The organism is Streptomyces sp. SID10853, assembly GCF_010548145.1.
In the GTDB taxonomy this organism is placed as follows: domain Bacteria; phylum Actinomycetota; class Actinomycetes; order Streptomycetales; family Streptomycetaceae; genus Streptomyces.
Window position 1 is genome coordinate 1 of sequence record NZ_JAAGLN010000023.1, and the last position, 47,560, is coordinate 47,560.

Consider the following 47,560-nt stretch of genomic DNA (forward strand, 5'->3'; position numbering starts at 1 on the left):
CGCCAGGGAACGGATCGAGGAACTGGGCCGGGCCGTGGGGATCGGGGCCTCCGTCATGCGGGCGAGCCGCATCGACCTGTGGGGCGGGTCCGCGCTGGCCGCCAGCTCCAGCGGCACCCGGCGGCTCGCCACCGCCGTGCTCGACCAGGACGAGGTGCTGAGGGTGCGCAGAGAAGCGGGCGGCACCTCCAACGACGTGCTGCTCGCGGTGGTCGCGGGCGGGCTGCGCCGCTGGATGCTGGAGCGCGGTGAGCGACTGCCGGGAGCCGATCCGCGCGCCCTGGTCCCGGTGTCCAGGCGCCGCCGCGGCGCCCCTGCGGGCTCGGCCAACAAGCTGTCCGCGTATCTCCTCGGCCGGCCCGTATCCGACCCCGACCCCTGGCGGCGGCTCGACCGTGTCCGGGCCGCCATGAACCGCAACAAGGCAGCGGGACCCGCACGCGGCGCGGGCGCGGTGGCGGTGCTGGCCGACCGGCTCCCGCCGCTGGCCCACCGGGTGGGCGCCCAGCTGGCCGGGAACGCGGCGCGGATGCTCTTCGACGTGCTGGTGACCAGCGTGCCGCTGCCGCGCTCGACGCTGTCGCTCGGCGGCTGCCCGCTCCGGGCGCTCTACCCCCTGGCGCCGCTCGCCCACGGGCAGTCGCTCGCCGTCGCGCTCTCCGCCTACGGCGGGCGGGTCCATATCGGCCTGGTCGCGGACGGGAAGGCGGTGCCGGACGCGGAGCGGCTCGCCCAGTGTTTCTCGGACGAGCTGACCGAACTGCTGAAGGTGACGGACGAGAGGTCAAGCGGGGCTGTTTCAGGCAGAGGTGTTGACGCCCTGAAGTGATCCGATGAATATTCGTCTCATGCGGCGCAACAAGATCGGCAACAGTACGGTCGGCACCACCGAACTGTCCTTCGGGGCGGCCGGGATCGGCAATCTCTTCACCCCGGTGGGCCCGGCAGCGGCCAGGGCGGCGGTCGACGCTGCCTGGGAGGCGGGGATCCGGTACTTCGACACGGCCCCGCACTACGGGCTCGGCCTCTCCGAGCGCAGGCTCGGGGACGCCCTGCGCGAGCGGCCCCGCGACGCGTATGTGATATCCAGCAAGGTCGGACGACTGCTGGAGCCGGGGCCGGGTCAAGGCGATGACCTCGCCAACGGATTCGCCGTCCCCGCCGACCGTCACCGGGTCTGGGACTTCAGCGCGGACGGAGTACGGCGCAGCGTCGAGGAGAGCCTGGTGCGGCTCGGTACCGACCGGATCGACATCGCCTATCTGCACGACCCGGACGACCACGCCGACGACGCCTTCCGGCACGGCTACCCGGCGCTGGAGCAACTGCGCTCCGAGGGGGTCGTCGGCGCGATCGGCGCCGGGATGAACCAGACCGCGATGCTCACCCGCTTCCTCCGCGACACCGATGCCGACGTGGTCCTGTGCGCCGGGCGCTGCACCCTGCTCGACCGGTCCGCGCTCGATACCCTGCTGCCCGAGGCGCAGGCGCGCGGCAGGAGCGTCGTCGTCGGCGGCGTCTTCAACTCCGGCCTGCTGGCCGACCCCCGGCCCGGTGCCCCGTACGACTACGGTGCGGCGCCCGCGGGCGTACTCGACCGGGCGTTGCGGATGAAGGACGTCTGCGGGCGGTACGGGGTCCCACTGCGCGCGGCGGCCCTCCAGTTCCCCCGGCGCCAGCCGGCGGTGGCGAGTGTGCTCGTCGGCACCCGCTCGGCCGCCGAGGTGCGCGACGCCGCCGAGATGCTGCGGCTGGAGATACCGGAGGCGCTCTGGGACGAGCTCGCCGAGCCGGGGGAGGGCTGAGAGCCGATGCGGATCATCGACGCCCATCACCATGTGTGGGACCTCGCCGTACGCGACCAGGACTGGATCACCGGTCCCGAACTCGCGCCGCTGCGAAGGGACTTCGGGATCAGTGAACTCGCGCCGCAGGCGCGGGCCGCGGGGGTGGCGGCCACCGTCCTCGTCCAGACCGTCACCGTCGCCGACGAGACCCCCGAGTTCCTGTCACTCGCCGGGCGGAGCGACCTGGTCGCCGGTGTCGTCGGCTGGACCGATCTCACCGACCCGGCGATCGCGGACACCCTCGCCGCGCTGCGTGAACTGCCCGGCGGGGACAACCTGGTCGGCATCCGCCACCAGGTGCAGGGCGAACAGGACCCGGCCTGGCTGCTGCGGCCCGACGTCCGGCGCGGGCTCGCCGCCGTCGCCGCGGCCGGGCTGGCCTACGACCTGATCGTCCTCGACCACCAGCTGCCCGTCGCCGCCGCCGTCGCCGCACAACTGCCCGAACTCACCTTCGTACTCGACCATCTGGGCAAGCCGCCCATCGCCGGCGGCGCGCTCCAGCCCTGGGTGTCGGATGTGCGGGCCCTGGCCGCCCGCCCCAACACCGTCTGCAAGCTCTCCGGAATGGTCGCCGAAGCGGGCCAGGGCTGGACGGTGGACGGGCTCCGTCCGTACGCCGGCACGGTGCTGGAAGCCTTCGGCCCCGGCCGGCTGATGTTCGGCTCCGACTGGCCGGTCTGCACGCTCGGCGCCTCCTACGGTGAAGTCGTCGACACCGCGCACCGGTTGACGGACGGGCTGAGCGAGAGCGAGCGCGCCGAGGTGTTCGGGGCCACCGCCGCGCGGGTCTACGGCATCTGAGGCCGCGTGGCAGCACCGCTTCGCCGCACCCGCGTCAGGTCCTACACTCCGGGTCATGCTGCGCGTACTGGCCGTGGACGACGAGGAGCCCGCCCTGGAGGAGCTGCTCTACCTGCTCCGCAGTGACCCCCGGGTCCACAGCGCGGAGGGCGCGCTGAGCGCCACCGAGGCGCTGCGCCGCATCGGCGGCGCGCTCGGCACGGGGGCCGGTGCCGACACGGCGGCCGTCGATGTCGTCTTCCTCGACATCCATATGGCCGGGCTCACCGGGCTCGACATCGCCCGGCTGCTCGCGGGATTCACCCGGCCCCCGCTGATCGTCTTCGTCACCGCGCACGAGGGCTTCGCCCTGCAGGCGTTCGACCTCAAGGCCGTCGACTACGTACTGAAACCGGTACGCAGGGAGCGCCTCGCCGAGGCCGTGCGGCGGGTCGCCGAACTCGTCACCGACCGGACGGCCCCCGTCCTGGACGCGGCCGCCGACCAGATCCCGGTCGAACTCGGCGGTGTCGTACGCTTCGTGGCCGTCTCCGACATCGCCTACGCCGAGGCCCACGGAGACTACGCCCGGCTGCACACCGCCGACGGCAGCCATCTCGTCCGCGTCCCGCTCTCCGCCCTGGAGGAGCGCTGGCGCGCACGCGGGTTCGTACGCATCCACCGCAGCCACCTCGTCGCGCTTGACCGCATCGACGAACTGCGCCTGGACGCCGGCTCCATGAGCGTCCGCGTCGGTGCGGCCGAACTCCAGGTGAGCAGACGCCATGCCAGGGCGTTGCGCGACCGCCTCATGCACCGCCGCTGAACCCGGGCCCTGGTGACGGCCGTTGATCCCCGCCGGTGCGCCCCCGCCGTTGCGTTCGGACCGCTGGACCGGGTGCTCCTCACGCGTTCGGCTGCCGCCGGCACGCCGCGCTGCGTACACTCCGCGCCATGTCCGCAGAGCCGCTCCCCCGACGCGAGACCGTGACGGGCCGGCCCCGACAGGTGCGCCCGCTGCCCCGTCACCGGGCGCAGTCCGAGATCGACGAACAGACCGCGCTCGGCGACGCCTACGTACGCTCCCTGATGCGCGGGCAGCTCCGGGCCGGGCTCGGGGCGTTCACACTCATTGCCCTCCTCGCCGGCAGCCTGCCGCTCGCCTTCGCCGCGCTCCGCAGCGAGCCGGCCGTCTGGATCGTCCTGGGCCTCGGCGCCTATCCGCTCCTGGTGGGCGTCGCCTGGTGGTACGTGCGCCGCGCCGAGCGCAACGAACAGGACTTCGCCCGCCTCGTGGAAGGCCGCCCCGCACGGTGAGCCGGACGTACGCCGTGGTGGCGGTGGCCGTCGTCGTCCTCGCCACGGTCCTGGTCGGCGGCTTCGGCCTGCGGATCTCCCGGACGACATCCGACTTCTATGTGGCGTCGCGCACCGTGGGTCCCCGGCTCAACGCCGCCGCGATCAGCGGTGAGTACCTCTCCGCCGCATCCTTCCTCGGGGTCGCCGGACTCGTCCTCGTCCACGGCCCCGACATGCTCTGGTACCCGGTCGGCTACACCGCCGGATATCTGGTGCTGCTGGTGCTCATCGCCGCGCCGCTGCGCCGCTCCGGCGCCTACACCCTGCCCGACTTCGCCGAAGGGCGCCTGGAGTCACGGCAGGTACGCGGCCTGGTCGGAGTGCTCGTCACCGGAGCAGGGTGGCTCTATCTGGTGCCCCAGCTCCAGGGCGCCGGGCTCACCCTGGACATCCTCACCGGGGCGCCCGGCTGGCTCGGCCCGGTGATCGTCGCCGCGGTCGTCGTGCTCTCCGTCGCCGCGGGCGGAATGCGCAGTATCACCTTCGTCCAGGCGTTCCAGTACTGGCTCAAGCTCACCGCCCTGCTGGTCCCCGCGCTCTTCCTGGTGCTCGCCTGGCAGGGCGACGGGCGGCCCCGGGTGCCGCCCGTCGGCCCCCAACTGGCGGCCGCCGCGGGCTTCGACCGCGCCGGTCATCCGCTGTACGCGACCTACGGGCTGATCGTGGCGACCTTCCTCGGCACCATGGGGCTGCCCCATGTCGTCGTCCGCTTCTACACCAGCCCGGACGGCCGCACCGCCCGCCGCACCACGGTCGTGGTCCTCGCACTGATCGGCGCCTTCTATCTGCTGCCCCCGGTGTACGGGGCGCTGGGACGGCTGTACGCGTCGGAGCTGTCACTCGGCGGCGACGCCGACGCGGCCGTGCTGCTGCTGCCGGGCCGGGTGATCGGCGGCACCGGTGGCGCCCTGCTCGGCGCGCTCGTCGCGGGCGGTGCGTTCGCCGCGTTCCTCTCCACGGCGTCGGGGCTGACCATGGCGGTCGCCGGAGTCCTCACCCAGGGGGCCCGCGGCATACGGCACTTCCGCCTCGCCACCCTGCTGGCCATGGGGATCCCGCTCGGCGCCGCCCTGCTGGTCAGCGGCGTACCGGTGGCCGACGCCGTAGGCATGGCCTTCGCCGTCTCCGCCTCGTCCTTCTGCCCGCTCCTCGTCCTCGGCATCTGGTGGCGCCGGCTCACCCCGCCCGGCGCGGTCGCCGGGCTGCTGCTCGGCGGCGGCTCCGCGCTGATCGCCGTGTCGGTGACGATGGGCGGCGGCGTACGGCCGGGCTGGGCCCATGCGCTGCTCGCCTGGCCCGCCGTGTGGTCCGTACCGGTGGGCTTCCTCGCCATGAGCCTGGTGTCGCTGGCCACCCCGGGCCGTATCCCGCCCGGCACCAGCGCGGCCATGGCCCGCTTCCATCTGCCGGAGGCGCTGACCGCGGCCCGGGGCGGCGGCCGGGGCACGGTCGATCCCGACGTCTTCTACGAGACCTCCTCGTACGGCACCCGGGCCGTGGACGCCCTGGTCCGCGCGGTCGGCATCGACACCGTCGTGACCGGCAGCGACCGCCCGTACGCCCTCCCCGCACCCCCCGATCTCGGCGCCGAAGCCGCCGTCCACGCGCTGCGCGCCGCCAACCCCGCCCGCCTCCTGAGAGGAGCAACCCCGTGACGTACGACGCCGCGCTGCCCGACCGTAATCTCGACAAGCGCGAACTCCAGGCACTGGTCGACGACTTGGCCACCCGCCCGGAGCTCTGGCGCCCCGAGGTCGCCTTCTCGGACACCGACCGGCACTACGCCTCACTGCACCGCGACGAGTACGTGGACATCTGGCTGCTCTGCTGGACCCGGCAGAACGACACCGGCTGGCACGACCACGACATCTCGTCGGGCGCGGTCCGGGTGGTCCAGGGCGTGCTGACCGAGTCGAATCCGCGGATCAGCGGCCGGCACCTCGCGACGGCCGTCGGCGCCGACAGCTCCTTCTGCTTCGGCCCCGACCACATCCACCGCCTGACCGGGGCGACGGACGACGCGGTGTCGATCCACGCGTACTCGCCGCCGCTCTGGCGGCTCGGTCAGTACACCATCAGCGACGACGGACTGATGCGCCGGATTTCCGTCTCATATGCGGACGAACTACGACCAATGGACAGTCCAGCTGCCTGAAGAAGCAACTAAAAATCCTGCACCTATTGACCTTCCATTCATCAAGACACACTCTGCATAGATCGATACATCGCCGGTCGGCACACACACCGGCCGATGATGGCAACGCAGTGGTGAGAGGGAGGCCCTCCGGTGGCAGACCTGGTGGAACAACGGTCGATCGATGTCGTCCCCGACGAGGAGCGCCACGGCAACGCCTTCTCCCAGTTCACGCTCTGGGTGGGCGCGAACCTGCACATCACCGCCGTCGTGACCGGGGCGCTCGCCGTGGTCTTCGGCGGCGGCGCGCTCTGGTCGATCGTCGGGCTGCTGCTCGGCAATCTGCTGGGCGGCACGGTGATGGCGCTCCACTCGGCGCAGGGCCCGCGGCTCGGACTGCCCCAGATGATCTCGTCCCGTGCGCAGTTCGGGGTCAAGGGCGCGGTCGTCCCGCTGGCCCTGGTGATCCTGATGTACATCGGGTTCTTCGCCAGCGGCACCGTCCTCGCGGGCCAGGCGGTGGGCAAGCTGACCCACCTCGGCGACACCACCGGGATCGTCATCTTCGCCGTGCTGACCGCGGCGATGGCCGCCATCGGCTACCGGGTCATCCACACGCTCGGCCGGGTCGCGAGCATCATCTGCGCCATCGCCTTCATCTACCTGGGGATCCGGCTGCTCGACCGCATCGACCTGGGCACGGTCCTGCACGACCACAGCTTCTCGTTCCCGCTGTTCCTGCTCGCCGTCTCGCTCTCGGCCTCCTGGCAGCTGGCCTTCGGCCCGTATGTCGCGGACTACTCGCGCTATCTGCCCCGTACGACCAGCGGCCGCGCCACGTTCTGGTGGACGCTCGGCGGTACGACGCTCGGCTCGCAGTGGTCGATGACCTTCGGTGTCCTGGTGGCGGCGACGGCGGGCGACGCCTTCCTGAACAGCCAGGTCGGCTATGTGGTCGGGCTCGGCGGCGCCGGGCTGATGGCCTCGGTCCTCTACTTCGTCATCGCGCTGGGCAAGCTCACGATCAACGTGCTCAACACCTACGGCGGCTTCATGTCGATGGTGACGTGCGTCAGCGGCTTCCGCGGCCAGAAGACCCTCACCCCGCGCGGCCGCACGCTCTACATCATGGTCATCATGGTGGCCGGCACAGCGGTGGCCCTGGCGGGCAAGGACAGCTTCCTCGACTCCTTCAAGGACTTCCTGCTCTTCCTGCTGGCCTTCTTCACTCCCTGGTCGGCGGTCAACCTGGTCGACTACTACCTGATCTCCCGCGAGCGCTACGACATCCCGGCCCTCTCCGACCCGAAGGGCCGCTACGGCGCCTGGCGGTGGGACGCGCTGGTGGTGTACGGGATCGGGCTGGTGGCCCAGTTCCCCTTCCTGGCCACGTCCTTCTACACCGGACCGCTGGTCAGCAGCCTCGGCGGCGCGGACATCTCCTGGATCGTGGGGCTCGTGGTCCCGGCGGCGCTGTACTGGCTGCTGGCCCGGCGCAACACCTCGCACATCCCGGAAGCCACCATCCTGACGCCGGCAGCCCAGCCCGTACCGGAGCAGGTGCCGGCCCCGTAGCCACGCCGCACGGCGGCCGGGCGGGTGGGAGTACCCCCTCGGATTGGGGGGTTAGCCCCACTGCTCCGCGCGCCCCGGATTCGTACCGTGTACTCCATGGAAGCCAGCGACCAGGAGTTGAAGAAGGAACTCGACGCCGCCCTGCACGCGCGCAGGGAACTGGGCGAGGATTACGACTCGGCTCTGGTCGAATCGTTCCTGGAGAAGGTCGAGCAGCGGCTCGACGGCACGGTGGACCGGCGGGTGCGCCGGCAGATGGCCGAACAGCAGATGGTGGTCGCCCGGGGCAGCAGCCGTCCGCAGCAGCCCGAGAGCGGGTTCGGCGAGCGGTTCGGGTTCGGGATCGTCACGATGATCCTGGCCGTCCCGCTGTCGGCGATCGGGGTGATCAACGCCGGCCTGCCGGGGCTCATCGTCACCTGGGTGGGGATCGTGGGCGTCAACACGGTCCATGCCGCGCGCGACGGCGGCCTGTTCCAGCATCTGCGGTCCCGCTCGAAGCCCAGGCCGGAATCCGACTGGGAGGGCTGACCCGGCCCGCGGGAAACTGACCCGGCCGGGGCACCTGCCGTACGGTCAACGGCCCCGCACACAGATGATCGCGGGGACCGCCGCACCCCCGGCGGACCGGGGGGCGGGACGACGGCGGTCCCCGCGAGGGACGCGGGGCCGGGTCAGGGCCGGCCGACCGCGTCCATGGCGTCCTGGAGGCCGGGAGCCGCTCCGGAGGTCCGTGACGCCGTTCGTGGTGCCGGCTGGTCTCCCTTCCGGCACCCACCAATCTGCCGCAGCCGTGTTAAGACGGTGCTGCGCGAGCGTGTCACCCGTGTACCGCTTGGGCGAATCCTGCTGCTCCGGCTCTGGCGCTCTGCGCTCCCTGCGCTCTGAGCCCCCTCCCCCGGGGACAACGATGTCAGCCTCTGACGTCACGTAGGATCGGCGCCATGAGTCGCTGGGAGCCGAACGGGCGCGGCCGCCTGGAGCAGGCCGCACTGGAGCTCTACGTCGAGCGGGGCTACGAACAGACCACGGTGGCGGAGATCGCCAAGCGGGCCGGGCTCACGGAGCGCACGTTCTTCCGGCACTTCGCGGACAAGCGCGAGGTGCTGTTCGGGGGCGCGGAGGCACTCCAGGAGCTCCTCGTGAGCAGGCTGGCCGAAGCGCCCGCTTCCGCCGCACCGATCGACGCCGTCGCCGCCGCGCTCGATCCGCTGGGCGCCCATTTCCATGAGCTGCGTGAGCACGCCCGGCTCCGCCAGAGCGTCATCGCCGCGAACACGGAGCTCCAGGAACGCGAGCTGATCAAGCTCGCGTCACTGGCAGCGGCGCTGGCCGGCGCGCTGCGCGGGCGCGGCGTGGGGGAACCGGCCGCGAGCCTGGCGGCCGAGGCGGGGGTGGCTGTCTTCCGGGTCGCGTTCGAGACCTGGATCGGCGGAAACGGCGAACGGGATCTGTCGGAGATCGCCAGGGAGTCGCTCGCGGAGCTGAGGTCCGTGACAGCGGGCGCCTGACCTCGCCGCCCGACCCGTCCGACCAGCGGCCGGGCCACCAGGCCGGCAGCCCGGCCGCCCAATCAGCGACCCGGCGACCGGGCCACCCAGTCAGCGACCCAGCAGCCCGGCGCTCCCACGGCCCTGCCGCCCGGCCTTACGCCGTGCGGGCCCTGCGGGCCAGGTACGACAGCAGGTCCTGGCGGCTGACCACGCCCGTCGGTTTCCCCTCCACCAGCACGATCGCCGCGTCCGCCTTGCCCAGCACGGCCATCAGATCGGCGACCGGCTCGCCCGAGCCGACCAGTGGCAGCGGTGACGACATGTGCTTCTCCAGCGCGTCGTCCAGCGAGGCCCGCTGGGCGAACAGCGCGTCCAGCAGCTCCCGTTCCACCACCGAACCGATGACCTCGGCGGCCATCACGTCCGGATGCCCGGCCCCCGGCTTCACGATGGGCATCTGGGAGACGCCGTACTCACGCAGCACGTCGATCGCGTCGCCGACGGTCTCCTCCGGGTGCATGTGCACCAGGTGCGGGATGCCGTCCTCCTTCCCCAGCAGCACATCCGAGACGCGCGGGTCGGTGCCGGGCTGCTCCAGGAACCCGTAGTCGTTCATCCACTCGTCGTTGAAGATCTTCGAGAGATAGCCGCGCCCGCTGTCCGGCAGCAGCACGACCACGGTGTCGTCGGGCCCGAGCTCCTCGGCCACCCGCAGCGCCGCCACGACCGCCATCCCGCAGGAGCCGCCGACCAGCAGGCCCTCCTCCTTGGCGAGCCTGCGCGTCATCTGGAAGGAGTCCTTGTCGGACACGGCGACGATGTCGTCGGTCACCGTCCTGTCGTACGCGGTCGGCCAGAAGTCCTCACCGACGCCCTCGACGAGGTAGGGCCGCCCCGAGCCGCCCGAGTACACGGAGCCCTCCGGGTCCGCGCCGATGATCCTGACCCGCCCGTCGGACACGTCCTTGAGATACCGCCCGGTCCCGCTGATGGTGCCGCCGGTGCCGACGCCCGCGACGAAGTGCGTGATCCGCCCCTCCGTCTGCTCCCACAGCTCGGGCCCGGTGGTCTCGTAGTGCGAGCGCGGGTTGTTCGGGTTGCTGTACTGGTCGGGCTTCCACGCACCCGGCGTCTCCCTGACCAGCCGGTCGGAGACGTTGTAGTACGAGTCGGGGTGGTCGGGGTCGACGGCCGTGGGGCAGACGACGACATCGGCTCCGTACGCCCGCAGCACGTTGATCTTGTCCGTCGACACCTTGTCCGGGCAGACGAAGATGCACTTGTAGCCCTTCTGCTGGGCCACGATCGCCAGCCCGACACCAGTGTTCCCACTGGTCGGCTCCACGATCGTGCCGCCGGGGAGCAGCTCGCCGCTCTGCTCCGCCGCCTCGATCATGCGGACGGCGATACGGTCCTTCACGGAGCCGCCGGGGTTGAAGTATTCGACCTTGGCCAGGACGGTCGCCCTGAGTCCTGCGGTCACCTTGTTGAGCCTCACCAGCGGGGTGTTGCCGACGAGGCCGATCATCGAGTCGTGGATGTGCACCATGGCGGTCAGCGTATTGGACAAGATTGAGCAGCACCGGTCTCCGGGCAGTTAGCTGTTGTACAGCTCGGCCGGCCGGACACCGTACGGCAGGTGTACGGCTATGAGGAGGTGGCAGTGTCGAGGGCGAGGGTGGCGCGACGGATCGCGGCGGGCGCGGCGTACGGAGGGGGAAGCATCGGGCTGGTCGGAGCGGCCGCGGTGGGGGTGCTGCTGGCGGAGGTCCAGCTGGCGAAGCGTTCCGTCGGCGGTGGCCGGGCCCCCTGGGCGCCGAGCGCCGACGGGCGGTACGGACTGGCGTTCGCGGGCCGTACGGGGCATCTGGAGCCGTTACGACTGGCCATGCTCGGCGACTCGACGGCGGCGGGCCAGGGCGTACGGCGGGCGGGCCAGACCCCGGCCGCGCTGCTCGCCTCCGGGCTCGCGGCGGTGGCGGAGCGGCCGGTGGATCTGCGCAATGTGGCGCTGCCCGGCGCGATGTCGGACGATCTGGACCGGCAGGTGGGGCTGGTGCTCGCTGATCCGGGGCTGCTCCCCGAGGTCTGCGTGATCATGATCGGCGCGAACGATGTGACGCACCGGATGCCGGCCACCCAGTCCGTGCGCCATCTGGCGACCTCGGTCCGCAGGCTGCGTACGGCGGGTGCCGAGGTCGTCGTCGGGACCTGCCCCGACCTGGGCACGGTCGAGCCCGTGTACCAGCCGCTGCGGTGGCTGGCCCGGCGGGTCTCCCGGCAGCTGGCGGCGGCCCAGACGATCGGGGTGGTCGAACAGGGCGGGCGGACGGTGTCGCTGGGCGAGATGCTGGGCCCGGAGTTCGAGGCCAACCCCCGCGAGCTGTTCGGCCCGGACAACTACCACCCGTCGGCCGAGGGCTATGCGACGGCTGCGATGGCGGTACTGCCCACGCTCTGCGCGGTGCTCGGCCTGTGGCCGGAGACCGACCACCTGGACGCCACCCGCGACGAGGACATGCTGCCGGTGGCCAAGGCCGCTTCGGCCGCGGCGTCGGAGGCGGGCACCGAGGTCACCGGGGTCCGTGCGCCCTGGGCGCTGCTGAAGCACCGCAGGCGGCGGCGCCTGCCGGAGACGGCGGAGGCCGCGCCGCCCGGCGAGCGCCGGCACCTGCACTGGCCGCCCGGGAACCACCAGTCCGGGAACCACCCGGACGGAAACCACCCCGGCGGGAACCACCCCGTCGGAAACCACCCCGGCGGGAACCACCCGGACGGAGACCACCCGGACGGGAACCACCCCGGCGGAACCCACCCCGGCGGGGACCACCCGCCCGGAAACAACCCGCCCGGGGACCGCCCGTCGGGGCAGCAGCCGCCGGTCGCTCCCGGTCAGGGGCCGGACCGGGAGCCGGGGGTCGCGCAGCCACCGGCCCCGCCATCCTGAGCGGTCGCTTAGAAAAGAGTCCCGCATCACACACCGCCCCCGGTGACCTCGGCGGTACGTCCGGGTAACTTCCAATCAGCCCTGCCGCCAACCGCGTACCGCCCCCGATCAGCCCCGCCTCAGCCCCATGGAGCCGTGATGCCCGAAGCCGTGATCGTCTCAACCGCCCGCTCCCCCATCGGCCGCGCCTTCAAGGGTTCGCTGAAGGACCTGCGCGCCGACGACCTCACCGCCACCATCATCCAGGCCGCCCTCGCCAAGGTCCCCGAGCTGGACCCCCGGGACATCGACGACCTGATGCTGGGCTGCGGGCTGCCCGGCGGTGAACAGGGCAACAACCTGGGCCGCATCGTCAGCGTGGCCATGGGGATGGACCACCTCCCCGGCTGTACGGTCACCCGCTACTGCTCGTCCTCCCTCCAGACCTCGCGGATGGCACTGCACGCCATCAAGGCCGGCGAGGGCGACGTCTTCATCTCGGCCGGTGTCGAGATGGTGTCGCGGTTCGTGAAGGGCAACTCCGACAGCCTCCCGGACACGCACAACCCGCTCTTCGCCGAGGCCGAGGCGCGCACCGAGGCCGTGGCCAAGAGCGAGGGCGCCTCCTGGCACGACCCGCGCGAGGACGGCCTGGTCCCGGACGCGTACATCGCGATGGGCCAGACCGCCGAGAACCTGGCCGGGCTCAAGGGCATCACCCGCCAGGACATGGACGAGTTCGGCGTACGGTCGCAGAACCTCGCCGAGGAAGCGATCAAGAACGGCTTCTGGGCCCGGGAGATCACCCCGGTGACACTCCCCGACGGCACAGTCGTCTCCGCGGACGACGGCCCGCGGGCCGGGGTGACCCTCGAAGGCGTACAGGGCCTGAAGCCGGTCTTCCGCCCCGACGGCCGCGTCACCGCGGGCAACTGCTGCCCGCTCAACGACGGCGCCGCGGCCCTGGTGATCATGAGCGACACCAAGGCGCGCGAGCTGGGACTGACCCCGCTGGCCCGGATCGTCTCGACCGGCGTCACCGGGCTCTCCCCCGAGATCATGGGATACGGCCCCGTCGAGGCGTCGAAGCAGGCGCTGAAGCGGGCGGGCCTGACGATCGGCGACATCGACCTGGCCGAGCTGAACGAGGCGTTCGCCGCCCAGGTCATCCCGTCCTACCGGGACCTGGGCCTCGACCTGGACAAGGTGAACGTGAACGGCGGCGCCATCGCCGTCGGCCACCCCTTCGGCATGACGGGTGCGCGCATCACCGGCACGCTGATCAACAGCCTGCAGTTCCACGACAAGCAGTTCGGCCTGGAGACCATGTGCGTGGGCGGCGGCCAGGGCATGGCCATGGTCATCGAGCGCCTGAGCTGAATCGAGCGCCCGAGCCGGCCCGCCGGAGCCGCCTGGTTCCACCGCCCCACAGCAACCCCACCCCACAGCAACGCAATTCCACAGCGAACCCACAGCAATCGCCCAGCAATACGACAGATAAGCACGCAGTGAATTCAACCCATGACACCGCGTCGCCAAAAGCGCCCCGATTCCTCCACGAGAGGGGTCGGGGCGCTCGCAATTCCATTACCCAGAGACACTGTTGATGACGCCACTGTCACAACTCGACACCACTCACGCCTCTCGCCACTCAGTCGTGACCGAATCTCCCCCAGGATGTGACCTATATCCCGGGGGTACTTCATTCCCGCAGGTCACAGCCGAATCAGTGAGCAAACCAGGGCCCAAAGACCTGTCCAATTCATGACGTAATGCACTGACAGCGGACACACTCTCACGACAAGCTGATGTAGGAAGTCGGGGAACGATTGAATCCGGGAGTAAGTCAGTGAGCACTTTGTCGATTGCCCTGCTGCTGACGACGGCCGCCGCCACGGCCGTCGGCGCTGCGTCCCTGCATGCCGCACACGGCCTGCGCCGCCAGATCGCCGCCCTGCGCGACGACCTCGCGGGTGCGTCCGGCGGCACCCGGGGCGCGACCGTACCGGCCGCCCGTGAGGAGACCCCTGCCGCCGAGATACGCGCGGCCGTGGCCGAAGCTCTGGCCGAGGAGCGCGAGCGCGAGCTGGCCGAGGCGCGCGCCTTCTGGGCCGCGCAGGAGTCCCGCGACGCCGCGGACGCCCCGTCCCTGCTGGGCGGCCTGACCGGACTCGGCGAGGACGCCGCGTTCTTCCTGCCGCGCCAGACGGACTTCACCGGCATCGACCCGGCCTTCGAGACGGACTTCGGCCCCGAGCTGGAACCGGCCGTCGATTCGGGCGCCGACATGGACGACGAGCCGGGCGCCGACGAGTACGCCCCGGACAGCGCCGAGCTGGCCGCGGCCCGCCGCAGGCACCCCTCGCACCCCGACTTCGTCCCGGTGCAGACACCTGTGGTGACCGAGCACGAGCGGATGGTCAACCGCCTCGAAGAGCTGGCCGAGACCCGCACCGCGCTCTCCGACGTCCGCCCCGGCCCGCTCGGGACGCTCGATGTGTACGTCTTCACGGACGGCACCACGCTCTGTATGACGCCGGGCCACCGCGAGACCGCCGAGCGGCTCTCCGAGGCCCTGCGCGCGGGCGACAACCCGGTCCTGCTGGGCGGTTCCGGCATCTCCGGTGCCTACGCGCTGACCTTCACCTGCGGCGAGGAGAACGTCTACATCCTCGCGGACCGCGTCATAGCGTCGCTGTAGAGCGGGCTGCCCAGCCCGGGTGTCACAGCCCCGATCCGGCCTCGGCCGCCTTCACCGACTTCACGGCCTCGTCCAGCTCGACGGACGGGGCCGTTCGCAGCTCTTCGGCCAGGTCGTGGGCCGCGACGGCCACTTGGTCGGCGACGGCGAACACCCCGGCGTCCGGCATGATCCGTACGGCGGCGTCCGGGGACTCCAGGCGCTGGGCGCGCGCCGACAGTTCCCTGGCCAGCTCAAGCCCGACGGCGGCGGCGCCGCGCTGGAGCCGGCTCTGCGGGGCGGAGCGCAACCGGTCGGCGAAGCGGTCAGCTGCGGCGGTGAGGGGCGTCGTATCGAGCACGCCGCGACCCTACGCGCCCGCCCCGGACTGTTGCCAACGGGCCGTAGCTGAGGCACGGTGCAGTGAAGGCACAGCAATACCGACTCAGCGCAATGCCTCCGGAGGCGCCGATGTCCCAAGTCTTCTCCGAAGAGACCCATCGCAACATGCTCTCCCGCATCCCCGAGTGCACGGGCCGTGAAGTGTCCGACTGGCTCCGCGCCGTCGACGAAGGCCCCACCCTCGTCCGCTTCGACGAGAAGGTCAGCTGGCTCAGGACGGAACACCAGCTTGCCTATGGCCACGCCAAGGCGATCATCCACGAGTACGACCTGAGACGGGCCGCACGGCGACTCGTCTAGGCACCCCCGGCGAACACGAAGACGAACACGAAGGCGAACATGAAGGGGCCCGCCCGGACGTATCCGGGCGGGCCCCTTCGCCGACAGCTGCGGCGTCCAGCCGTCTGAAGGTCCTAGTCGTTGCCGCTGAAGATCGCGACCAGCCGCAGCATCTCCAGATAGATCCAGACGAGTGACATGGTCAGGCCGAAGGCCGCCAGCCATGACTCCTGGCGCGGGGCGCCATAGGTGATGCCGTCCTCGATCTGCTTGAAGTCCAGCGTCAGGAAGAAGCAGCCGATCAGGATGGCCAGCACCCCGACGACCGCGCCGAGCGGGCCGAAGTCGCGCAGCCCGCCGTCACCGGCGATGCCGAAGGCGACCAGCAGCAGATTGACCACCATCACCATCAGGAAGGCCATCGCGATGATCATGCCGATGCGGGCGTACCGCGCGGTGACCCGGATCCAGCGCTGCTTGTAGGCCAGCAGGCTCGCGGCCGACACCGCCATCGTGCCCAGCACCGCCTGGAAGGGCGCACCCGACCACTGGCTGTTGTACATCTCGCTGATCACGCCGAGGAAGACGCCCTCGAAGAACGCGTAGCCGAGGATCAGCGCGGGTGCCGGTGTGCGCTTGAAGGACTGCACCATCGCCAGTACGAAGGCCACCAGCGCGGCGCCGATGGCCAGCCCGTAGCTGGTCGAGGAGACCGGCAGCAGCACCCAGGCCAGAGCCGCGCCGACAGCGACCGTGCCGAGCGTGACGGCCGTACGCGAGACGACGTCGTCCATCGTCATCGCGCCGGCGCGGGCGGGCGCCTGGGGGCCGTACGGGTCGGTCGCGTACGGATTCGTCGCGTACGGGTTGGCCGCGTAGGGGTTCTGGCCGGGCGGGGTCTGCGCGTACGGGTTCCCTGCCGCTGGGCCCCCGGCCTGCGGCGCCGCGTTGAATCCCGCGTAGCCGTTGTCGCGGCTGAAGCCCCGTCGCGAGAAGACCGGGTTGCTGCTCCTCATCTCACTCCTCAGTGGCCACGGTGCGTGGCCTCGTGCACCAGAGTAATGGGACAGCAAAGAGAAGGGTGTAGTGCCTGGGAAGGATCTTTCCAGGATCCCGGCCCGGCCGCAGGTGGCTGTGACGGCGGCGACACGGCCCCGGAACTCTGACTCACTCGGCCTTCCCGGCGGGATCGGCCGCCGTCAGGTCTTCGACAACGGATCGATCTACTGGAGTCCGGACACCGGGGCGCACGCCACAGAAACCGGTCGGCCTGCCCGCCCGGGCCGACAGCCGGGTACTGACGGGCGGTGCCGGACATCGGCAGGGTCAGGCAGGGGCGGGGTCTTCCGTGGTGGCGCCGGTGAAGTAACGGCGGGCGTACAGCGCGACGTACACGAGGCCGATCAGCACCGGTACTTCGATGAGCGGGCCGACCACGCCGGCCAGGGCCTGCCCGGAGGTGGCGCCGAACGTGGCGATGGCGACCGCGATGGCCAACTCGAAGTTGTTGCCCGCGGCGGTGAACGCGAGCGTCGTCGCACGCGAGTAGTCGAGGCCCACGGCACGGCCGACCCCCATCGAGCCGGCCCACATGACCGCGAAGTACACGAGCAGCGGCAGCGCGATACGGACGACGTCGAGCGGCTGTGAGGTGATCGCGTCGCCTTGCAGCGCGAACAGCACCACGATCGTGAACAGCAGCCCGTACAGGGCGAACGGCCCGATCCGTGGGACCAGCTTCGCCTCGTACCAGGCGCGGCCCTTCACCTTCTCGCCGATCCGGCGCGTGAGGTAGCCGGCGATGAGCGGGACTCCGAGGAAGATCAGCACGCTGCGGGCGATCTCCCACACCGAGACGTCGAGGCCGGCCTGCTCAAGGCCGAGCCACCCGGGCAGTACGGACAGGTAGAACCAGCCGAGGGCCGAGAACGCGATCACCTGGAACACGGAGTTCAGGGCGACCAGGACGGCCGCGGCCTCGCGGTCGCCACAGGCCAAGTCGTTCCAGATGATGACCATGGCGATACAGCGGGCCAGGCCCACGATGATCAGGCCGGTGCGGTACGCGGGCAGGTCCGGCAGGAAGATCCAGGCCAGGGCGAACATGAGCGCCGGCCCGACGATCCAGTTCAGCAGCAGCGAGGGCAGCAGCAGGCGGCGGTCGCGGGTGACGGTGTCGAGCCGGTCGTAACGCACCTTGGCAAGGACCGGGTACATCATCACGAGCAGGCCGAGCGCGATCGGCAGCGATACGCCGGTCACGGTGACCTTGGCGAGCGCGTCCCCGAGGCCGGGCAGGACGCGGCCGAGGCCGAGTCCGGCCGCCATCGCGGCGAGAATCCACACGGCGAGATACCGGTCGAGGAAGGACAGGCGGCCCGCGACTGCCTGCCCGGGTGCGGCGCTCACGCGGTCACCTCGGCGGGCGCGGGCAGGGCTTCGCCGGCCGGGCGGGTCAGGATGCCCGCGAGGCGGTCGGTCATCTCCGGCAGCAGCCAGTAGTAGACCCAGGTGCCGCGCCGCTCGCAGTCGATCAGCCCGGCCTGCCGCAGCAGCTTGAGGTGGTGGGAGATCGTCGGCTGGGACAGGTCGAAGGCCGGGGTGAGGTCGCAGACGCAGATCTCACCGCCCTCCCGCGAGGCGATCATCGACAGGAGGCGCAGCCGGACCGGATCGCCCAGCGCCTTGAACACTTTCGCCAGCTCAACAGCCTGGTCCTCGCCCAGCGGGGCGGTCAGAAGCGCCGGGCAGCAGCCCTCGTCCCCGGCGGCCCGGCCCCGCACGGCATCTTCTTGCTTCGACATGCGTCTATGTTGACAGGCTTCGACCCAAGGCGCAATGCTGAATCGACAGGCATCAATGCAAGCCGATGGGAGCACCGCCATGTCTCGCGCTCAGCTCGCCCTGCGCGTCAGCGACCTCGAAGCGTCGATCACCTTCTACTCGAAGCTGTTCGGCACCGGACCTGCCAAGCGACGCCAGGGCTACGCCAACTTCGCGATCAGCGAACCGCCGCTCAAGCTCGTCCTGATCGAGGGCGAGCCAGGACAGGACACCCGCCTGGACCACCTCGGCGTCGAGGTCGACTCCGCCGACCAGGTCTCCGCGGCGACCGGACGCCTCAGGGACGCCGGCCTGGCCACCTTCGAGGAGAACGACACCTCCTGCTGCTACGCCCTCCAGGACAAGGTGTGGGTCCACGGCCCCGGCCAGGAGCCCTGGGAGGTCTACGTGGTCAAGGCCGACGCCGACACCCTCGGCAAGAGCGCCGACCCCGGCCCCACCGACAGCAGCCGCCGCACCGGCCGGGCCGACGGGGCGGCACCGGAAGCGGCCGGCTGCACCTGCGGCAGCTGACGCGCCGGCCCCGGCAATGACTCCGCGGCGCCCCATGGCACACCGCGGAGTCCGGAGGAAGGGGAAGCGGGCCGACCGCACACACCCACGGCACACCCAAACGCACACCCGAGGACACAACAGGTGACGCCGGTTCGGGTCGTTTCCGCGGGCCAGGTTCCGTTTACGCGGTGGTGCCCGGAACCGGACTTGAACCGGTATCGACACCCCGCGTGACCTGCGGTGTCTTCCTGATCTGTGAAAACTCCCCCGTCTGAACCCGAATCAACCCGGCTGGGCCCGTACCGACACGTCCCCGTGCTCCCGTGGGAGCACGGGGCTGCCCCCCCCTGCCCATCCGGGTGGCTGAAACTGGCGTGCAGCCGTCCTCCGGGGCTGGAACAGGGATGCCGAGCTTCCCGTCCTGCGGCAAACACGACACTGCCCCGACACCATGTGCCAGGTGCCGGGACCATAGTCGCGGCCGCGCTCAGGTCAGTGACTCCCGAGCTACGGATCAGAGGGTGGCGCGCCAGGTTCCGCGAGCGAGCCGTGTCCGCCCGTCCGGAGTGATGAGCACGTGGGCGCCGCGTACGGGCAGCTCGCCGTGGCGGAGCCAGTACGAGCGGATGTCATCCAGGACGTCCCACAGGTGGCGCGGGCCGCTCTGATGGACGACAGGAGGGCCGTCTGCCTGGCTGGCTGCACGGGCCCATGAGCCGTTCGGGTGAGCGAGCCACGCCGTGCGCTGCTCTGCCTCCTCCTCGTAGCCGTACACGATGCCGGGCACCTCGATACCGAGCATCGACGACAGGTCCCACGCCTGGTCTACGTCGACCACCGGATACCGACTGACCGTAACGAACTCCCCCTTTTCGGTGCGGGCGGCTTCGATCAGCCCGTCCGGCAGAGCGTGGTAGTCGGTGCTGTGCCGGGCATGCATGAATCCAGCCCGGTCCCATTCGACTCGTCCCCGGGCGGTGCCGTCGTCCTGCTTGTCTGCGGTGACGACGAGCGTTGTGCCTGCGATGGTCGTCACCAACCGCCCGCCCGGCTTGAGCGCCGTCAGCCAGCTGGTGGGCACGGGCCGGATGCCGACGGTGGCCACGATGCGGTCGTAGTGCCCCGGCAGCTCACCGCTCGCGTCCAGGGTGTGGAGCTGGGGGCGCAGCCCAGCCTGATCGAGTCGCTGTCCAGCTGCTTCGGTGAGGTACGGATCCACGTCGACGCTGGATACTTGGCGCTCGCCCAGGCGTAAGCAGGCCAGCCCGGTGCCGTATCCCGACCCTGTGCCGACATCTAGCAGGGTGTGCCCGTCGCCGAGCCGAGCGTGCTGGAACATCCGCACCAGCAGGCTCGGCAGCGTGGCCGACGACGTCGGCCGGCCTGCTGGGCGGTCGCCGGGCCGCGCCTGGTCCGCGTGGGCGGCTCCGACCCGGGTGACGAGTGAGTCATCCGCATAGGCGGCGGCGAGCCACCCCTCCTCGTCATCGGCCCCGGCGCGCAGGGCCCAACCGTCGTCCCCTGCCCACCAGCGAGGGACGAACAGGTGGCGTGCGAGAGCAGCAACGGGGCTGTGCCAGCGCGACCCGGTAGGGGTGACGCGGTCCGCCAGGGCTGCCGCGTGGGGCTTCCAGTTCACCGGCATCTCCTAGAACTTGGGGTTGCAGGCGGGGGTACTGGCGGGGCTGCAATCGCCGCCGTCGTTGGGCGGGCACGCGTTCGTCGTCACCTTGGGCACAGCAGACCGGGCATCGGCCCACTGGGGGCCCGCCAGGACATCACGCAACCGGGCGGTGCGTACGTTCCCCGTCCGCAGATGCCGGGACAGGATGCACCCGTACACATCACCGTCCGGGGAAACAGCGACCCGTTCGTGGAAGCACCGACCGCACAGCTCATTCACGCTGGGAATGGTCGTCGAGTCCGGTGCCGCGCGTCCAACCGAGCGCACCTTGTCCACTCGGATGTTCTGCACACCGAGCGACCGGAGTTGAGCTTCGGCCTCGGCGACACGCTGTCCGTCACCGAGATCGACCAGGCCAACGCGTAGCTGGATACCGCGGTTCAGTACCTCGGTGATGTTGGCCAGCGTGCGGGCGTGGCTGCCCCGCCCCCCGGTGATCCGATCGTGCTGCTCGGGGTCGTCGCTGTAGTAGCTGGTCGCGACCCGCACTCCAGTCTGGTCCAGAGCAGCCCACAGGGCGGGCCGGACGTGCGTGAGGTTCGAGTAGACCTCTACGGCCAGGCTGCGTCCGAGCGCGTGGCCGATGAGGGGCACCAATGCCGGGGAGAGAGTCGGCTCCCCGCCGATGAACTGGACGGCGGGGACAGCTACGGCGGCGATGTCGTCGACGACATTCCGCCAGTCGGCGAGGCTCATCATGCCGTGGCTGACCTTCGGCCCGGACAAAGTGCAGCAGTGCGAGCATTCCAGCTGGCAACGGCCCGTCAGCTCACATTCGACGGAGAGGATCCCGTCAGCGGGCGAATCTTTCAGTGCGGGGGTGTCGACGGTGAGGGTCATGCTTGCCCCTTCGGTACAAGTGCGGTGAGAGACCCGCCCCGGCCGGGCTCCTGGGCCCCGGCCGGGGCGAGCGGGAATGCGGCCCTTGACCTGTCGGTCGCCTTGGGCATTGCGCGGCGGGCTCTCTGGATACGGCCACGCGCGTGGTCTGTCAGATGGTGTCGGCGATCGTGGCCAACAGGGCGGCACTCTCGGAGATGTCGTGATTCAGCCGGACCGCGCGGTGCGGCAGCACGGCGAGACGAGAGGCCACCTCGGCGCGTGCGCTTTCCCGGCCGCCGCCGTCAACGCCCTGCGCCAGCTCGAAGACGTCCGGGTACCGGTCCTCCGTCGCCCCTGACATGAAGTCCGCCTGCCCGAGCGTGCGGGTGCTGTCGACCATGTCCGGCGCTGCGTCGGCGTCGACCTGGGGGAAGAGGAGGCCCGCGGCCCGGCCGCCGATGGCCAGGGGGACATCGAAGAGTTCCGGGAACTGGTCGGGGAAGACCTGCACTTTCCTTTCCTTCCCCTTGCCGTCCCACAGCGGCGTGTGGTCGCCGTTCAGCACCGCCTCGGTCACCGATTCGTACTGGGTCGGGTGGAAGGCGCCCCCGGACCGGAGGTGCTCGCGCGCGATGGTGTCCCAGCCGAGCGCGTGGAGAAGGCCGAGGCCGAGCGCGGCGGCGGACGGCCACGGTACGACCTCGATGCCCCGCTCGCCGGTCGGTCGGACCAGGACGCGGTCGTTGGCGAGGAGGTGCCAGCCGTGGGAGGCGAGCAGCAGAGCTGTGGTCGTTTTCCCGGCGCCCTTGTCGCCGAAGGTGAGGAGTGTCGCGCCGTCGTCCGGTCGTACGACGGCGGAGGAGTGGAGTACAGCCCAGCCGTCCCGCAGGAGCTGGCCACGGATCGCTTCCCGTGCAAGGCGGGCGGCGGCCAGGGCGAGAGGCTGCACGTGGGTGCCGGCGAGGAAGAGGCGGCCGGAAGAGGGGGTGCTGCGGTACGCGATGCCCTCGTCCTGCGAGGTCGCGATGATGTCCTCACCGTCCCGTGCCACCACCAACGGGTGCTTCGCGTAGTTCACGGCTTCGGTGGGCCGGCCGTCGTGGACGAGGAGGGTGATCTCCTCGCAGGCGCCCCAGTCGACGTCCGCCACCACCACGACGTCGGCGCACACGTCGGATGCGTTCACGGAAGTGGCGTTCCACCACGGGCCGAAGTAGCGCAGGGACCACGTCGTGATCTCCGGGCGGTTGCTGAGCACGGTAACGGCCGCAGCGGCGGCCTCCAGCCGGCTAGCGCTGATCATGAGGCAATCCTTTCGTTGGGGGTGGGGAGACGGGTGTAGGCGTCGCGGAGGCTGCTGGCCGCAGCGTCCAGGCGCAGTCGTTCGGAACGGGTGAGCGGGGGCAGGCACGGCAGGGCCTTGCCGCTGGTGAAGCGGACCGGGATTCCGAGCCAGACGTCGCCGTATGGCACGGACAGCTCCTCGATGCCGTCGGCCAGGCCGAGGGCTCTACGGAGGGTGGACAGCACGGCGCCAGCGGGGCCGCACCGAGTCCTCCCTATCCCGGCACGGATCAGGGCCGGCCGGTGCTGGAGGGCGTTCACGACCGCACGTACCGGGACGGTGACCGGGCGGCCGGAGACGGTAGTCGTGGAGACGCAGATGACGGCACGGTCTCCGTGCTCGCCGATCACGTGGCCGCGCACGAGGTCCGGGGACACCTGGGCGTACCGGGCCAGAAGCAGCCGGTACCGGGCGGTGTCGAGATTCGACCCGATACCGAAGACGCGGGGGCAGCCTGATACTTCGGCGAAGCGGCGGGCCATGAGGTCCACCGGATTTGTGACGATGATGACGGTGCCGCTGTATCCGCGCAGTTCCCGCGCCAGGGCCCCGAGAGCGGGGGCGTTCGCCGTGGCGCCCTGGCGCCGGATGTCGCGCTCTGCGGTGTTCTTGAAGTCGGTGCGCAGGGCGACGACCACCGCGTCACAGCCGTGGAGATCAGCGACCTCCTCCCCGGCCTCGGCCTGCGTTCGCGAACGGGCGGTGTGCGCGAGGTCCTGGAGGTCGGCAGCCAGACCCACAGCTTGCTCGGGCTGCCGGGATACGACGAGAAGCCGTCCACGCAGGGCAGAGGCGACCAGGCTGGCGGCGAGAGTCTGCCCGACGGCGCCCGCGCCGACGAGCCCCACTACGGGTCCGTTCACCGGGCGCTCCCCACCGTGTGCTCGACTTCGGAGGACACGACGTCCAGGAGCATGGGGCCAGCCATCGCACCGGTGAGAAGGGCACTCGCCCGGTGCACGATGCGCGCCACCGTTCGTGCCTGCGCGACGAGCGCCTGCTGATGGGGAGCCAGGGGCAGTCCTGGGGGCGCGCTCAGGCACGTACTCAGGATGCTCACGGTGTCCATGAGCCACAGCGTCAGGACTTCACGGAGCCGGCCCGCGCGCTCGTAGACTGGCTGCGTCGCGACATGGCGGGCGAGCGTGGAGAAGATGCCCTGCACGATCTGCTGTCCAGCCTGCCGGTCCGGGTGCCCGAGGGCCAGAAGGAGCGACCGGCCGGTGAGCTTCGCAATGTCCGGCTGAGGCCCGGAAGCCCACTGCACGGCCGGGTCGATGAAGGTGAGGCGAGGGCCGTCGATATAGACGTGCTCGGGCTTGAGGTCCCCGTACACCGCGGTATCCCGGCGGGACGAGATTGCACCGCCCAGACTCAGCAGGCGCAGCACCGTGTATTTCACCAGCTCCACGATCTCCAGGCGCATGTCTTCCTGGAGCCCGCTGTCGCGGCCGAGCCCTTTCAGATAGGCGGCGCCGCTCAGGCCGTTGAACTTGCGGCGGAACACGCCAAGGACGGAACGCTCGTTGATCGGCGCCGCCCAGCGCAGGTGTCGAGCACCCGCCGGGCCGTGAAGGCCGCCAAGGGCGGTGAGCGCCGAGTCGAGGAGAGCAGCTGTCTCCCAGGGGCAGGCCGACATCGCGTCGGCCAATGTCGTCCCTGCCGCAATCCGGGTGAGGAGGACCCCGTCGTGGACGCCGGCGGTCTCGCAGACCCTGGGGTGCCCGAGCGCACGGAGGACTTCCAGGTTCTGCGCTTCGCGGGCGATCAGCAGGTCTGTGCTGCGGATGTACGGACGCTGCGCTTCCTGGATCTCCGTCCACGTTCCTCCGGCACCTCTGAGGATGGACACCAGCGACATGCCTAACCAGCTGTACTTGGCGATCAGTTCCTCGCCGTCCACCGTGACCCGGCAGACATAGGAGGTGACACTCGGGCACTGCTCGCCGAGGACGATCTGTTTGTCCGGCCACAGATCTCCGACCGCGCGGGATATGGCCCGCCGGGTCACGGTGTGCAGTGTCGTTGTGCTGCTCACCGCTGTGCTCTCGCGTGTCGTGAGGGTCACCGACTGCCTCCTTGTGGGATGTCTGTTGGTGGTTTTCCGTGAAAGAGATCGGACGAGCTACCTCATATGGAGGTCGTGCCAGGCGCAGGCCAGAAGCCATAGACCGACGAACAGGAGAAAGCCGAAGCAGCTCGGAGTGGCCAACACGGCCAAACACCCCCGGGCTTCGCCGAGGTCGCGGTCTTCCGGTGAGGCTGGACACCCCTCGCTGTTGCTGGGCAGCGAGGGGGAGTTCACACGGTGTACCGGCGCACGTACGGGCGCCGGACCGGGCAGACAAGGTGCAGGCGCGCGACAACCGCCCCGGTGCCGCCGTTGATCTCGTACTCCCGTGACGGCTCACCCGGCAGAATCGAGCAATCGCAACTCGCGCAGATCAGAGTGCCACCTGCTGGCCCGCACGGTTTGTGACGTTCGTTCGGAAGAGGCGAGCCGGTCATGGGCGCGGTCCGTGCGCGTGGGCGATTTCCGCTGTGAGCGCGGAGTGCAGCAGCTCGGTATCGGTGAAGCAGCGCAGCGGAGTGGGTGCCGCGCCCCACCAGAGACCGGGGCCGCTGGTGGCCTTGACTGGCGGCACAGCTACGTATGCGCCGGGGCCGAGGACGCTGACGAGGTACGCAGGCAGCGTCCAGGCATCGGCGGAGCCGGGCCTGATGAGCCAATACAGGGCCAATGCGTATCCGTCCACGATCACGGCACCGCACTGGTCACCGAGGCGGTCGACGACAGCCCGACCGACCTTGGCAGAGACACGCACGGCGTCCCACGAGGTGCCGGTGCCGATCAGCTCGACACTGTTGCCCTGTGGGGGCGACCAGGGGGAGATAGCCTCACGCATTGCACGCCTCCAGGTTCTCCAGGTGCGTACACAGGGCGAGTACGGAACGGGACAGGCGCTGTGCTTCCCTGAGCAGCACGGGCGCGGTGTGACGGGTGGTGTGGCCGAGGCGCCGGCGCGCCTCACCGACGCCGGCCTGCGCGGCAGCCCGCCATACGTCGTCCACGGGCCGAGCAGCGGCCAGTTCGCCGACCTCGGGGACGAGCTGCGCGACGAAACCGCGCAGCATCATGATCTCTTTGAGGAGGTCGTCCGCCGTATGCGCCGGTCCCTGTGCGAGCAGCCGGTCCGCGACGGCCTTCATTGTCTCTGCATCGATGGGACGGGGGTCTTCTTTCGGTGGCCTGCGGGTGCCAGTAGCGTGGTTCATGTCAGCCTGTCTCCTTAAGGTTGGCCATGCCCCGGGGCCGTGACGGCGGCTGCCGGGGTCTGCGTGTGCGGCGCGGCAGTCATGTGAGGTGCGCACATCCGCAACTGACGATCGGCCACACGCGATCGCGGCCAGGCAAGGTGATATGCCCGGCCGCACGGAGAGCGGGGGCGACTGCTCCGCAGGCGAAGCAGGCCATCCCATGCAGCCGCGCAATGCTCACTGGGCGCTCGATCAGCGTCGGCTGGCCTGGCGAGTGTTCCGCCATCACGGCTTCTCCCATCTGTCCGACCTCGTGCGGTCAGACAGATGATGAGCGTCGGCAAGGGATACAAGGGCTACAAGTTGTAGCCCCTGTATCCCGGCATGGAGGAACCGTCAGATGGCGCCGATCCATTCGGCGAAGTTGGTGAGGCTGTCTGCGTCGGCGCGCTTGAGGCGGCGCAGCGTGGCGGTATCTTCCTTGGCCCAGGGGTGCTCGCGTGTGTGCTGCGGCGCCACAGACCGGGCCACTTTCAGAGACTCGAACGCGTCGCCTGCGAGACCGGACCACAGTTGGGCACGCGCGAGTTCGATATAAAAGCCGGAGCGGCGCTCGGCGGGGATTGCCAGGGATGGCTTCCACTCACGGGCGACGTCGAGCGCCCGTGAGACGTACTCGCCGCCCAAGCTGACCGCGACGGAAACCTCGTGAATGCGTACAGAATCCGGCCCGAACGCCGTGCCCCCGTAGATGTCCTCCCGAACCTCATCACCGAGAGCACGGGCATGAGACAGATGCGTGTCCGCCGCAGACGCTTCTCCTGCCCGGCCGGCGATGACCGCGGCCCGCATGTGCAGAGCACCGCGGGCTGCGCCGCTGCGCGCGCAAACGGGCTGCGGGGCCATGTCGACGGCCGACTCCAGGGCGCGCAGCCCAGCCCGGTGAGCTCGGGCTACGAAAAACGTCTCGGTGCGGACATAGGCAACGGACGCACTGAGAAGGGCGTCGTCGGACTGTTCGGCAGCCCATCGCATCAAGTCGATGAGCCGCGCTGACAGGTCGTGGGCCCCGTATTTGCAGGCGACAGCATCGGCCGTGCGCGCGGCGGCCACCACGAGGCGGGCCGCATCCGGCGCTGGGCTGCTGTGCAAGTGGTACAGGCTGTCTTGGAGCAGAGGGGCAATGTGTTGAGCAACGCGGGCGTACTGGGCCGCAAGGCGCCAGCTCACCGCTTCGGTGACTGCGGCCCGCAGTTCCTCAGCTGACCGGCTAGGCGGATCCAACGGGACATCGTAGGCGGCCAGTACTGCTGAGAGTTCAGGCAGCACAGCGTGGACGCGGCGCTCCGTTCCGGTGTACCCGGTGACGAGGTGTGTCGGGTCAACAGTGAGAGCTGCTGCGATCGAGTCAAGGGTGGTATCGCTCGGGGCACGGGCTCCACGCTCGATCGCCTTGACCGTGGCCAGCGAGATGAATGCCGCGCGAGCCAGATCAGCCTGAGTCATACGTCTGGAGTGGCGGGTGGCCGCGATGCGCCGGCCTACCTGAAGAGGGGTACCGGAGGGCATACTCGCTCCGTTCAGGACGTCACTCTGAACCGTACCGCCACCGCAAGGTGCCGGGTACAGAAACGGCTCTGCCCGGCACGGGCCAAGCAGAGCCGTTTCGCTCCCTACCCGCCAACCAGCGCGGCGAGTTCGGAAAGGCTGCTGATACTCCAATCCGCAGTCTCCATCACCTCGGGATCGTCCGCCCACAGATGCCCCCACGGGCCACGCCGTAGATGCGCAACCCGCAGACCCGCCCGCTTCGCCGGGAAGACATCGTTCACGGGGTGATCTCCCACGTACAGGATCCGTCCTGGTGCCGTCTGCGCCGCATCGATCACGTGGGCGAAGAATTCCGGAGCCGGCTTGGCCACCTTCCACTCCCCGGACGTCGCCACCACATCCGCCGGCAGATCCAGAGCGCGAAGCAGCAGCCCGGCCCTCACCGTCTGATTTCCGGCCACGATGACACGGACACCGAGTTCACGTAGCGCCGACAACGCGGGCCGTACGTCTTCGTAAAGGTCCTCCTCGCGTAGCTGCTCGCCAAGGCCGGCAGCCTCACGGGCTGCGTACTCCCGAGCGATGTCGATGCCGGGCCGCAGGAGACGCAGTGCGTCGGCGTTGTCGCGGCCCTGGAAGGTGACGGCTCCAACGAGCGCGCTGACGGTGTGACGCGGCACGCCAAGCCAATCCGCCCATGAACCCCAGTATCGGTCATCACGGGTCAGCGTCTCGCCGATGTCAAAGGCAATGGTTTCAATCACCTAAGCAGCCTAGGCACCAGCGCCTCGCCACCCGCCCCAGGAAGCGGCTCCGCCCCGCTCCTGCGTCACGGGGGCGGGGCGGCCAAGCAATCCTCGTCCGTGCAGTTGGGGTATGTCCGCCAACCGCAGCGCTGAGCGCCGAGCCTCCGTGGACCTACGAACCGGAATTCGATGGACCCAGGAGCTCGATCGCGCGTGGCCGGCACGCGGTCACCCTGCGGCGGTAGCTCGTGACCTCGCCTGCCTCGTTCTTTCGCCTCGCGATGTACGCCATGGCCAAATGCCAGGGGCCTCGCGCACCCGCGGTGCACCCGATGACACACAGAGTGACATCCGTTTTGATCGTTTCCGCGGGCCAGGTTCCGTTCACGCGGTGGTGCCCGGAACCGGACTTGAACCGGTACGCCCCCGAGGGGCAGCGAGGTTTAAGCTCGCCGTGTCTGCATTCCACCATCCGGGCAAGACGCGCGGCACCGCATTCGCGATTCAGAGACTATCCGGACGCGCCGCCCGGACAGCGGACCCTTAACCCGATGTTGTCTTATTTTATTGATGCCTGAAGGTCCGTCAGCCAGTGGATGCGCCATCGGCACATGCCGCAGGTGGTGGCGGGCCCGTACCGGGGGGTACGGGATTGACGGAAAGTCGCCGTACCCCGCCGCCCGTACCGGCCGGGCCGCCGGGCCTGTGTGCCCCCGGCGGACCGTCTCAGGGGCGGTGTCATACCGGAGGAGGAGGCGGCGCCCTCCCGGTCCCTCTCAAGAGGGCCACGGGAACGGGCATGCGGAGTGACGTTCCGGCGCCGGGCGGCAGACAGGATGAAGAGGTCCCCGCATCCCGTTCCGAACAGGAGCTCCACGTGACCTCGACCACCACCGTCCACCGCGCCACCGCGGTGGCTGCCCGCGCCACCGACCTCTCCAAGGTGTACGGCCACGGGGAGACCCAGGTGGTCGCCCTGGACGGCGTCTCCGTGGACTTCCGGCAGGGCGAGTTCACCGCGATCATGGGCCCGTCCGGTTCCGGGAAGTCGACGCTGATGCACTGCGTCGCGGGCCTCGACACCTTCACGGCGGGATCCGTACGCATCGGTGACACCGAGCTGAGCACCCTGAAGGACAAGCAGCTCACGCAGTTGCGCCGGGACAAGATCGGCTTCATCTTCCAGGCGTTCAACCTGCTGCCCACGCTGACGGCCGCCGAGAACATCACGCTGCCGATGGACATCGCGGGCCGCAAGCCCGACAAGGCGTGGATGGCGAACGTCATCGAGATGGTGGGCCTCAAGGACCGGCTCAGCCACCGGCCCACCCAGCTCTCCGGCGGCCAGCAGCAGCGCGTCGCGGTGGCCCGCGCACTGGCCTCGCAGCCCGACATCATCTTCGGCGACGAGCCGACCGGGAACCTGGACTCGCGCTCGGGCGCCGAGGTCCTCGGCTTCCTGCGCAACTCCGTGCGGGAGCTGGGCCAGACCGTCGTCATGGTGACGCACGACGCGATGGCCGCCGCCTACGCGGACCGGGTCATCTTCCTCGCCGACGGCCGGATCGTCGACGAGATGCTGGCGCCCGGCGCCGACGCCGTACTGGACCGGATGAAGGAGTTCGACGCCCGGGGCCGTACCAGCTGACCCCGGCCCGGCCGGCCCCACTCCGTACGGGCGACTCCGCCCGCCCCGCTGCTCCTCACCTCAGGACTGACACCCACCATGTTCCGTACCGCCCTGCGCAATGTGCTCTCGCACAAGGCCAGGCTGCTGATGACCGTCCTCGCCGTGCTGCTCGGCGTGGCGTTCGTCTCCGGCACCCTGGTCTTCACCGACACCCTCAGCCACGCCTTCCGCAACCAGTCGGCCAAGAACTACTCGGACGTGGCCGTGTCCGTCACCTCGTACTCCGACCCGGACGACGCCAAGGAGCCGCCCGGGGTCAGTGCGAAGACCCTGGACCGCATCAGGGGCCTGGACGGTGTCACATCGGCCACCGGGCGCGTCAGCGGGTTCGCCGGTGTCGCCGACCACAAGGGCAAGCTGATCGGCAACGGCTGGTCGAACAAGGGCGGGAACTACTCCCCCGGCGCCCACGGCAAGGACAGCCAGTACTCGATCACCGACGGCTCGGGCCCGGCGCGGGCCGGCCAGATCGCGCTGGACCGGGACACCGCGGACAAGGGCGGCTACCACGTCGGTGACTCCGTGCGGGTCGCGACGAACGGGCCGGTCCGCACCTACACCCTCGCCGGGATCTTCACCACCGACGACGGAGAGGTCGGCGCGGGCGGCAGCCTGGTCCTCTTCGACACCGCGGTCGCGCAGAAGCTCTATCTGCAGCCCGGCTGGTACCAGGACGTCAACATCGCGGCCTCCCCCGGCACATCCGAGTCGAAGCTCCTCTCCTCGGTCAAGCCGCTGCTGCCCGACAACGCCGAAGCCCAGACCGGCAAGGAGCTGGGCGACAAGCAGGCCAAGGACATCGAGCGGGAGATGTCGGGGCTGAGCCAGATGCTCCTCGGCTTCGCCGCGGTCGCGCTCTTCGTCGGGATCTTCCTGATCTCCAACACCTTCACCATGCTCGTCGCCCAGCGCACCAGGGAGCTGGCCCTGCTGCGCGCCGTCGGCGCCTCCCGCAAGCAGGTCACCCGCTCGGTGCTCGCCGAGGCGCTGGTGGTCGGCACGGTCGCCTCCGTGGTCGGCTTCGTACTCGGTATCGGCCTGGCCGTCGGACTGCGTTCCGCGATGGGCTCGTTCGGGGCCAAGGTGCCCGGCGGTCCGCTGATCGTGGCGCCCGGCACCGCACTGGCCGCGCTGCTCGTCGGCGTGGTGATCACGGTGCTCGCCGCCTGGCTGCCCGCCCGCCGGGCGGCGAAGATCCCGCCGGTCGCGGCCATGGGCAGCGCCCATCTGCCCGCCACGACCAAGTCCCTGGTGGTACGGAACTCGATCGGCGCCGTCATCACGCTGATCGGCGCCGCGGTGATCCTCGCCGGTGCGTCGGCCGGCTCCAGCGGCCGGATGATGATCGGTGCCGGTGCCTTCCTGGCCCTGATCGGTGTGATCGTGCTGATCCCGCTGCTCTCCCGGCCGGTCATCGCGCTCGTACGGCCGCTGCTGACCCGGGTGTTCGGGGTGTCGGGCAAGCTCGCGGGCCAGAACGCGGTCCGTAACCCGCGCCGCACCGGGGCCACGGCATCCGCGCTGGCGATCGGTCTGACGCTGGTCACCGGGCTGACGGTGATCGGTGTCACGGTGGGCCAGTCCGTCGACCGGATGACCACCGACAACTTCAAGGGCGACTACATGGTCGAGATGGCCAACGGCATGTCGCTCAGCCCCTCCACGGTCACCGCCCTGGAGAAGGCGAAGGGCGCCACCGCGGTCTCCCCGCTGGCCGGCAGCCAGATCGTCATCGACGGCAGCGACCAGGCGGTCTCCGGAGTGAAGCCCGGCGACATCCAGCAGGTGCTCAGCCTCCCCGTGGTCTCGGGCTCGCTGGACTCGCTCGCCCACGGCCGGATCGCCGTCGAGCAGAAGACGGCGGAGAAGAAGGGCTGGAAGCCCGGCAGCAAGGTGTCAGCGAAGTACCTCGACGACAAGAAGGGCTCGCTGACGGTCGGCGCGGTCTTCAAGGAGAACCAGTTCGTCTCGCCCGTCCTGGCCCCCATGCCGGTGCTCGCCGCGCACGAGAAGAAGCCGGAGATCCAGCAGATCCTCGTGAAGACGGACGGCGGCTCCGGTGAGCAGGCCCTGGTGGACGCGATGGGCGCCAACCCGGCCATCTCCGTCATGAACCAGCAGGACATCCGCAACTCCATGGGCGGCATGATCAACACCACCCTGAACATCATGTACGGGCTGCTGGCGATGGCCCTGATCATCGCGGTCCTCGGCGTCATCAACACTCTGGCGATGTCGGTCTTCGAGCGTCAGCAGGAGATCGGGATGCTGCGGGCGATCGGCCTCGACCGGGCCAAGGTGAAGCGGATGATCCGGCTGGAGGCCGTGGTGATCTCGCTGTTCGGCGCAGTGGTCGGGATCGCGCTGGGGACCTTCCTGGCCTGGGCGGTCGGCCAGACCATCAAGTCGAGCATCCCGCACTACGTGCTGGTCATGCCGTGGGGCCGGATCGCCGTCTTCCTGGCGCTCGCCGCGGTCGTCGGAGTGCTGGCCGCCCTCTGGCCGGCCCGCAGCGCCGCACGGCTGAACATGCTGACCGCGATCAAGACGGAGTAGACGGTCCGCCACAGGTCATACGCAGGCGGGAGGCCCGGGACATCGACAGTGTCCCGGGCCTCCGTGCTGCGGCGTACCTCATGTACCCCGGCCGGTCAGCGCCAGTCGCGGGCCCGGCGCGGCAGGCCCGAAGCCCCGCCGTCCGGGGTCTTCACGGCCAGCACCTGGTTGACGCCGATCCGGTTGTTCTCGAAGGCGAGCGCGGACGCGGCCATGTACAGCCGCCAGACCCTGGCCCGGCCCGGACTCGTCAGCCGGACCGCCTCCGCCCAGCGCGCCTCCAGATTGGCGACCCACTCACGCAGCGTCAGCGCGTAGTGCTCACGGAGCATCTCGACGTCACGGGCCTCGAAGCCGGCCTCCTCCAGCAGCTCCACGGTCCGGCCGATCGGTGACAGCTCGCCGTCGGGGAAGACGTAGGCGTCGATGAACGCGTCGATCTCGTACGCCGATTCGTCCCGTTCGGGGCGGCGGCCGATCTGGTGGTTCAGCAGCCGGCCGCCCGGCTTGAGGAGCGCGAACAGATCGTCCGCGTACTCCCGGTAGCGGACGGAGCCGACGTGCTCGGCCATCCCGATCGACGAAATCGCGTCGTACGGGCCGTCCTTGACGTCCCGGTAGTCCTGGACGCGGATCTCGATACGGTCGGTCAGGCCCTCGTCCGCGATGCGCTTGCGCGCGTACACGGCCTGTTCCCGGGAGAGGGTGACACCGGTGACCCGGGCGCCGTACTCGCGGGCGGCGTGGATGGCCATCGAGCCCCAGCCGCAGCCCACGTCGAGCAGCCGCATGTCCTCCTTGAGCGCCAGCTTCCGGCAGACCAGGTCGAGCTTGTCGCGCTGGGCGGTCTCCAGCGTGGAGTCCTCGGCCCAGTAGGCGCAGGAGTAGACCATCGAAGGCCCGAGCACCAGTTCGTAGAAGTCGTTGCCGACGTCGTAGTGGTGACTGATCGCCTGCTGGTCGCGGCGCTTGGTGTGGATCGGGCCGCGGCGGCGTCTGATCTCCTCCGCGGGCGGGGGCGGCGGGGGCAGCAGCCCGCCGACGTCGAGCAGTCCGCGGGCGGCGGCCCGCAGCTTCGGGTCGAACAGCGGGAGGCGCGCCTTCTTGAGTTCCGCCGGGTCGTCGCGCTCCCAGATGAGGCCGGCGAGCAGATCGAGCGCCGCGTACAGATCGCCGTCCACGTCGATCTCGCCCGCGACCCAGGCGCGGGCCAGGCCGAGCTCCCCCGGCTTCCACAACAGCCGCCGCAGGGCCCGCCGGTGACGGATCACGAGAACGGGCGTACCCGGCGGCCCTGACTCGCTGCCGTCCCAGGCCCGGATGCGGACCGGGAGCGGGGCTCCCAGCAGCTCCTCGGCGAGAGTGGTCAGCCGCAGCGCGGCGTCGGCCATGGCGCACACCTCCGTACAGATGGAAAAGGCTCAGCAGTAGGTAAACACCGAACACCCGCCGCCACAGTCCCAATACCACGTAACGGGAGCGTAAAATCCATGGTGGATACATGTACATCTGTCCCGGTACGCCGAAGGGCCGCCCGCACCACGGATGGCGGACGGCCCTTCGGACCTGAACGGACCTGCTGTACTACGGGGTCAGGCCTTGGCCTTCTCGGCGTCGGCCTTCGACCCGGCATCGGGCTTGCCCGCTTCGGACTTGGCCGCGGCGGGACGGGGCGCCGGCTTGGCCGCCTCGTAGAACTCCTCGCGCGGAGTCTCCATGGCGCCGAGCGAGACGACCTCGCGCTTGAGGAACATCGCGAGCGTCCAGTCGGCGACGACGCGGATCTTGCGGTTCCAGGTCGGCACCGCGAGGCCGTGGTAACCACGGTGCATGTACCAGGCGAGACGGCCCTTGACCTTGATCTTCATCTTGCCCATGACGATCATCGCGACGCCCTTGTGGAGGCCGAGGCCCGCCACCGCACCCTTGTTGGCGTGCTCGTAGTCGCCCTGCGGGAAGCCGCGCATGCCCGAGATGACGTTGTCGCCGAGGACCTTGGCCTGGCGCAGCGCGTGCTGAGCGTTCGGCGGGCACCAGGCGTTCTCGACACCGGCCTTGCGGGCGGCCATGTCCGGGACCTGCGCGTTGTCGCCGGCGGCCCAGATGTAGTCCGTGCCCTGCACCTGGAGCTTCTCGGATGTGTCCACGTGGCCGCGGGGGCCGAGCGGCAGACCGTAGCGGGCCAGGACCGGGTTCGGCTTGACGCCGGCGGTCCAGACGAGCGTGTCGGCGTCGACCTCCAGGCCGTTGTTCAGCACCACGTGGCCGTCGACGCAGGAGTCCATGCCGGTCTTGAGGTAGACCTCGACACCGCGGGACTCCAGGTGCTCCTTGCCGTACGCGCCGAGCTTCGGCCCGACCTCGGGAAGGATCTTGTCCGCCACGTCGACCAGCAGGAAGCGCATGTCCTCGCGCTTGACGTTGGTGTAGTACTTCGCGGCGTCCCTGGCCATGTCCTCGACCTCGCCGATGGTCTCCGCGCCAGCGAAGCCACCGCCGACGAAGACGAAGGTCAGCGCCTTGCGGCGGACGTCCTCGTCGGTCGTCGAGTCGGCCTTGTCGAGCTGCTCGAGGACGTGGTTGCGCAGGCCGATCGCCTCTTCGACGCCCTTCATACCGATGCCCTGCTCGGCGAGGCCGGGGATCGGGAAGGTGCGGGAGACCGCGCCGAGCGCGATGACCAGGTAGTCGAAGGGCAGCTCGTAAGCCTCGCCGACGAGCGGCGCGACCGTGGCGACCTTGCGGTCCTGGTCGATCGTGGTGACTCGGCCGGTGAGGATCTCTGCCTTGGGCAGCACGCGTCGCAGCGGGACGACGACATGCCGAGGCGAGATGCTGCCGGCAGCAGCTTCGGGGAGGAAGGGCTGGTACGTCATGTACGAGCGCGGGTCCACGACCGTGACGGTCGCTTCGCCGTAGCGCATCTTCTTGAGAATGCGTCGAGCTGCGTACAGGCCTACGTACCCGCCTCCAACTACGAGGATCCTGGGACGCTCCGTGGTGCTCATGGCAACGAGTATCCACCTCATGGGAGGGGGTACCTCGTGCGCCCCTTCACAAGGTCCCTGGACACCTCTGCTACACTGCGCGACCCGCATGACGCAGGTCACTCCCGTACAGGGGAACCAGCACGCCCCGGCGGTCGTTGTCCACCCCTCTTGAGCTGGCCCTCACGGTGTCGCACCGGGTGGACCACTGCCCGGCGTCATCCGCCCGCAACACGCAGGACACGGCCCGCGAAGGACGCGAAAGGGGCTTACGGGCACCCGCCGGGGGCGAATGTCCGCGGATCTTCGGCCGGCAGGCCCCAATTCCTTGTGAAGAACTTCACGAACTTTCTCGCGGCCGGCCGCCGGAACGGCCACCGAGGGGGCCCCGGAAGCCTGACAACGCTGTCAGACCGCCCCCCGAAGGGGCCTCGCGAAAGCCGCCCGGGCGGGGCTCCGGCCGGCTCATCACCCCCGTCGTCAAAGTCGGCGGCCGACGCGCAACATCTGATGGCGGGCAGCCCGGAGCCCTGGGACTCCGGGTCGCTTCACCGTCAGCGGGTCACTCGCCGGCGACGCTCCACGCGATGCCGTCGAGGATGTCGTGCTCGCTGACGACCACCTCGCGGGCCCCGGTCCGCTTCATCACGGAGTGCAGGATCATCGCGCCCGCGCCGATGACGTCCACCCGCCCCGGATGCATCACCGGGATCGCCGCCCGCTCCTCGTGGGACGAGATCAGCAGGGTGCCGGCGATCTCGCCGACCTGCGCCGCGGTGATCCGGGAGTGGTGGATCGCGGTCGATTCATAGGCGTCGAGCCCCAGCGCGATGGCGCCGACCGTGGTCACCGAACCGGCGAGACCGACGAGCATGCGGTTCCCGGACAGCGGGACCGTCTCCGCCGCCTCGTCCAGCGCGGCGTCGATGTCGGCGCGCATCGCGGTGATCTCACCGAGCGTCGGCGGGTCGTGGCGGACGTGCCGCTCGGTGAGCCGTACGCAGCCGATGTTCACGGAGCGGGCCGCCCTGACGTGCTCGTCCCCGACAACGAACTCGGTGGAGCCGCCGCCGATGTCCACGACCAGATACTCACCGCCCTGCCCTGCCAGCTCCTTCGTCGCGCCCGTGAAGGAGAACTCGGCCTCCTGGTCGCCGGTGATCACCTCGGGTTCGACGCCGAGGATGTCGCGCACCCCGCTGACGAACTCGTCGCGGTTCTCGGCGTCGCGGGACGCGGACGTGGCGACGAAGCGGAGGCGCTCGGCGCCGTGGGCCTTGATGACCTCGGCGTACTCCTTACAGGCCGCGAAGGTCCGCTCCAGCGCCTCGGGGGCGAGCCGGCCCGTCCTGTCGACGTCCTGGCCGAGCCGGACGATGGTCATCCGCCGGTCCAGGTCGACGAGTTCACCGGTGGCGGGGTCGGCGTCCGCGACGAGCAGACGGATGGAGTTCGTACCGCAGTCAATGGAAGCGACGCGGGTCATATGGGTGTCCTCTCGTGGAGCCGGGGTTCGGTCCCGGCCCGGATCCTCAGAGACTGTCGCCGAGCGGGGCGGAGCCCTCGCCGTCCCGCGCCCGCGGCACGCACGGGCCCTTCGCCCACCACTCGGGCAGCATCGCGATCGCCTCGTCACCCAGCGGGTTGACGCCGGGTCCCGCGGCCAGCGAGTGCCCCACCAGGACATGCAGGCACTTGACCCGGTCCGGCATGCCACCCGCGCTCGGGAAGCCCTCAAGCACCTCGATCGCGTCGCGGCGCGCGAGGTAGTCCTCGTGTGCGGCCCGGTAGGAGGCCGCCAGTTCCGGGTCGGTGCGCAGGCGCTCGGTCATCTCCTTCATGACGCCGTTCGCCTCCAGCGTGCCGATCGCGGAGGCGGCACGCGGGCAGGTCAGGTAGTACGTCGTCGGGAACGGCGTGCCGTCCTCCAGACGCGGGGCCGTCTCGACGACGTCCGGGTTGCCGCACGGGCAGCGGTGCGCGATGGCGCGCAGCCCGCGGGGCGGGCGGCCGAGCTGCTCCTTGAACGCGCTGATGTCCGCGTCGGTGGGCTCGGTACGGTCGGTCTGCGGAGGGGGCGTTTCCATGCCTGCCTTGGATCTGAGTACGTGTGAGGTGAGTGCCTGTGAAGTCATGTGCGGGGTCGGAAGCGGAGGCGCATGGCGTACGGCGTGGCTAGGGGCCCTTGGTGCGGTCCGCGCTGTCCACGCCGTCCCACAGGTTCGAGTACCACGGCCGGTCCGCCGCGCCCTTGCCGCCGGAGCGCTGGGTGCGGGAATCGGGATCGACCATCGTGTAGTTGGTCTCCCCCGGCCGCACATAGTGCAGTTGCTCGCGGGCCAGCCGCTCCACGTACGCGTTGTCCTGGAGGCGGGCCTTCTCGTCCCGCAGCTCCTCGACGCGCGCCTTCGCGTCGCTGACCTGGCGCCGCTGGTCGGCGATGTCGTTGCGCTGGGACACGTACTGCCGCATCGGATACGCGAGCGCCACCACCAGGGTGCAGAGCACCATCAGCAGTATCGCCGCCCGGCCGGTGAGCCGGGGCCTGCGTGCCTGGCGCCTGGACTGGGAACGGTAGACACGGGCCGCGGTCTGCTCGCCGAGCACCCTGAGCCTGGTCGCGGTGGAGAACCGGTCCCGGTTCCCTGCCATGCCGCCTCCCCGATACACACGCACGTCCGTCCCCGGACACGGTACGGGACCGGGTACGGGGACGGCTGCGCGTGACTGCGCCTTTACTGCTGATTCAGCTGATTCAGCTCTTTATTCAGTTCTTCGGCCGTGCCGGCTTCGGCTGTGTCAGCTGGAGCGGAAGCGCGGGAACGCCGAGCGGCCCGCGTACACCGCAGCATCGTCGAGGATCTCCTCGATGCGCAGCAGCTGGTTGTACTTGGCGACGCGGTCCGAGCGGGCCGGGGCGCCGGTCTTGATCTGGCCGCAGTTCACGGCGACCGCGAGGTCGGCGATGGTGACGTCCTCGGTCTCGCCGGAGCGGTGCGACATCATGCACTTGAAGCCGTTGCGCTGGGCGAGCTCGACGGCGTCGAGGGTCTCGGTCAGCGAACCGATCTGGTTGACCTTGACGAGCAGGGCGTTGGCGGAGCCCTCCTCGATGCCACGGGCCAGCCGCTCCGGGTTGGTGACGAAGAGGTCGTCGCCGACGATCTGGACCTTGGCGCCCAGCTTGTCGGTGATGACCTTCCAGCCGTCCCAGTCGTCCTCGTACAGCGGGTCCTCGATGGAGACGAGCGGGTACGAGGCGACGAGCTCCTCGTAGTACTCGGTCATCTCGGCGGCCGAGCGGGACTTGCCCTCGAACTCGTACTTGCCGTCCTTGTAGAACTCGGAGGCTGCGACGTCGAGCGCGAGCGCGATGTCCTTGCCCGGCGCGTAACCGGCCTCCTTGATGGCCTCCAGGATGAGGTCGAGGGCGGCGCGGTTCGACTCCAGGTTCGGCGCGAAGCCGCCCTCGTCACCGAGACCGGTCGACAGACCCTTGGTCTTCAGGACCTTCTTGAGGGTGTGGTAGACCTCGGCGCCCCAGCGCAGCGCCTCCGAGAAGGACTCGGCGCCGATCGGCGCGATCATGAACTCCTGGATGTCGACGTTGGAGTCGGCGTGCGACCCGCCGTTCAGGATGTTCATCATCGGAACGGGCAGCAGGTGCGCGTTCGGGCCGCCCAGGTAACGGAAGAGCGGGAGGTCGGAAGCCTCGGACGCGGCGTGCGCCACGGCGAGCGAGACGCCGAGGATCGCGTTGGCGCCGAGCGAGCCCTTGTTCTCCGTCGCGTCCAGGTCGAACATCGCCTGGTCGATGAGGCGCTGCTCGGTGGCGTCGTATCCGACGAGCTCCGGGCCGATCTGCTCGATGACGGCGAGGACTGCCTTCTCGACACCCTTGCCCTGGTAACGGTTGGGGTCACCGTCGCGGAGCTCGATGGCCTCGAACGCACCGGTGGAGGCGCCGGACGGGACGGCGGCACGGCCCGTGCTGCCGTCGTCGAGGCCGACCTCGACCTCGACCGTGGGGTTGCCTCGGGAGTCCAGGATTTCCCGGGCTACGACGACGTCGATGGACGGCACTAGCATCTCCTTCTGGGATGTGACGCTATGGGCGCAGGGTCTCTTTGTCTTTGGCCTTGCGACAAGAGCCTAACCGGCTCGGGGGGATCAACCGGCAGGGCGCCCGGACCCTGGGACGAAAAAGGGCCCAAAAGATCGTATGACGGTGTGAAAGTCAGCAAATTTACTGACTGGTAACCGTCGGACAGGCCCCCGGCCCGGCGCGTACGGGGGAGTCGCGCCGGGCCGGGGGTGCAGGGGGAGAGCCGATATCAGCTCAGGTGGAGCTGCTGACCGGGGAAGATCAGGTTGGCGTCCTTCACGATGTCCTTGTTCAGGTCGTAGACCTTCTTCCAGCCACCGGAGACGTGCTCGGCCTTGGCGATCGTGGAGAGCGTGTCGCCGGCCTTGACCTTGTACTCGCCGTCGCCCTTCTGGATCGTCCGCGGCGCGGCGTGCTTCGGGGCGGCGTGCTTCGGAGCGGCCGGCGCACTGGTGCGGGCCTCGCTGCGCGAAGCGGCCTGCTGGTCGCTGTGGCTGCTCTGCTGGTCGGCGCTCGACGAGGAGCTGGACGAGGAGCTGTTCGACGAGGTCGAGACGTCCGGGCTCGGGCCACCGCTGGTCAGGCCGCCGGCACCGGCGCAGGACCAGGCACCCGGGCCCTGCATGGCGAGGAGCTTCTCGGCGGTGGCGATCTGCTGGCCCTTGGTGGCGAGGTCGGCACGCGGGGCGTACTGCGTACCACCGGCTGCGGCCCAGCTGGAGTTGTTGAACTGCAGGCCACCGTAGTAACCGTTGCCCGTGTTGGTGGACCAGTTGCCACCGGACTCGCACTGCGCGACGGCGTCCCAGGTGGAGACCGAGGCGGCGGACGCGGAGGTCGCACCGATCAGCGGCACGGCCACGGCCGCACCGGCGACACCGGCGAGCGTGGCGACACGGACGGCCTTCGAGGGGCGACGGTGCTTGGACTTGCTGGAAAACAGCATGACGAATCTCCTCACCGACGCCTACGAGGTGAGCTGTCGGGTTCGGGCCAATGAGTTGCCCGGCTGCGCGGCCTAGCGCACAGCTTCACCCCAAGCCGGTCCCGGTTCGTGCCGTTCTCTGACTCTGAACGGACGGCCGGCCCCGGCGCTTACCTGGGTCCCCCGCTCCTGCCTGCGGCGCTTCTTAGCGTCAACTGCTTCCCTTCGACCGATGGCAGGATTCGGCGTGGCGATCGAAGAGGCCCGCGGTGCGAGCGGTCTGACCGTAATCACAGGACCCCCCGATATTCAAAGATGAACATCGGGGACGAAATCCTGGGTTTACGACCACGCATGACCCGTTTTCGCAGGTGAGGGACGGCGTGCGCCGGGCGGACAGTCCGGACATTCAGCAGGACCGACGAGAGCCATGTCTCACTCGAACAGAAGCGGACATACAGGAGCTAACTACCCCTGTTTTGGGTCGAGATCAAGGCTCTGGCCAGGAACGATGAAGTCCGGGTCGCCTCCGACCGTCTGATGGTTCGCCGCATAGAGCGCGGGCCATCCGCCGGGCAGATCGTGCGCCTCGGCGATGGCCCAGAGGTTGTCACCCGCGCGGACGGTGTAGCTGCCGTCCGTACGGGCGTCATCCCGGGAGGGTTTTCCGCCACGCGAGGCATGGCGGCCGGACTCGTCACGGCCGGCACCGGACCCGTCGTCGGCGCCGCCCCGGTGCTTACCGGCCCCCGGGTCGGAGGGTGTCGCCGAGTCAGAAGGCGCGGGTGACCCGGAGTCGGGCGTGTCGGGCGTGGCGGACGCACTGGAGTCCGCGGTTCCCGAAGTGCCTGTCTTGCCGGTCTTGCCCGTCTTGCCTGAATCAACCGAAGAGCCCGAAGAGTCCGAACCATCCGTTGCATCCGAAGAAGAGCCGGATGACGGAGATGACGGGGATGCGGAGCCGGAAGAGGAGCCCGAGGGTGAATCGGACGGGCTCGGGCTCGCCGACGACTGCTTCGACGGCGTCTGCCCCGTATCGTCCGCATTCGATCCGGTGGTCGCGCTCGCGTCCGGGTCCGCCGCGTCCTTCCCTGAGCCGGCCGAAGCCGAGGGGGCCGGGCTCGCGGTGTCCGGGGAGCCCGGGTCCACGGTGGCCGTGTCCGCGTCACCCTTCGTCAGCCCGGCGATGGCCGCGCAACTGGCCCAGGGCGTCGCACCCTCGGCCGCGTACACCTTCTGAGCCACGGCTATCTGCTGGGAACGGCTGGCCAGGTCGGGGCGGGCGGCGTACTGCCCGCCGCCGTACTTGTCCCAGGTCGTCTGCGAGAACTGGAGTCCGCCGTAGTGGCCATTGCCGAGGTCGGCGCTCCAGATGCCGCCGCTCTCGCACAGCGCCACCCGGTCCCAGGTCGTGGCGTCGGCCGCGTGGGCGCCGGTCGATGCCAGCAGCGGAAGGGCGATGGCCGAGCCCGTAACTCCTGCCGCTACGACAAGAGCTGGAGCCTGACGGGGGCGGCGGTGCCGACCGTTCCCGGTGCGCATGCGGTGGCCTTCCGTGTGACGGATGAGTCGAGGGGTGAACGTAGCCGCACTCGAACGCCAGTCACAAGTCGATGCAGCGGAGATCACGTGAAAGTCACATTCTTGACGGCACGTCAGTCATGTACTGGTCAGGCCGTCAGACCTGCGGGTCACCGGCCCGGGTGCCGAACTCCACCGGAAGCGTGCGCAATCCCCGCATGATGAGCCCGCCGCGCCAGCGCAAATCGCCCGGTTCCACCGCAAGTCGCAGCTCCGGGAGGCGCCGCAGCAGGGTGGCGAGCGCGGTCTGCGCCTCCAGCCGGGCGAGTGGGGCGCCCAGGCAGTAGTGGATGCCGTGTCCGTAGCCGAGGTGCTGGTTGTCGGTGCGTGAGAGGTCGAGCGTGTCGGGCTCGGTGAAGCGCTCGGGGTCGCGGTCGGCGGCGGCCAGCACGACGAGTACGGGATCGCCCTCGGCGACGGCCTGCCCGCCCAGGGTCAGCGCCTCGGTGGCGAACCGCCAGGTCGCCAGCTCCACCGGCCCGTCGTAACGCAGCAGTTCCTCGACACCGGTGGCGAGGAGGCCGCTCTCCCCCGCCGCCAGTGACGCTTCCAGGCGCTCGCGCTGGTCCGGGTTGCGGAGCAGCGCGTACATCCCGTTGCCGATGAGGTTGACCGTCGTCTCGAACCCGGCGAAGAGCAGGATGAACGCCATGGCGGCCGCTTCGTTCTCGGTCAGGTGCTCACCGTCGTCGCTCGCCCTGATGAGCCCGGAGATGAGGTCGTCGCCGGGGTTCTCGCGCTTGCGGTGGATGAGTTCGGCGAGGTAGTTCCGCATCTTCTTGACCGACCTGGCGACCCCGCCGCGCGGGCCGCCGCCGTGACGGATCATCATGCCCGCCCAGTCGCGGAAGTCGTCCTGGTCCTCACGCGGGACGCCCAGCAGGTCGCAGATGGCGTAGATGGGGAGCGGGAACGCGACGTCATGGATGAGGTCGGCCCGGCCGTCCGCCACGAAGGCGTCGATCAGCTGGTCCGTCAGCTCCTGTACGCGCGGGGCGAAGAGCGCCACGGTGCGCGGGGTGAACGCCTTGGAGACCAGGCGCCGCAGCCGCGTGTGGTCCGGCGGGTCGATGTTCAGCAGATGCGTCATCAGCTCCGCCTTGCGCTCGCCCGGAATGCCGGTCTTGCCCTTGGCGTGCGGGGACTCCGCGTGGTGGGCGGGGTTCTTCGACAGCCGGGGCTCGGCGAGCGCCGCCCGCGCGTCCGCGTACCGGGTCACGAGCCAGGCCTCCACGCCGCTGGGGAGCGCGGTCCTGTGGACGGGTGCGTTCTCCCGCAGCCAGGCGTAGGCGGGGTACGGGTCGGTCGCGAACTCCCAGGTGAAGAGGGCGGGGGCCGGGCCTGCGGTGCTGTTGTCGGTCACTCCTCGACGGTAGTCGTACCGGGTGCGGCCTTCTCCGCGGCCCGGATCGCGTCCCGGTACGCCCGGGCCGCGGCGCGCAGTGCGGCCTCCGGGTCCGTGCCGGCCGCCTCCGCGCTCGCGGCCAGGGCGAGCAGCCGGTAGCCGACGCCCTCGCCCGTCGGCAGCGGTACGTCGAGCTGCGAACCCCGTACCCGCGAGGTCAGTTTCGCCGCGAGCGCGAGGGCCGGCTGGCCGACCGGGACGCCGTCCGTCACCGATGTGCGCTGTTTCTCGATCGCCTTGGTCCGGTTCCAGTGGGCGTGGACGTCATCGGCGGTCTCCGCCGTCTCGTCGCCGAACACATGCGGGTGGCGGCGGATCAGCTTCTCGACCAGGCCGCCGGCGACATCGTCGATGGAGAAGGGCTCGTCTCCTTCTTCTCCGTCTTCTTCTCCTTCTCCGCCGGTGCCCTCCTGGGCGATCCGGGCGTGGAAGACGACCTGGAGCAGGACGTCCCCCAGTTCCTCGCGCAGTTCGTCGCGGTCGCCGTCCTCGATCGCCTCGACGAGTTCGTACGCCTCCTCGATCAGGTACTTGGCGAGTCCCCGGTGGGTCTGCTGGGAGGTCCACGGGCACTCGCGGCGCACCCGGTCCATCACCTGCACCAGGTCGAGCAGGCGTGCGCCCGGCAGATCGTACGAGCCGGGCAGCAGCTCCAGGTCCGGCATCCGCACCCGGCCGCTGCCCGCGAGCCTGGCCAGGCCGTCGGTCAGCTGCCGGTCGCCCTCGCCCGACGGGAGGACGACGACCGTGCGGCCGCCCGCGCACTCCTCGACCAGCCGGTGCGCGTCGGGTGCCGTCTGCTCGACCGTCACGCCTGCCTCGCGGAGATACGGCAGCTCCGGATGGCCCGCGTCCGCGCAGAGCACCCGGTCCGCCGTGTGCAGCAGCTGCCAGGCCGGCCAGGACAGCAGTCCGGGCGCGACCCGGTGGCTGGTGGTCAGCAGCACGACCCGGCCGGGGGCGGCGGCGTCTTCGGCGACGGCGTGAGCGGCGGCGGCGTCAGCGGCAGCCGCGGCGTCGCCGTGAGCGGCAGCCGCGGCCCCGGCGTCGTCAGCGGTGGAAGAGGCGTCGGAGGTGTTCTCAGCGGTCACCCGTCGAAACTACCCCGCCGCGCTGACTCCGGTCCCGGCGGACTGCGCGGACTGCTCCTTGGTGACCTCGGTGATCCACGGCGTCTTGTACGCGCCGAGCTGGCTCTTCTTCGCGTCCCAGACCCCGTAGCGCGGGTTGACGTCCACGCCCATCGCCCTGGAGGTCTTCATCATCGCCTGGAGCACGGCGCTCTGGCCCTGCGGAGTGCTGAGCGAGGCGCCGCCCAGCTTCGCGGCCAGCTTCGACGCGGTGACCTGCTCCTGGAGTGCCTGGTCGATCTGGCCGGGGGCGATGCCGTTCTGCTGGAGGTAGACCTGCTGGAGCCGCTGCTCGCTGCCCGCCTGCTTGACCAGCTGGGCGCGCGCGTCCTGGATGTCCTTGCGGGTGACCTTCGCCCCGGCGTCCGACGCGGCCTTCGCGAGCACCCGGTCGAAGATCATGGTGCCGAGCTTCATACCGCTGAGGTTGTTGCTGCTCCTGATCAGCTCGGCGGCCTGCGGCGACTTGTTCTGCGCCGCGCGCACGTCGTTCACCTGCGTCTGGAGGGCGGCGACGGTGATCCGGTCCTTGCCCACGACGGCCGCGGCGCCCGGGTGGGGCTGGCTGCCGCAGGCGGCGAGGAGCGGTGCCGCGGCGACGAGGGCGACGGACACGGAGAGCGCAGTGCGACGACGGCGGTGCAAAGGAGCCTCCTGGCGGGCGAGTCTGTGCTTCGGTGCACCGGGCGGGTTTGTGCTTCGGTGCACAAGACCTTGCGTTGATCGATGTTAGGCACTTGGTGTGGCCGGGGCCACTGGTTCGACCAACGATTCAGGGGCTTCCCGGTTGTCGGGGCGGAGCATGATCATCCGGGAGATGACAAAAGTGAGCGGAACGGCCGCCGCTGCCGCGACCAGCGGCGCGTAGTGCGCACCGATGTGCCCCACACCCACCAGCAGGTACACCCCGCCGGTCGTGATGACGAAATTCGCCGCGTTGGTCAGCGGGAAGAGCAGGAACTTCCGCCAGGTCGGCCGGATCCGGTAGGTGAACCTGGCGTTCATGAAGAACGAGCCGACCATGCTGAGGCAGAAGGCGACGGTGTGCGCCGCGAGGTACGGGAGCCGCGTGAGCAGCAGCAGGTAACAGCCGTAGTACGTACCGGTGTTCACCACGCCGACGAGCGCGAAACGGACCAGCTGGCCCAGCTTGGCCGTAGCGGCCGACCGTGCGGTGTTCATCTGCGTACGCGCTCCTGAGAACGGGAGGGGGTGAAGTCCCGGCGACGGTTGGGTGAACTCACCGTATTCCAGGCTAATTCAGCGTATTCGCTGCCATATTCGGAGGATGAAACCCCGCCGTCCGGCAGTGACGCCCCGTCTCCGCGCCACCGTACTGGCCATGCCGCTCACCGTACTGGCCGTGTGCGCCGGGGACGCCGCCGCCCGGATCTACCCCTACGGGCCCCGCCACCGCAGCATCAGCGACCTGGGCAACCAGTACATCCCCTTCCACGCCCATCTGCGGGACCTGCTGCACGGCAGGGCTCACGGCGGGCTGTTCGTCAACTGGCAGTCGGGGTACGGCACATCGTTCCTGCCGGATCTGGGGACCTATCTGAGCAGCCCGTTCGCGCTGCTGGTGGCGGCCTTCCCGAAGGACCGGATCGACCTCGCGGTGTATCTGGTCACGCTGCTCAAGATGGCGGCGGCGTCGGCGGCGATGACCTCGCTGCTCCTCACTCTGCGCCCGGGCCGCTGGTGGGCGGCCGGGCTGTTCGGCGCCTCGTACGCGCTCTGCGGCTGGTCGGTCCTGGAGGCGTCGTACAACCTGATGTGGCTGGACGGGCTGATCGCCTTCCCGCTGCTGTGCCTGGTCGGCGAGTGGGTGCGGGGCGGGCGCAGACCGCTGCTCGGGCCGGTGGTCGTCGCGCTCGCCTGGACCGCGAACTTCTACACCGCGTACATGGCGACCATCGGAGCCGCGCTGGTGCTGCTCGTGCGGCTGCTGCTCACGGAGACGGGGGCGCGCCGCCGGCTCCGGGTGCTGCTCAGGGCGGCCGGGACGGTCCTGCTCGGCATCGGACTGGCCGCGCCGCTCCTCTGTACGGTCTTCCTCGGCACCCGGCACGCGTACCCGGGCTGGGCCCGGGACTTCGCGCCCGCCGCCTGGACGGATGTGTTCGCCCGCACGCTCCCCGCGACGTACAGCTTCTCGACCCCGGCGCTCTTCCTCGGCACGGGCACCCTGCTGTTCGCGTGTGCGCTGGCCTTCCACCGGGCGGTGCCGCACCGCGAACGGGCCGCGTGGGCGGGGCTCGTGGTGCTGGTGGCGCTGTCGATGCAGTGGAAGCCCACGCATCTGCTCTGGCATCTGTTCGCGACGCCGAACGGCAGCCCGTACCGGCAGACGTTCGTGCTGAGCGGTCTGCTGGTGATCGCGGCCTGGACAGCGCTGTCGTACGGACTGCCGGGCCGCAGGGCGCTGGCCGGCGGGGCGGGGGTGCTCGCGGCGGGGGCGGCCTTCGCGGCCTTCTCGCGGACGGTCACCGTATAGCGGACGGTCACCGTATATACGTATCCGCTCTTCGGCCTCGGCCTGGCCGCGGTGGTGGCCGGGCTTGCGCTGCGGAGGAGAGCGGGCCGGACCGTACCGGCGGGGGCCGGGGCGCGGGTGCGCCGCTGGCAGCCGGTTGTCGCCGTACTGCTGCTGGTGGGCGCGCAGGCGGGGCAGGCTGCGGCGACGACGGCGTACGCGGACCGGGTCAAGATCCACCGGCTCGACGACTACGCGCCGTGGGGCCGCCACCTGGACGAGGAGGCGGCGGCGGTCGCCGGGGCGGACGGGTGGCCGCGCTACCGCACCGACCCGGGGCGTCAGCAGACCACCGGGAACGACCCGTTGCTGGTCGGCGGCGAGGGCGGCTCGTACTACAGCAGCATGACCCCCGACCCGTACACCCGGACCATGGCCGCGCTCGGGGACGGCTGGACCTCGCGCGGCCGGAACATCCAGTC

Annotated in this window: 42 protein-coding genes, 1 tRNA gene, 2 pseudogenes and 1 riboswitch; of the genes and pseudogenes, 18 read left to right on the top strand and 27 right to left on the bottom strand. The window is 70.2% G+C overall.

The features are described from left to right. The 10 genes from G3I19_RS07440 to G3I19_RS07485 all read left to right on the top strand — a co-directional run. The coding region (locus tag G3I19_RS07440) for a WS/DGAT domain-containing protein (protein ID WP_164260861.1) at positions 1 to 829 on the top strand (829 nt) is incomplete at its 5' end. 19 nt (positions 830 to 848) lie between these two features. After that, positions 849 to 1,805 carry an aldo/keto reductase gene (locus G3I19_RS07445; RefSeq protein WP_164260982.1) on the top strand — a complete coding sequence of 319 codons (957 nt, stop codon included), beginning with the start codon at positions 849 to 851 and terminating at the stop codon, positions 1,803 to 1,805. A 6-nt stretch (positions 1,806 to 1,811) separates the two neighbouring features. After that, a complete protein-coding gene (locus tag G3I19_RS07450) occupies positions 1,812 to 2,651 on the top strand; it encodes an amidohydrolase family protein (protein ID WP_164260865.1) in 840 nt (279 codons plus the stop codon). Positions 2,652 to 2,706: 55 nt separating this feature from the next. Next, positions 2,707 to 3,456 carry a LytTR family DNA-binding domain-containing protein gene (locus G3I19_RS07455; RefSeq protein ID WP_164260868.1) on the top strand — a complete coding sequence of 250 codons (750 nt, stop codon included), beginning with the start codon at positions 2,707 to 2,709 and terminating at the stop codon, positions 3,454 to 3,456. 128 nt (positions 3,457 to 3,584) lie between these two features. Next, positions 3,585 to 3,947 carry a hypothetical protein gene (locus G3I19_RS07460; protein ID WP_164260871.1) on the top strand — a complete coding sequence of 121 codons (363 nt, stop codon included), beginning with the start codon at positions 3,585 to 3,587 and terminating at the stop codon, positions 3,945 to 3,947. After that, positions 3,944 to 5,644, top strand: coding sequence for a cation acetate symporter (locus G3I19_RS07465; RefSeq protein WP_343235016.1), 1,701 nt, complete (start codon positions 3,944 to 3,946; stop codon positions 5,642 to 5,644). The genes G3I19_RS07460 and G3I19_RS07465 overlap by 4 nt, the downstream gene beginning before the upstream one ends. Further along, positions 5,641 to 6,144 (top strand): cysteine dioxygenase family protein, encoded by a 504-nt coding sequence (locus G3I19_RS07470; RefSeq protein ID WP_164260874.1) that lies wholly within the window; start codon positions 5,641 to 5,643, stop codon positions 6,142 to 6,144. Before G3I19_RS07465 ends, G3I19_RS07470 begins: the two co-directional genes overlap by 4 nt. Before the next feature lie 132 nt (positions 6,145 to 6,276). Then, on the top strand, positions 6,277 to 7,698 hold the full coding sequence (locus tag G3I19_RS07475) for a cytosine permease (protein WP_164260877.1): 1,422 nt from the start codon (positions 6,277 to 6,279) through the stop codon (positions 7,696 to 7,698). 96 nt (positions 7,699 to 7,794) lie between these two features. After that, positions 7,795 to 8,229, top strand: a complete 435-nt coding sequence (locus tag G3I19_RS07480; RefSeq protein WP_164260880.1) for a hypothetical protein — start codon at positions 7,795 to 7,797, stop codon at positions 8,227 to 8,229. A gap of 413 nt (positions 8,230 to 8,642) precedes the next feature. Next, positions 8,643 to 9,209, top strand: a complete 567-nt coding sequence (locus tag G3I19_RS07485; protein ID WP_164260883.1) for a TetR/AcrR family transcriptional regulator — start codon at positions 8,643 to 8,645, stop codon at positions 9,207 to 9,209. Between the two features lie 136 nt (positions 9,210 to 9,345). Here the strand turns inward: G3I19_RS07485 and G3I19_RS07490 are convergent, their stop codons facing one another. Further along, the gene (locus G3I19_RS07490; protein WP_164260985.1) at positions 9,346 to 10,737 is read right to left on the bottom strand and encodes a cystathionine beta-synthase; all 1,392 of its coding nucleotides are present in this window, start codon (positions 10,735 to 10,737) and stop codon (positions 9,346 to 9,348) included. A 132-nt stretch (positions 10,738 to 10,869) separates the two neighbouring features. Between G3I19_RS07490 and G3I19_RS07495 the strand changes: the two are divergent. From G3I19_RS07495 to G3I19_RS07505, 3 genes and pseudogenes are all read left to right on the top strand, one after another. Further along, positions 10,870 to 11,835: pseudogene (locus G3I19_RS07495) on the top strand (SGNH/GDSL hydrolase family protein); the annotation flags it as partial. Positions 11,836 to 12,276: 441 nt separating this feature from the next. Further along, entirely contained in the window at positions 12,277 to 13,497 is a 1,221-nt protein-coding gene (locus tag G3I19_RS07500; RefSeq protein ID WP_164260886.1) for an acetyl-CoA C-acetyltransferase, read from the top strand. A gap of 469 nt (positions 13,498 to 13,966) precedes the next feature. After that, a complete protein-coding gene (locus G3I19_RS07505) occupies positions 13,967 to 14,818 on the top strand; it encodes a hypothetical protein (RefSeq protein ID WP_343235017.1) in 852 nt (283 codons plus the stop codon). 22 nt (positions 14,819 to 14,840) lie between these two features. Here the strand turns inward: G3I19_RS07505 and G3I19_RS07510 are convergent, their stop codons facing one another. Continuing rightward, on the bottom strand, positions 14,841 to 15,158 hold the full coding sequence (locus G3I19_RS07510; RefSeq protein WP_164260889.1) for a hypothetical protein: 318 nt from the start codon (positions 15,156 to 15,158) through the stop codon (positions 14,841 to 14,843). 110 nt (positions 15,159 to 15,268) lie between these two features. On the opposite strand from G3I19_RS07510, the gene G3I19_RS07515 reads away from it, so the two are divergent. After that, positions 15,269 to 15,499, top strand: a complete 231-nt coding sequence (locus G3I19_RS07515) for a DUF4287 domain-containing protein (RefSeq protein WP_164260891.1) — start codon at positions 15,269 to 15,271, stop codon at positions 15,497 to 15,499. Positions 15,500 to 15,612: 113 nt separating this feature from the next. Here G3I19_RS07515 and G3I19_RS07520 read toward each other — a convergent pair whose 3' ends face one another. From G3I19_RS07520 to G3I19_RS07535, 3 genes are all read right to left on the bottom strand, one after another. Continuing rightward, positions 15,613 to 16,494: a Bax inhibitor-1/YccA family protein gene (locus tag G3I19_RS07520; RefSeq protein ID WP_164260894.1), complete on the bottom strand. Its 882-nt coding sequence runs from the start codon at positions 16,492 to 16,494 to the stop codon at positions 15,613 to 15,615. Between the two features lie 310 nt (positions 16,495 to 16,804). Beyond that, a complete protein-coding gene (arsB, locus tag G3I19_RS07530) occupies positions 16,805 to 17,887 on the bottom strand; it encodes an ACR3 family arsenite efflux transporter (protein ID WP_164260897.1) in 1,083 nt (360 codons plus the stop codon). Next, positions 17,884 to 18,282: a metalloregulator ArsR/SmtB family transcription factor gene (locus G3I19_RS07535; RefSeq protein ID WP_164260900.1), complete on the bottom strand. Its 399-nt coding sequence runs from the start codon at positions 18,280 to 18,282 to the stop codon at positions 17,884 to 17,886. Before G3I19_RS07535 ends, arsB begins: the two co-directional genes overlap by 4 nt. A gap of 79 nt (positions 18,283 to 18,361) precedes the next feature. On the opposite strand from G3I19_RS07535, the gene G3I19_RS07540 reads away from it, so the two are divergent. Next, positions 18,362 to 18,835 (top strand): ArsI/CadI family heavy metal resistance metalloenzyme, encoded by a 474-nt coding sequence (locus tag G3I19_RS07540; RefSeq protein ID WP_164260903.1) that lies wholly within the window; start codon positions 18,362 to 18,364, stop codon positions 18,833 to 18,835. A gap of 496 nt (positions 18,836 to 19,331) precedes the next feature. On the opposite strand, the gene G3I19_RS07545 is transcribed toward G3I19_RS07540, so the two are convergent. From G3I19_RS07545 to G3I19_RS07590, 10 genes are all read right to left on the bottom strand, one after another. Beyond that, entirely contained in the window at positions 19,332 to 20,462 is a 1,131-nt protein-coding gene (locus G3I19_RS07545) for a 50S ribosomal protein L11 methyltransferase (RefSeq protein WP_203599285.1), read from the bottom strand. Positions 20,463 to 20,465: 3 nt separating this feature from the next. Beyond that, positions 20,466 to 21,341, bottom strand: coding sequence for a radical SAM/SPASM domain-containing protein (locus G3I19_RS07550; RefSeq protein WP_164260923.1), 876 nt, complete (start codon positions 21,339 to 21,341; stop codon positions 20,466 to 20,468). 151 nt (positions 21,342 to 21,492) lie between these two features. Next, positions 21,493 to 22,626, bottom strand: a complete 1,134-nt coding sequence (locus tag G3I19_RS07555) for a hypothetical protein (protein ID WP_164260925.1) — start codon at positions 22,624 to 22,626, stop codon at positions 21,493 to 21,495. Beyond that, positions 22,623 to 23,531 carry an NAD(P)-binding domain-containing protein gene (locus G3I19_RS07560; RefSeq protein WP_164260929.1) on the bottom strand — a complete coding sequence of 303 codons (909 nt, stop codon included), beginning with the start codon at positions 23,529 to 23,531 and terminating at the stop codon, positions 22,623 to 22,625. The genes G3I19_RS07555 and G3I19_RS07560 overlap by 4 nt, the downstream gene beginning before the upstream one ends. Then, positions 23,528 to 24,736 carry a hypothetical protein gene (locus tag G3I19_RS07565; RefSeq protein ID WP_164260932.1) on the bottom strand — a complete coding sequence of 403 codons (1,209 nt, stop codon included), beginning with the start codon at positions 24,734 to 24,736 and terminating at the stop codon, positions 23,528 to 23,530. The genes G3I19_RS07560 and G3I19_RS07565 overlap by 4 nt, the downstream gene beginning before the upstream one ends. Before the next feature lie 436 nt (positions 24,737 to 25,172). After that, a complete protein-coding gene (locus G3I19_RS07570; protein WP_239074048.1) occupies positions 25,173 to 25,574 on the bottom strand; it encodes a hypothetical protein in 402 nt (133 codons plus the stop codon). Then, on the bottom strand, positions 25,567 to 25,944 hold the full coding sequence (locus G3I19_RS07575; RefSeq protein WP_164260935.1) for a DUF6415 family natural product biosynthesis protein: 378 nt from the start codon (positions 25,942 to 25,944) through the stop codon (positions 25,567 to 25,569). The genes G3I19_RS07570 and G3I19_RS07575 overlap by 8 nt, the downstream gene beginning before the upstream one ends. Before the next feature lie 378 nt (positions 25,945 to 26,322). Continuing rightward, positions 26,323 to 27,495 carry a helix-turn-helix transcriptional regulator gene (locus tag G3I19_RS07580; protein ID WP_164260938.1) on the bottom strand — a complete coding sequence of 391 codons (1,173 nt, stop codon included), beginning with the start codon at positions 27,493 to 27,495 and terminating at the stop codon, positions 26,323 to 26,325. Positions 27,496 to 27,599: 104 nt separating this feature from the next. Beyond that, positions 27,600 to 28,241 (bottom strand): HAD family hydrolase, encoded by a 642-nt coding sequence (locus tag G3I19_RS07585; protein WP_343235018.1) that lies wholly within the window; start codon positions 28,239 to 28,241, stop codon positions 27,600 to 27,602. Positions 28,242 to 28,615: 374 nt separating this feature from the next. Further along, positions 28,616 to 28,701, bottom strand: a tRNA-Leu gene (locus tag G3I19_RS07590). Positions 28,702 to 29,100: 399 nt separating this feature from the next. Here G3I19_RS07590 and G3I19_RS07595 point away from each other — a divergent pair. Continuing rightward, entirely contained in the window at positions 29,101 to 29,871 is a 771-nt protein-coding gene (locus G3I19_RS07595) for an ABC transporter ATP-binding protein (RefSeq protein WP_164260941.1), read from the top strand. 78 nt (positions 29,872 to 29,949) lie between these two features. Beyond that, positions 29,950 to 32,469 carry an FtsX-like permease family protein gene (locus G3I19_RS07600; protein ID WP_164260944.1) on the top strand — a complete coding sequence of 840 codons (2,520 nt, stop codon included), beginning with the start codon at positions 29,950 to 29,952 and terminating at the stop codon, positions 32,467 to 32,469. Between the two features lie 95 nt (positions 32,470 to 32,564). Here G3I19_RS07600 and G3I19_RS07605 read toward each other — a convergent pair whose 3' ends face one another. The 12 genes from G3I19_RS07605 to G3I19_RS07660 all read right to left on the bottom strand — a co-directional run bounded on the left by G3I19_RS07605 (position 32,565) and on the right by G3I19_RS07660 (position 45,784). Next, the gene (locus G3I19_RS07605) at positions 32,565 to 33,860 is read right to left on the bottom strand and encodes a cyclopropane-fatty-acyl-phospholipid synthase family protein (protein WP_164260947.1); all 1,296 of its coding nucleotides are present in this window, start codon (positions 33,858 to 33,860) and stop codon (positions 32,565 to 32,567) included. A gap of 201 nt (positions 33,861 to 34,061) precedes the next feature. Continuing rightward, on the bottom strand, positions 34,062 to 35,477 hold the full coding sequence (locus G3I19_RS07610) for an NAD(P)/FAD-dependent oxidoreductase (protein ID WP_164260950.1): 1,416 nt from the start codon (positions 35,475 to 35,477) through the stop codon (positions 34,062 to 34,064). Positions 35,478 to 36,018: 541 nt separating this feature from the next. Then, complete coding sequence (locus G3I19_RS07615) at positions 36,019 to 36,942, bottom strand: Ppx/GppA phosphatase family protein (RefSeq protein WP_164260953.1); 924 nt, start codon at positions 36,940 to 36,942, stop codon at positions 36,019 to 36,021. 46 nt (positions 36,943 to 36,988) lie between these two features. Next, entirely contained in the window at positions 36,989 to 37,543 is a 555-nt protein-coding gene (locus G3I19_RS07620; RefSeq protein ID WP_164260956.1) for a DUF501 domain-containing protein, read from the bottom strand. Positions 37,544 to 37,631: 88 nt separating this feature from the next. Further along, a complete protein-coding gene (locus G3I19_RS07625) occupies positions 37,632 to 38,108 on the bottom strand; it encodes a septum formation initiator family protein (protein WP_164260959.1) in 477 nt (158 codons plus the stop codon). 147 nt (positions 38,109 to 38,255) lie between these two features. Beyond that, positions 38,256 to 39,545, bottom strand: coding sequence for a phosphopyruvate hydratase (gene eno / locus G3I19_RS07630; protein WP_164260962.1), 1,290 nt, complete (start codon positions 39,543 to 39,545; stop codon positions 38,256 to 38,258). Between the two features lie 245 nt (positions 39,546 to 39,790). Further along, positions 39,791 to 40,507, bottom strand: coding sequence for a transglycosylase family protein (locus G3I19_RS07635; protein WP_164260965.1), 717 nt, complete (start codon positions 40,505 to 40,507; stop codon positions 39,791 to 39,793). 3 nt (positions 40,508 to 40,510) lie between these two features. Then, positions 40,511 to 40,697, bottom strand: a riboswitch (cyclic di-AMP (ydaO/yuaA leader). A 257-nt stretch (positions 40,698 to 40,954) separates the two neighbouring features. Next, the gene (locus tag G3I19_RS07640) at positions 40,955 to 42,028 is read right to left on the bottom strand and encodes a transglycosylase family protein (RefSeq protein WP_164260968.1); all 1,074 of its coding nucleotides are present in this window, start codon (positions 42,026 to 42,028) and stop codon (positions 40,955 to 40,957) included. 136 nt (positions 42,029 to 42,164) lie between these two features. After that, on the bottom strand, positions 42,165 to 43,430 hold the full coding sequence (locus G3I19_RS07645; RefSeq protein WP_164260971.1) for a cytochrome P450: 1,266 nt from the start codon (positions 43,428 to 43,430) through the stop codon (positions 42,165 to 42,167). Beyond that, a complete protein-coding gene (locus G3I19_RS07650; RefSeq protein WP_343235019.1) occupies positions 43,427 to 44,419 on the bottom strand; it encodes a nucleoside triphosphate pyrophosphohydrolase in 993 nt (330 codons plus the stop codon). The genes G3I19_RS07645 and G3I19_RS07650 overlap by 4 nt, the downstream gene beginning before the upstream one ends. A gap of 153 nt (positions 44,420 to 44,572) precedes the next feature. After that, positions 44,573 to 45,247 (bottom strand): SurA N-terminal domain-containing protein, encoded by a 675-nt coding sequence (locus G3I19_RS07655; RefSeq protein ID WP_164260977.1) that lies wholly within the window; start codon positions 45,245 to 45,247, stop codon positions 44,573 to 44,575. Positions 45,248 to 45,331: 84 nt separating this feature from the next. Continuing rightward, the gene (locus tag G3I19_RS07660) at positions 45,332 to 45,784 is read right to left on the bottom strand and encodes a GtrA family protein (protein WP_164260979.1); all 453 of its coding nucleotides are present in this window, start codon (positions 45,782 to 45,784) and stop codon (positions 45,332 to 45,334) included. A 160-nt stretch (positions 45,785 to 45,944) separates the two neighbouring features. Between G3I19_RS07660 and G3I19_RS07665 the strand changes: the two are divergent. Then, positions 45,945 to 47,560 (top strand): annotated as a pseudogene (locus G3I19_RS07665) (YfhO family protein); the annotation flags it as partial.

Excerpts from the sequence above, each read along its gene's own strand:
- G3I19_RS07445 (WP_164260982.1), top strand. The coding sequence starts at position 849 with ATGCGGCGCAACAAGATCGGCAACAGTACGGTCGGCACCACCGAACTG.
- G3I19_RS07450 (WP_164260865.1), top strand. The coding sequence starts at position 1,812 with ATGCGGATCATCGACGCCCATCACCATGTGTGGGACCTCGCCGTACGC.
- G3I19_RS07455 (WP_164260868.1), top strand. The coding sequence starts at position 2,707 with ATGCTGCGCGTACTGGCCGTGGACGACGAGGAGCCCGCCCTGGAGGAG.
- G3I19_RS07460 (WP_164260871.1), top strand. The coding sequence starts at position 3,585 with ATGTCCGCAGAGCCGCTCCCCCGACGCGAGACCGTGACGGGCCGGCCC.
- G3I19_RS07480 (WP_164260880.1), top strand. The coding sequence starts at position 7,795 with ATGGAAGCCAGCGACCAGGAGTTGAAGAAGGAACTCGACGCCGCCCTG.
- G3I19_RS07485 (WP_164260883.1), top strand. The coding sequence starts at position 8,643 with ATGAGTCGCTGGGAGCCGAACGGGCGCGGCCGCCTGGAGCAGGCCGCA.
- G3I19_RS07500 (WP_164260886.1), top strand. The coding sequence starts at position 12,277 with ATGCCCGAAGCCGTGATCGTCTCAACCGCCCGCTCCCCCATCGGCCGC.
- G3I19_RS07515 (WP_164260891.1), top strand. The coding sequence starts at position 15,269 with ATGTCCCAAGTCTTCTCCGAAGAGACCCATCGCAACATGCTCTCCCGC.
- G3I19_RS07520 (WP_164260894.1), bottom strand. The coding sequence starts at position 16,494 with ATGAGGAGCAGCAACCCGGTCTTCTCGCGACGGGGCTTCAGCCGCGAC.
- G3I19_RS07535 (WP_164260900.1), bottom strand. The coding sequence starts at position 18,282 with ATGTCGAAGCAAGAAGATGCCGTGCGGGGCCGGGCCGCCGGGGACGAG.
- G3I19_RS07540 (WP_164260903.1), top strand. The coding sequence starts at position 18,362 with ATGTCTCGCGCTCAGCTCGCCCTGCGCGTCAGCGACCTCGAAGCGTCG.
- G3I19_RS07545 (WP_203599285.1), bottom strand. The coding sequence starts at position 20,462 with ATGCCGGTGAACTGGAAGCCCCACGCGGCAGCCCTGGCGGACCGCGTC.
- G3I19_RS07550 (WP_164260923.1), bottom strand. The coding sequence starts at position 21,341 with ATGACCCTCACCGTCGACACCCCCGCACTGAAAGATTCGCCCGCTGAC.
- G3I19_RS07555 (WP_164260925.1), bottom strand. The coding sequence starts at position 22,626 with ATGATCAGCGCTAGCCGGCTGGAGGCCGCCGCTGCGGCCGTTACCGTG.
- G3I19_RS07570 (WP_239074048.1), bottom strand. The coding sequence starts at position 25,574 with ATGCGTGAGGCTATCTCCCCCTGGTCGCCCCCACAGGGCAACAGTGTC.
- G3I19_RS07575 (WP_164260935.1), bottom strand. The coding sequence starts at position 25,944 with ATGAACCACGCTACTGGCACCCGCAGGCCACCGAAAGAAGACCCCCGT.
- G3I19_RS07580 (WP_164260938.1), bottom strand. The coding sequence starts at position 27,495 with ATGCCCTCCGGTACCCCTCTTCAGGTAGGCCGGCGCATCGCGGCCACC.
- G3I19_RS07600 (WP_164260944.1), top strand. The coding sequence starts at position 29,950 with ATGTTCCGTACCGCCCTGCGCAATGTGCTCTCGCACAAGGCCAGGCTG.
- G3I19_RS07605 (WP_164260947.1), bottom strand. The coding sequence starts at position 33,860 with ATGGCCGACGCCGCGCTGCGGCTGACCACTCTCGCCGAGGAGCTGCTG.
- G3I19_RS07610 (WP_164260950.1), bottom strand. The coding sequence starts at position 35,477 with ATGAGCACCACGGAGCGTCCCAGGATCCTCGTAGTTGGAGGCGGGTAC.
- G3I19_RS07615 (WP_164260953.1), bottom strand. The coding sequence starts at position 36,942 with ATGACCCGCGTCGCTTCCATTGACTGCGGTACGAACTCCATCCGTCTG.
- G3I19_RS07620 (WP_164260956.1), bottom strand. The coding sequence starts at position 37,543 with ATGGAAACGCCCCCTCCGCAGACCGACCGTACCGAGCCCACCGACGCG.
- G3I19_RS07625 (WP_164260959.1), bottom strand. The coding sequence starts at position 38,108 with ATGGCAGGGAACCGGGACCGGTTCTCCACCGCGACCAGGCTCAGGGTG.
- eno (WP_164260962.1), bottom strand. The coding sequence starts at position 39,545 with ATGCTAGTGCCGTCCATCGACGTCGTCGTAGCCCGGGAAATCCTGGAC.
- G3I19_RS07635 (WP_164260965.1), bottom strand. The coding sequence starts at position 40,507 with ATGCTGTTTTCCAGCAAGTCCAAGCACCGTCGCCCCTCGAAGGCCGTC.
- G3I19_RS07640 (WP_164260968.1), bottom strand. The coding sequence starts at position 42,028 with ATGCGCACCGGGAACGGTCGGCACCGCCGCCCCCGTCAGGCTCCAGCT.
- G3I19_RS07660 (WP_164260979.1), bottom strand. The coding sequence starts at position 45,784 with ATGAACACCGCACGGTCGGCCGCTACGGCCAAGCTGGGCCAGCTGGTC.